A 55,475-nucleotide genomic window follows, 5' to 3' on the forward strand; every position below is an offset into this window, starting at 1 on the left:
CCAGTTGTAAACTGGGCTGAAGAGCGAAAAGAATCGAAATAAGGCTGCTTGGTTAGGTAATTGCACACCCCGGAACTGGTTTGCGTAGCTCCAAAGACCGCTTGGGCCGGACCCTCTATGAAATCAAAAGAATCGATCATGTTCCAGTTCATGGGAATGCCTTGGAAAGCTCCATTCTGGATGTTCATCTCGATGCCGTTTATATAGGGGGTGGCGGGATATCCCCTTGAAAAGGGAGCTATGCCTAGCCCGTAGTTGACCGAAGAATAAGCTGAAGGGACAAGGAAAGACATACTGAGAGGGTCCAAAAAAGGTTGTAGCCCCATACCCGTAGCTTGAATCAGAGGCTTGTCGATGATAAAAACGGTTCTTGGAGTATCTAAAACGTCCATGGGTCCGAACTCTTTGGTTGGAGAAAGCAAAAAAGAGGAGTTTTCTTCTATTTCGGTAGGGAGCTTTCCTTTGACCTTCAGGGAAGAGGGGGGAAGGGAATTTTCAAAACCCTCTTGAGCCTCTTGGGCCGTGGCAAAAGAAAGCTTGTCAACAAAAAGCAAAAGGGTTAAACCGAGTTGGGTCCAGTAGAGAAAGCTTTTAGTCCCTTTCATTTTTCAGAGCCTTCTTTTCGTGCAAGGGGAGAAAAGGGAATCAAACTTGCGGATGCTGTCGCCCTGGTCGGATTTTCAACACGAAGGCTTTTGTTTAATCTCTCCGAAAAAACGAGGGCGAAAGCCAGGCAGCTTCCCACGAAAAGAAAAAAGGAAAAAAAGAGGAATCCCAGGGCACAGGATCCGAAATGCTCTTTGACCTTCCCAAGCAAGATCGGCAAGAAAAATCCCCCTATACCCCCGGCAGCTCCAACAACGCCCGTAATGATACCCACGCAAGAAGACATTGAACTTCCCACCAGTTGAAAAACCGCTCCATTGGCTAATCCCAGGCATCCCATCAAACAAAAAAGAAGGATGATTTCGGCGAGGAAAGGGAAGTAAAAAGAGGGCAAGAAGGCAAGCAGGGAAGAAGTAGCGAGCAACGCCAAAAGGAGCTTTGCTCCTCCTACTTTATCGGCCAAGGCTCCACCCAGTGGTCTTAAAAGGCTTCCTGCGGCGATGATAAGAGTTTGGGTTTTACCCGCTTCGACTTTATCTATTCGGTAATCATCGACGAGAAAAAATCCCAGGTAGCTGGCAAGACCCACAAATCCACCAAAGGAAAGGCTATACAAAAAGGCTAATAACCAGGGAAGAAGCTGTCGAAGGTTAAGAGAAAGGGCATAAAGATCTAATTTTTCTCTTTGGGTTTGGGGAGCGTCTTCGGCTAGCAATAAGAAGACGAGGAAAACGATGCCTAAAAGAAGGAGAAAAAAAATAAATACCGAGTGCCACCCGTAAGCATGGGCGATCATAGGCCCAAACAGGGTACAAAGAAGGGTTCCGCTATTTCCACTGCCGGTTAAACCCAAGACAAGCCCTTGGTTTTGAGAAGAAAACCAGCGGCTGGCCATCGGGAGGGCTACGGCAAAACTGGCCCCGGAGATACCCAAAAGAAGCCCAATACCGTAAATTTCTTTGAGACTGTGGGCCGATAAGCCGCCCCACAACAAGCAAGCGGCGGTTATTCCCATGCCGATAAGAGCCGTTTTTTTCCCTCCAAAAACAGATTCGGCTAGACCAAATAAAATTCTCAAAAGGCTACCGGAAAGGATGGGTAGGGCAACCATGATCCCCTTTTGGACCGGGGTCAGTTTTAATTCTCCGGCAATAAAAGTCCCTATTGCTCCCAGGATGACCCAGACAGCAAAGCTGATATCAAAATAAAGAAAGGCACAACAAAGGGTTAAAACCGCTTTTTTACAAGGATAATAAAAGAATTTTTTCATGGGACTTCCTGGGATAAGCTACGGCTAGAGGTTGGGGACAGCTCGATGGAAATCCAACCGCCGGTTATAAAAGTTGGGTAGGTTGTTGCTTGGTATTTATCTGAAATCAAGCATTGACCCGTTTCCAGGCTAAAGACATACCCGTGAAGAGGACAGATCAAGACCTGATCATCGCAAAGAGCCTCTCCCAGGGGTCCCCCGCGATGGGGACACCGAGCATCCAGCGCCCAAATTTTACCCGACCTGGTTTTGAATAACGCAATATTGAGCTTTCCGATTTTAAAAGTTCTGCCGACACAAGCAACAAGTTCGTCGATTGGGCAAAGTAAGTAAGAGCCTGTTCTTTTATTTTCCTGAGGTTCCATGTTCGATTCCTCCGTTATTGGTTTGCAAAAGATCCGGGAATAGGGGATGAAGATTCGAATTGATGGGGATACTGTTCTTGCTGGGCGGCTTGCCAAGGATCGATGTAAGCTTCTATGGCTTGTTCTACTTCCCGGTCCAGCCGTCTTGCCTCTTCCTCTGAGAGAGAAACTACGGCTTTTCTTACATGTTCTATTCCTAACCGCTCTACAAAACTGTAGCTTCTTTCCGCGTATTTAGCGTTTTCGCGGTAATATTGAATAAATCGGCCTATTAACCGGAGAACCTCGGGTTGATCCTTGGCTACGGCCAAGAGATCGCCGGCCCTTACCTTGGAACCCGCCGCCCCGCCGACGTAGATTTCCCACCCTGTCCCTATGGCTACAACGCCTATGTCTTTGGTCGTGGCCTCCGCGCAGTTTCTCGAACAGCCGCTCACGGCAAGCTTCATTTTTGCCGGTGATTCGATGCCCTGGAATTTCTTTTCGATAGCGATGGCCAGCGTGGTGGAATCCCCAACTCCAAACCGGCAAAAATCTGTGCCCACACAACTTTTACACGTTCTAAAGGCTTTCGTGTAAGCATGCCCGCAACTCATTCCTAGCTCTTTCCAAATGGCCGGCAACTGCTCCTTTTTGATCCCGAGGAGATCGATCCGTTGACCGCCGGTAAGCTTGATCATACCTACTTGGTATTTTTCAGCTACATCGGCGATCTTCCTCAACTGCTCCGCCGTGGTGATTCCTCCATACATGCGGGGAACAACCGAATAAGTCCCATCTTTTTGGATATTGGCATGGACGCGGTCGTTAACGAACCTCGAATCGGGTTCCTCTTTATAGTCTTTGCCCCAAACCATCTTAAGAAGGCTGGCCAAGGCGGGCTTAGACTGTGCATCTTCCTTGCCTGCGGCAAGAGCGGCGAAGACGGCGGAAACCCCCCGGAGATCTCTTTTTTTAATTTCTTCGATCAGTTCCCTTTTGGTCAGGGGAATACAGGGGACATAGTAGTGGACGGTGGGATCCTCCGCAGCCGGCTCCTTTGCGGTTTTTTCCCACAACCTTTGAACGAGGGGTTTACAACTTCCGCAACCTGTCGCTGCCCGGCTTATCGCCATGACTTCTTTGAGGGTAGAACAACCTTTTTTAATCGACTCGAGGATTTCTCTTTTAGTCACCCCGTTGCAGTTGCACACTTGGAAGTCATCGGGCTTATCTTCGATTGCTTCTTCCCTAGTTTTCGTTGGGGCTTCAAAAAGAAACTCTTGAGGCTCGCAGTTTAGGGGAAGGTTTTTTTCGTAGAAGTGGAGGGCTTCTAACGATCTATGAGAGGGTCCAAGAAAAATGCCTCCGGTAAGCTTTTTGTCCTTGATGAACAGTTTCCTATAGACGGCCTGTTGGGAATGGGTATAAAGGACGACATCTTCATTTCCTGCAGGTTCTATCTGGCCAAAGGAAAGGAGATCGATGCCCGCAACCTTTAGCCGTGCAATGGGAAGTGTACCCGTATAGGAAGAACGCCAGGAAGGGTCGAGCAGTGATCTTGCGGCTATTGAGGCCTGTTGCCATGCCGCATTCACAAGTCCATAGGTTTGTCCTTCAAATTCAATGCATTCTCCTGCGGCAAAAATTCCCGGATGGGAAACCGATTCCATTTGAGAGTTAACGATGATGCCCTTGTTGACGGCGATACCCGATTTTTTAGCCAGGGAACTGTTAGGGACTATGCCCGTCGCTATGACCACGATATCGGCCGCAATTTCATTGCCGTTTTCAAATTCTATCCTGATCCTTCGACCGATCTTTTGAAGCCGGGTCGTTTTCGTGCGGAGAAGGATCCGGATACCGAGTTTTTCAAGTTCTCTTTTCAATAGGGTTGCGGCAAGAGTATCGAGCTGTTTTTCCATCAAATGGCCCATGAGATGGACAAGGACCGTCTGCATCCCCTTTTTGTATAGCCCGTAGGCCGCTTCTATGCCTAAAAGTCCTCCACCGATCACCACCGCTTGCTCCGCCCCGGGAATTTGCTTGAGGATGGACTGGCAATCCTCGATTTCCCTAAAGCTGAAAACGCCATCCAATCTGTTGTTATGAGAATCGTAAAGCCCGGAAAGGGGGGGTATAAAAGGGGTGCTGCCCGTGGCTATAAAAAGCTTGTCGTAGGGTATTTTTTCTTTATCCGTCCACACCTTTCGATTCGCCGTATCGATCAGCAAAGCTTCGCAGCCGGCTCTTACCGATATTCCTTGTTTAGAAAACCACTCTGGACTCTTGAGCTCTAAACCGGAAAAATCGATTTCGCCGGCAAGAAGAGACGAAAGCAAGATCCGGTTATAGCCGACCCTTGTTTCCTTGCCGATCAGGGTGATATCGTATTTTTGGCTACCTCCCCGTTCGACGAGTTCATCAAGAAATCGAACGGCGGCCATGCCTGCACCGATAACTACGAGTTTTTCCTTTTTCATCCTATCTTTTCCTTTCCGTTGATCGATTGGTTCTGTTGAAGATCATCAGCGGCTTGAATTCGGGCCGCGCAAAGCTTAAAGGACGGCATGTGGGACCGGGGGTCATGAGCCGAAAGGGTGAGCGCGTTGGCCGCTGCATTTTCCGAGGGGTAAAAAGGGATAAAGAGGGTGTCGATCCGCCCCTGCTCGGTCAGTTTTGCTTTGAAGTAGCCGCTTCCCCTCCTTGTTTCAACCTTGACATATTGCCCAGTCTTGATTCCCAGCCTCTGTCCCACAGCTGTAGGGATCTCCACGATGGGAGTAGGTTCTTTTTCTTTGAGTTTTTCGATCCGCCTTGTTTGAACGGCGGTTTGGTAGTGGTAAAAGGTTCTTCCCGTGGTAAGGAAAAAGGGATACTCTTCATCCGGTTCTTCCGCAAGAGGGATGAAGAAGATGGGGTGAAACCGGGCTTTCCCCTTTTCGGTGGGAAATCGTTTGGACAGGAAGAGCTCTTTTTGGCCATTGCTTTCGAGGGAAGGACAGGGCCAGAAGAGTTCTTCTCCCCGGGCAAGCCTTTGGTAAGTGATTCCGTAATAATCTGCAAAAGCTCCCGCCGTGGCCCTGCGTATTTCTTCGAAGACCGCTTGGGGATCCGAAGGAAAACCCTCTGTAAAACCAAACTGCTTGGCAAGCAACCGAATAATTTCAAGATCGGTCTTGACCTGGGGAGGGGGAGAAAGTATTTGTGGCCTTAGCAAAACGCGGCCTTCAAGGTTTGTCACCGTTGCCGTTTCTTCAACCCACAGGGCCGAAGGTAAAACCACGTCGGCGACCGCAGCCGTTTCAGAAAGAAAAGGATCGCAAACGGCCAGAAATTCCAATGAAGAAAAAAGAGCTTTTAGCTTTGAATGGTTAGGGGAGGAGATGAGGGGATTGGCTCCAAAAACGATCATCGCCTTGACAGCGTCTTGTTTGCCGAGATTTCCGAGGGCTTCGGTTACGGTTATCCCCGGCCGAGGAAGTTCTTTTTCATCTCTTTGCCATAGAGCTGCGATGAATTTCCTGTCATTGGGATCGGCATTGTTTCGACAACCGGGAAGTTGGTTGGACTTGAGTCCCATTTCTCTTGCACCCTGCCCATTGCCTTGCCCCGTCAGGGTGCCGAACCCACAGTTTGGTTTTCCGACAAGGCCTAAAGCTAGAGAAAGGTTTATGAACGAAAGGACGTTATCTACCCCGTGGGCTTGCTGTTCACAACCTCGACCGGTTAAAATAATGGCGTGGGGATGGGTTTCGAAAAGGTCGGCGGTTTTGTGCAGTCTATCTTGGGATATTCCCGTAAGGGCTTCGACCCGAGAGGGCCAAAAGGAAGAAATACTGTTCAATACTTCTTCGAATCCGGTGGTGTAATTTTCAATAAAAGACCAATCGATTTTATTCTTACGGAAGAGCAGCCAGAGCAATCCGGCTGCCAAGATGTAATCGCTTCCTGGCTTGACTTGGAGATGCTCATCGGCATATTGGGCCGTAGGGGTAGTTCTGGGATCGACAACGATAATTTTTTTCCTCTTTTTTTTCAGTTCGTCAAGATGGGTTTTTAGGGGAGGCATCGTTTCAAGGGGATTGGCTCCCACAAGCAAAAGCAGGTCGGTTTTCGCTATAGAGTCGATAGGGAAGGGCAGGCCTCGATCTATGCCCAAAGCCATTTCTAAGGCTTTAGAAGCCGAAGACATGCAGTATCTTCCGTTGTAATCGATTGAAGAAGTCCCTAGAACAACGCGGGAAAATTTTCCCAGAAGATAGGCTTTTTCGTTGGACAAACTGCCGCTGCCGTAAACGAATAGGGAATCGTTTCCCCACCGGGAACGGATTTTAGACAATGATTTAGCGGTAAATCCCAAGGCTTCTTCCCAAGAAGATTTTCTCAAAGCTTTATCTTTCCGGGGCCGGATAAGAGGAGTTTTGAGCCGTTCCGGATGGTTGATCAGTCTGCCGGCATTCAAGCCCTTGATGCATATTTGCCCCTTGTTGGTCGGAAAATCTCTAGGCTCTATTTCAACCCCTTCTTTTGAGTGCATAAGGCTGATCGCACATTGCAACCCGCAAAAGGGGCAATGGGTTTTATTATATGCTGATAAAGCATATAATGTATTTATATTATAATAATAATGCATATATCACTTTATTTTGATAAAGCAGGAATTGTGCTAGTCGCTAAATCAGATTCAAATAGATTGAAAATCTAAAGCATAAGAGCTATGCTTAATATGCATAGATAAATATTATCCATTGTTTTGATATTATATAAGTTTAAATATTCTTGAACTTAAAAATCCTAATCGATATATCGGTAAATCATCGGTGGACATTTCAAGAAATTGAAAAAAATCAAAACTGGAGGAAATAAATGATCGATCAGAAAGAAAAAGAACTGATTAAGGAAAGTTGGAAAAGGATTGAACCCAATAAAAACGAAATCGGCTTATTATTTTATGCCAACCTGTTCAAAGAAGAACCTACAGTTTCTGTCCTCTTTCAAAATCCCATCAGTAGCCAATCCCGAAAACTAATGCAGGTTCTTGGAATTCTTGTCCAGGGCATTGACAATCTGGAGGGGCTGATCCCTACATTACAAGACTTAGGACGGCGCCATAAGCAATACGGTGTTGTCGATTCCCATTATCCGCTTGTGGGCGACTGCCTACTTAAATCCATTCAAGAGTACTTGGGCCAAGGTTTTACCGAAGAAGCTAAGGCGGCTTGGACTAAGGTCTATGGGATTGCCGCCCAGGTGATGACGGCGGAATAAAGGCCGGCATGCTTATCCTGGCTTTTTATAAAATCAAGGAGACCGTGGCCAACCGCTTTTCGTTCTTCGAGCTCAGGAGTTTTTCTGCTTGGAGATAGACGGTCTTGTCAAGAAAGCTTGACTGTCTTGGAGAGGCTTTGGGAAGCAAGTGGGCTTCTTCCATTTCATGAATGATCCATTCTTCTTTTTCTTGGCTGGCCTTATTGGCCTTTTCCGGGTTAAAAACATGAAAAGCTCGGCCGGGAATGAACGTGTTTTTTCCCAATCGAAAAGGGCCCACAAGGCTGTGACGAATGACATCCAGGGGCTGACGGATCCAGTTGCCGTAATGGAGCATTTCCGAAAGCTCGGCCCTATGCTCCGGGTTATCCGCCCACTGGCAAGCTTCGATAAGACAGCCGACAAGACGAACATGTTCTTCTTTTTTCTTTTCCGAGTGTTTTGCGCCAGCTAAAAGCACTTTTTCTGGATGGCCCGGAGCAAGATCGAGGCTTGTGGCTACACAACTGCCCGTTTCTTCAAAAAGGGCTAAAGAATTCCAAGGCTCCCCGACACAGTAACCATCGATTAACCCTTGCTTCAAATGGAGGGGCATCTGGGGAGGAGGCAAGGCAACGATCCGAACTTCTTTATGAGGATTTAATCCTATGCTTTTGAGCCACCTGAGTAGAAGAAAATAGTGGCTTGAAAAAAAAGAAGCAACTCCGAAAAGCAAGGGAAAAGATTTCTTGGCTTTCAGTTTCTTAAGGATTTCTTCAGGTTCATCGTCTTTACTGGCACCCCATTTTTTGGATAGCGTAATCGCATTGCCATTCAGGTTGAGAATCATCGCACAAGCACATTTACAGGGTATGGAACGCAGTCCGAAGTTGAGGACAAGGGGAAGTCCGCAGACGGCTTGGGCAAAATCAACTTCCCCGTAAACAATCTTGTCCCGTATTGTTGCCCATCCTGGTTCATGGCTCAAATAGACGTCAAAGCCCCACTTTTGAAACATTTCCCGTTCATAGGCGACGACGAACGGAGCACAGTCGATAAGAGGAAGATACCCAATGGATAATTTCGTTCTCGTTCTCAATTTTTCTCTTCCTTATGCTTAAGCTCCAAGTTCTGGAATATCTTTTCCTTTATACAAGCAGCTTTGATGCCATCATTTTTTCAGATTTAGATTGCATAATATGTATTAGATGAATAATAAGTATAAATAAAACGTATGGCTTATCCGCTAGACAGTCGGGCTCTTTATATTTTTGTGACCGCTGCCCAATCCGAGAGTTTTTCCAAGGCGGCGAAGTCCTTGCACATGAGCCAGCCGGCTATAAGTCGGACGATCCAGTCGCTGGAGGAAGAACTGGGTTGCAGGCTTTTTGACAGGGAAGGAAAGAATCCTTTGTTAACGCCTATAGGCAGGGAATTTTTGGCGGATGCAAAGGAGATACTCGCGGGAATGGAAAAAGCGAGGATTGACATTGAAAACCTGAAGCGAGAAGGACCAAAAAAAATAGTCTTTGCCACAAGTTCCTTAAGTTGCCAATATTTTATACCGCAGCTCTACAGGGAATTCCAGGAAAGTTTCCCCGATTGCCTTTTTGCCATTGAGCCGGCAGACTCTCCACTTGCCCTTGAACTCGTTGAAGAAAAAAAGGTCGACTTTGCCATTACCCTAAAACCCCTCTCTTACAAAGAAGGACTTGTCATGGTCGAACTTTTTCAAGACGATCTCCTTTTCTTGGTCAGTTCTCTCCATCCCTGGACGAGAAAAAAAGAGATACCTAAAAAAGAGATCGAGCAGGCCCACTATTTTATAAAAAGCAAGAATAACACCACCTTTCACATTCTACAAAAGTCCCTTGCTCAAGCTTCCCTGTATCCCAAGAGTTTCATAGAGCTGGCCGAAACGGCGGCGATTAAAGAAATGTCCAAGATGGGGCTGGGTATCGGTGTCTTGGCCAGTTGGGTTGTCAAGGATGAGCTTAAGAAGGGAAAATTGGTCAGCCTGCCTTTAGTTCCCGAGCGAATCACCAGGAAATGGGTTTTTGCCTACAAGATGGGCAGAAAACTTAGCCTTTTAGAAAGTACTTTTTTAGAGCTCTGCAAGACGATTCTTCCCAAAAAGATGGGTTAGAGGCTTCTTTTTTTTTGAATGACCTGTCAAAAAGGTATTCTTTGTGTAAGAAACTCCAAAACAATAAAGGCAATGCCATGAATGATCCACAAAACAAAGAACGGGCTTTTGATTTTCTTCCTCTTAATGAAAGGGAATGCAAACCAAGAAAAGTAGGGATTACCGAAATACGCGGCCCCTATTACACCGCCATGGGCATTCGTTACCTTGAAGATCTTCTTGGAACCATGGGAGCCTATGTTGACATCCTGAAGTTTGCAGGGGGCTCTTTTGCCTTGATGCCTAAAAAGGTCCTTAGGGAGATGATTAACCTTTGCCATGGCAGTAACGTCGAGGTTTCAACGGGCGGTTTTATAGAAAGGGTGCTGGCGTGGGGAGCGGCGATAGTTGACAGGTATATTGAAGAATGTAAGGCGGTGGGATTTGACATAGTCGAGGTATCGGCCGGTTTTATTACGCTACCTTTCGATGATATCTTGCGGCTTGTTGAAAAAGTCCAAAGGGCGGGCTTAAAGGCAAAACCAGAAATTGGCATTCAATTTGGAGCTGGAGGAGCGACGAAAGCCGAGGAGTTGGCAGCAGAAGGAACAAGAAGTCCGCAGTGGGCAATCAAGCAGGCTAAAAGGCTTTTGGAAGCCGGCGCTTATCTTATCATGATCGAATCCGAGGGCATAACAGAAAACGTCAGTCCATGGAGAAGAGAGGTGGTTGCAGAATTTATCGATAAGCTTGGACTAGAAAACCTGATGTTTGAAGCGGCCGATCCGGAAGTCTTTTCCTGGTATATCAAGGATTATGGTCCAGAGGTTAATCTTTTTGTTGATCATAGCCAGATCGTGCAATTGGAATGCCTAAGATCCGGGCTTTGGGGAACGAAAAGCAGCTGGGGCAGGGTATTAACCTATAAAAAGTCTTAGCGCCTTTTTGGAGCTTTGCAAAGGAAGAAACATTTTCAGCTGAAAACTTACTTTGGAAAAAAGATGGAGCATTTATTGCTCTCCAAGGCCTTCTCACCCAAGGGGATCTCTTCTTCCGTTATCGGGACAAAGGACATGGTATTTTTTTCCCTTTGCCCTATTTTGAACCTTAAGGAATACGGGGGGGTTCTATTGTAACTAGGGTAATAATAAAGCTTTTTTCTGAAGTCCGGGTAAGGGCGGCGACTTTTGCGGGAGTTTTAAAGGGAATAGTAAAACTCTTTGGGGCTTTTTTGATGAGATGGCTGAGCGATTTTTTGGGACTGACGACTAAAACAATGGTTTTGATAGTTTGAAAACTTTTCGGCGATTGCTCTTTAGGATTGTTTCCCAACTCCGTTAAACTCGAATGGGTAGGGAACGCTTCGATAACTTCTGGAGCAATAATCGACTTAAAGGAAAGTTCTCCATAGGTCCAGAGATTTTCACGAAGTTCTCCCTGGACGTCGGCAAGCTTGGAGATTTCTTCAATGGGGACCAAATGGGCCTTTTCTTTGCTAAAACCCAGTTTCTGGTATTCTTTGAGCGTTCCCTGGGATTCAGAGGCGATTGAAGAAAACAGAGAGAGAAAAAAAAGACCAGAGAAAACAACGAGGATTTTTTTCATGGCTTAATCAGAGGGCATAACCGCAGGAGGTGAAACGAGTTCAAGTTCCATAAGGTGGTAGCCAGCATCCGTTTTCATGTTAACGAGGACTTTTGCAGGAGAGGAAGGAGAGACATAAAGGAGGTCATTTTTTTTGATCGGAGGAAACCGGGTATGGTTGACGAAAATGACGTGATCGAGGTGTTGACTGGAAAAGAAAGCGGGAGCGGCAATAAGAGGCCAAAATAGGATGCCGGCACCCAGGGCCATTGCCGAAGAACCGGCAATCCTCTTGGTCCGGTCCCCGGCTATTAAACAGATAATAAGCCCATCTTTGGGACTGTCTTGGGCTTCGAACTTGCCATAAACCCAAAGGTTGGGAGGACAAATCCCTCTTTTCTGAATCGCTGACGATCGTAATTTTTGGACCTTGATAAGTTCTTTTATATTGTCGGCGGCATATTCTCTGTCATCCCTCTGCCGGGGACCGCCTTTTGATTGAGGAGAGCCTGCAGCCAATAGCTTGGGGCAAAACAGGGAAAAATAAAGCAACAAGAGAGCCGATATTAAAGTATGGGAAAGCTTACGCACTGCCAAGTAAAAACGAGGACCCATGGAGAGATGAAATGAATGACCAATGATAGAAAAAGAAAGGTTTTTATCAAGAAGAAAATGATAGCACCGTTAAAAGAAAGAAAAGAAGAAGAGTTTAGCTGGGAATATAACTTGCTTGGTAATATTTGTCAGGAGTTGACGGAGGAGGTGAAGCATTTTCAAGTTCAAAAGTAATGGCTTCGGTAAGGGTGCGGCTCACATGCGGGGGAAATTTCCAGTGGGAGTCAATCCAATTTTTGGCGGTCACGTCCAAAAGGAGATGACCGGAAGAACGGACTACACGGGATGCAACGATTTTTCCCTGGCGAATCTCAAGCAGGATGACAACCGTCCCTTCCATGTGACGGAGCCGGGCTTCATAGGGGTAAGGGGGAGGGGAAAGAAAACTTGTTGACAAGGCATATTCTTTATACTCCTTGCGGGCCAAACAAGGGGCATTTCCCTTACGGGAATAGCTCATTGCTTGATTTTTCCGGATAGCTTGAGCGCCCTTCTGGCTCAAGGATATTGGCTTGGTCGAGGGCAAAGGAGGAGTAGGAAGAGCAATCTTGGTTTCTTCGTTCTTAAAAGAAGGTTGGGTCAAGGAAGGCGATTGTTGGGTATTGACTAAATCAACAAAGCAAGAGGAATCTGTTTGGGCATAATAAAAACCTACATTTTTCCCTGGTTTGTCCTTGTTGGAAAGGGAAACTAAGGCGAGCATGCCATGAATGCTTGCAGCAAGAATAAGGCACAAGCTGAAAACAAGCTTGTCCTTGGATAATGAACCAACAATTTTATAAAGCAGTTTGTCCATTTTTGAAAGTAGGAAAGCAGAAAGTATGCCATATTGTAATCATTTGATAGCTAAAGAGTTGTAAAACTCCATCCCTGGTTCTTTTGTTCCGGGTGCAGGAAGGATGTAAATAAAGAATCGCTCTTTTGAAACGATCTTTACAGGGAGAGGATCAAGGAAAACAGAGAAGTGGAGTTGCCAACAAAGAAAATTTCCTTAGCTTTGAAAGATGAGGATTTGTTAATCTAAAAAGCTTAGCAGCTACTCAAACTTCAAAGAAAGGAACTTCATGGACCCATTGCTTGTGGATAGCCCTCCCCATTTTTGTGGAAGAGAAGGGGAGCTTAAAGAAGCCATTCAAAAAAGAGAACCGATCTCTTGGGAAACTGCCGGTATAGATTTTGAAAGAATACAAGCGGGGGCATCGATTGCCCTCCATATGCACCAGCCTTTGATTCCAGCGGGAGGAACCGAGCTGAGAACGGCCCGCATCATCAGCAATCTACAATATATGCTCGAACACCTGGGAGAAGGAGATAATCATAATGCTCCTGTCTTTCAGTGGTGTTATCGTCGTATGGGGCAATTTATCCCTGAACTTTTATCCGAGGGTAAAAAACCTCGGGTCATGCTCGACTATTCAGGGTGCCTGCTTTACGGGTTTGAGCAGATGGGAAGCAGAGACATCCTGGATAGCCTCAATAAGCTTGTTAACGATCCTTGGTGTAGGCAGGGCGTGGAATTCCTTGGAACGGCCTGGGGGCATCCCGTCGCTCCTTCAACGCCCATCCAGGATTTTCGGTTGCATGTCCAAGCCTGGCAAGAGCATTTTGCTTCTCTTTTTGGTTTTGAAGCGCTCTCTAGGATAAGGGGCTTTTCTCCGCCCGAAATGGCTCTTCCCAATCATTTAGATGTGGCCTACCATTTTGTTCAGACGTTGCGGGATTGTGGATATGAATGGGTCTTGGTTCAAGAACATACCGTGGAACAACCCGACGGCAAGCCTTTAGCTTGCAAGCATATTCCCCACCGGCTCGTTTGCATCAACTCCCAAGGACAAAAAGCCGAAATCATAGCGATCATTAAAACCCAGGGCTCCGATACGAAACTCGTTGGCCAGATGCAACCCTGGTATGAAGCCAAGGGCCTTAATCGATTAGATCTCGGTGGTCGATCTATCCCTCCCCTTGTTACCCAGATAGCCGACGGGGAAAATGGAGGGGTCATGATGAATGAATTTCCTCCCAAATATTTCGAGGTTGTAAGAGAAGCTTCGGGAAGTCTCACTCCCCTTCTCAACGTTTCAGAGTACCTTGCTTACCTGAGGAGGGTAGGAATCAAAGAAGAAGATTTGCCTCCCATTCAACCCATCCACCAGCACCTGCTTTTTCGAACCTTTGAACCGGCATCGGGGCCGCAAAGGCTTAACGAGGCGATTGAAAAAGTCCGCAAAGAAAATCCAAGGTTTTCTATGGAAGGTGGGAGCTGGACGAATAACATATCGTGGGTAAGGGGATATGGCGATTTACTTGGTCCTATTGCTCATCTCAGCCATCTTTTTTACGAAAAGATTTTACAAAAAGGGGTTTCTCCCTTGGATTCAAACTACAGGCAGGCTTTGTTTTATCTTCTTACCAGTCAAACAAGCTGTTTTCGGTATTGGGGATCGGGGATGTGGACGGAGTTTGGAAAAGAAATTTGCAGGCGCGGTATCGAATTTATCAAAAAAAACTTTTAAATTAAAAAACCGGAAGAATGTCCATACTCCTTAAGCCAACGGTTGAATAAATCCATTCTTTTCTGAATACTGAGAATGGTTTTCCATCTCAATTTAAAAAGAAGGAATTCTTTTTCTCTATTTTCTTGATTTGTCTGCCGGGGTTTCCCCGTTCATTAAAGCCTTGAAGCTCTTTTAGGGTCAAGGAGAAGAATGCAGCCGCAATCCACGCCGGGGGAGAAATTCTTTTTTCCTCTAAAAATCAATTCTTCTCTTTTCCATAAAAAAGTCCGTAGGGAATTTTTCTTCCCGAAAATTCCCTTATCTCGATCACCGGATCATCCCACCGGCTTTCTTTATGGAAGAGAAAACGGTTTATTCTGCCGGGCTTATCCCTAGAACTGCAATGGTTTTGTTCGAAGAGCTGCTCCTTAAAGAATCCTTTGCCGGTTTTTTTTCTCGGCTCAATAAATTGGACATCCCCCTTCCTTTTAATCCCATAACAGGTCTCTATTATAAGGGCTGGAATCGGCTGATCCTAGGGTTAGATGGCCTTGTCAAGGGTTTTTCCGATCCCCGGTGGATGGGGAAAAAACAAGCCTTATCCAAGGGATGGAAACTCAAGAAGAATCAACAATCTTCCTACATTTATATCCCTTTAGCCAAGAAGAGCAGCTCAAAAGGCTATCCTCGGTATGCTTCCAGGGCGGTATATAACGGAGAGCAGTTTGAAGATATTGACCGATCTTCTTTTCCTTTCGCTTTCAAAGAAAAGGGGGAAGATCGCTTGTTCAAACTTGGAGATGCTCTCAAGCTAAAAGTGATTGAAGCTTGCATTGATAAATCCTGTTATCTCCCTGCTCAAGACCTTATTGTCCTGCCTCCGCTTTCCCATTTCAAATCAAAGTTCTGTTTTCAACTTAGCCTTCTTCATGAACTTGCCCATGCTACGGGTCATGAAAGCCGGCTTCATAGAAGGCTTGGGGATAACTACAGGAGCTATTTTTATATCGTCGAGGAAATTCTCGCTGAGTTCTCCACCCTTTTAATCTTTGCCAAGATCCACCCCGGGCTTCAAGGCAGGTCCTTGCAAGAAGCCTTGGAAGAAGATTGGGGTTATCTTCGCCACTGGATCTTTTTATTGGGTGCGGACAACCGTTCGCTGCGCTATGCGATCTTTCAAGGACTGCGGGCTTTTCTTTACCTGGAAGAAAAGCTCCTTGCTATCCCTTTATAGTTCTATCTTACTTGGCTTCCTTGGGGCCCTAGAAATGTTCCCCCTGGAAGAAGCCCTTAGTTTTTCAGGCTAAAAAAAAACGGGGAATAAAGCCGTCTCTTTTTTCACTCTTACTTAACAGATGGAAAGGAGAGCATGAAAAAAACTAAGGCTTTTTTTCTTTTAGGTTATTTTTGTTTCTTTACCGTCCCATTTTCATTCTTTACAGAGAGAGGCTCTGCAGGAGATAAAGGGGAAATAGAACTTTGCGACGCAGACCTCGATCCCGATTTAGAGAGCCATTCTTCATCCTCTTTAATGGGCGAGTTGTCGAAGAAGAACGATCCGGCTGAAAATGTTCCCACCTCGCAGGCCCAGGAAACCGTTGTCCTGGGAAGGGAACCCTCTTTTCTCTTGCCCTGGGAAAACAGCAAGGTTGACCTGGACTCCTCTGAAATATGGTCCGATAAGATAGCCGCTTCCGATGCGCCCGCCGGCCTCATGGGAACGGCCCACATGCATAGAAAGTACCAACCCATGATCGGCTTTTGGTGGATGTACATGAACATGGGGCCCAATTATTACCAGGGGGATACGGCCATGAATCTTAACGGGCTAGAAGCCGTCAGGTTTGCCGGAAAACCTATCGCCATGGGAGATGTCACCATGTTTATGGAGCAGTTCATGCCGATGTTGATGTGGGGACTCACCGACAACCTGACCTTCATGGCGATGTTCCCCATATGGAACAAGCAAATGGATATGGTCGGGCTGCCCATGGGGGGGTTTATGCCCGGAGGAATGCATGGTATGCACGGAATGGGAGGAATGACCGGAGCTGGAGGACTCCCCTTGCAGCCCATGGCCCCAGGAAGCAGAATGTCTATGCAGGCCGTAGGTTTGGGGGATGTCAGTTTTCAATTTATTTACAAGCTCTTGGACTTTCACAGGCATAGGTTGCAGATGAACCTCGGCTTTTCAGTCCCCACGGGTTCTATTGATGAAACCATGCCCGACATGGCAGGCCACCAAGTTTATCCCTACGACATGCAACTCGGATTGGGAGTCCCTACCTTCATCGGAGCATTGACTTACCTTGGACAGAGTGAAGATAGGCATTGGGGCTGGGGTGTGCAGGGATATACGACGGTACCCGTAGGAAGAAATTCCCAGGGCTATGCTTGGGGCAATTCCTTTTTCGGCAACGGGTGGGTTTCCTACAACTTTGCAGAGTGGATTTCTCTTAATTTTAGTGGAGTCGGTTCGTACCAAGGCGGAATCCATGGGGCCAATCCTACCGATGAGCTATCGATTCGCACGGCTCCTTTTGTTGCCATGCCCGACATCGTGGCTGCCTGGACGGGAGGAGAGTGGGCAGGGGCAGCCCTAGGGGTAAACATGAGAATGCCCGGGTTTGCCCGGGAAGGATTCCAAAAGGTTGGCGTTTCGCCTGAAAGTGCCTTTCAAGGGAATTTTCTCACCGCCCAGATTGTCAAACCCGTTTATCAATCTTGGAATGGTATCCAGTACGGAATGAACTGGATGGCGACCGTATCCTGGCAATGGTGGTATTAAAGGCTGCTCTTCGGGTTTGATTGAATCGAGCGGGAAAAAAAAGCTTTTTAATTTTTCCAGGCTAAGAGAAGGGGAGAGTGGGAACCTATGTCATGGTAGCTGAATTTTGAAAAACCCACTTCTTTGAGCCACTGTTCGTATTCTTCGGCGGAATAGATACCTCCTTCCGTAGTGTTGACAAGCATCCGCAGGCCAAAAAGAACCGCTTCCACCGGTTCGGTTCTCTGCCGATTTGGCAGAAATTCAACGATAGCGATGCGTCCAGCCGGGGCGGTCAATCCTGAAAATTTCCGGAGGAGCAGCCGAGACTTTTTTTCTCCCTCGGAATGCAGGATGTTGGCCAAGAAAACCAGGTCGTAGTGCCCTGAGGGATAATCGATCTGCTCGATATTCCCGGCTAAATAACGGTAGCGATCGGCCACTCCATACCTTTGAACATAGCGGTAGGTATGTTCAAGGACTTTAGGAAAATCCACGGCCGTAACCTGGGCTTGGGGATCGGCCAAGGCGACCGCAAGACTCCAGACCGCAGAACCACAGCCGACATCTAAAACGCGCAATCCCTTTGAAAACTTTCCTGCACCTATTGCCTCCGCGGCTTTTATCGCGGGATTTCGGTGGATGATATGAAGAAATTTAATCAGTAGAGGGAAAAATTCTTCGGCTTTAGCCTGGGATTCTACACCTTCCAAGGGCCCCCCTCTACGGATAGCACCTGGCAATTTTTCCCAATCCTCGTTAAGGAAATCACCCCCGAGCAAGTCTCCAATATAATCTGGGCTATCCTTGAGAAGGAGCTGCATGGAAAGGGGAGATAAAGAATACCTTTCTTTGTCTTTTTGAAGAAATCCCAAGGCCGTCAAGGCATCCAAAAAAAACGTCATTCCCCTAAGGCTTGTTTGTGTTTTTTCAGCGATTTGCGGGGCTGTTAGCCAGCTATCTTTGATCGTGCTGAAAAGCTCAAAATGCAGGGCGGACTTTAAAATATGGTAGATGCGAATATCATTGAATGCTCCCAATACGGGCTGAAGATCGAAATTCAGGGCAAAAGTCTCTTTATCCATGTCTTATTTATAACCCAGAAAAACAGCAAGGTGGTGCAAAAAGTAGAGAAAAAATTCAATTATAAAATCGACCTGGGAAAAATTGCCGGCATGAACAAAAGCAGGGCATAAAAAAGGTTATGTCAAAGAAAAAAAGAGAATAAAGGTTGGCTTGAGGTTAACCATAGAGTCTATCCCCGGCATCTCCCAAACCGGGGAGGATGAAACCGCGGGAATCGACCTCCCTATCCACGCAGCCCGTAAAGATCTCGATTTCTTCGTGGGCATGATGGACTGCTTTTATTCCTTCCGGACTTGCAATGCAACAGACGATACGGATGGATAGGGCCCCGTTTTCTTTTAAAAATTCAACGGCTCTTTTGGCCGTACTGCCCGTGGCGAGCATGGGATCCAGAAGAAAGACCCGGTGATGGGGGCTGATTTTAGGGATCTGTCCATGGTAAAGGGTAGCCTGGAAAGTTTTTTCATTTCTTGTAGCTCCCAAAAAAAGAACCTGAGCTTCAGGAATAAGGGATTGAAAACTTTTGAGCATTCCAAGACCCGCTCTTAAAATAGGAACAAGTATGACTTGATCACGCAGGATAAAACAGGAAGTCGTTTCCAGGGGAGTTTCCACTTTGCAAGGCTGCAGGGCAAGGTTTTTTGTTGAAAAGGCAGCCAATATCGTGGAAGCTTGATCAAGATAAGCTGCAAAATTGGTTTTAGAGGTATTTTTATCTCGCAGCTTACTAATTCGATCGCTAAGGAGGGGATGTTCTATGATATGGAGGGACATTAGCTTTAATTTTTAAAATGAAAATAGAGCAAGTTTCATACCCTTTTTGACTCTTCCTTCTAGAAATTATAGGTAATATCTTGTTGCTATGAAAGAAAAACAACTTGAACTTCTCAGGCGCCCAAGAAGGCTGAGAGCAACTAGACAAGTACGAAGCCTGGTAGCGGAAACCCGATTGGATATTGCAGACCTTATTTGTCCTCTCTTTGTTCATGAAAAAGAGGCTAAAGAAGAAATCCCTTCTATGCCGGGGATATGTCGCTACTCCCTGGAAAGCCTTTTGGAAGAATGTGCATTGCTCAAGGAGAAGGGAATTAATGCGGTAGCCCTGTTTCCTTGTATACCGAGGGAAAAAAAAGATAACTTAGGCTCTTATGCCTTGAATCCCGAGGGGATTATCCCTAGAGCGGTAGAAGCAATAAAAAAGACAGTTGCCGATCTGTTGGTCATTACAGATGTAGCCTTGGACCCTTATACCCTCCATGGGCATGACGGGTTGTGGAATGAAAAAATCAAGGATGTGGATAATGACGCTACTGTTGAGATATTGGTTCAAATGGCGGTCATGCTTGCTCAAAAAGGGGCGGATTTTGTCGCTCCATCGGACATGATGGACGGCCGGGTCGGCGCCATAAGAAAGGCACTTGATTCAGAAGGACTTTCAAAAACTTCAATCCTTGCCTATTCCGCTAAATTTGCATCGGCTTTTTATGGCCCCTTTCGGGATGCCGTGGGTTCAGGAAAACAAAAAGGGATGTACCTGGATAAAAAGACCTACCAGCTTAATCCTTCTAATAGCCGAGAAGCTTGTTTGGAGGCGGTACTGGATGAAAAGGAAGGGGCGGATATATTGATGGTGAAGCCCGCCGGTCCTTACCTGGATATCATTCACCGGATCCGGCAAAAGACCTTGCTCCCCCTTGCTGCCTACCAAGTTTCAGGAGAGTATGCCTCGATTATAGCGGCCGGGCTCAAAGGTTGGATTGACCCTAAGCAAGCTGCCTTGGAATCTTTACTGGCTATAAAGAGGGCCGGGGCGGATATCATAATAACCTATTTTGCCGGATCTTTGGCCAGGGATCCTTTTTTTAATTTTTAGTATTGTTATGGAATCTTTCGGGCGATTCAGAGCCGTAGAAGAGGCCTTAGAGGCTTTCCAGCAGTTTTCTGAATTTGCAAGAACAAAATTTAAAGCTCATCCTGATTGGTTAGAGTGGATCAAAAGCATGGAAATTTCTGATCCCGGCCATTTCCGTGGACCGGGAAGGCTCAACATTGATTGGATGGAAAGTCTATCCCGTTATCCTTCAACTTTGCAGGGGCGCATTGAAGCCCTGAAGCAATTAAAACAAAGAGAAATTCTCAGGATAGGTTTTTTCGATTTTTCCTTGGTATGGAACTTGGAGAAAGTTTTGAAAAACCTTTCTCTGGTGGCGGATTTTTGCTTGGAAATCCTTTTAAAACTGGCTAAAGAAGGCCATCCTCCCTTTTGTTCCTTTCCCTTCGCCATTATATCGATGGGAAAATTAGGGGGAAACGAACTCAATTACAGTTCTGATATTGACCTGGTTTTCATCCATAACGGCTCCGATGACCATCACGACAATGCTAACCGTTTGGGTAAAAAAATAGTACAGCTTTTTTCTTTCGCCCATGGCGGCTTTTACCGAATCGATCTCCGGCTAAGGCCAGAAGGCCATAGCGGAATTCTCGTTCCTTCTCTCAAGTATTGTGAAAACTATTATTTTTCCTTGGGAGAAAGCTGGGAGAGGATGGCTTTAATTAAAGCTCGAAGATCGGCTGGAGATAGCTCTCTAGCCTACGAATTTGAAATTTTGCGTTCTCTTTTTTCTTTCCCAAAGCATTTAACCGAAGAAATGTTCGAAGAGGTCATAGAAATCAAGTCCAGGATTGAAAAGGAGATCCTGGCCGAAGATTCCAGGAAGAGAAATATTAAACTTGGAGAAGGAGGCATACGGGAAATCGAATTTATAGTGCAGGCTTTTCAGGTTGTTTATGGGGCCCGTTTCCCTATTCTCCAAGGCCGGTCGACTCTGGAAACCCTCGATTGTCTCTATGAGTGCGGACTCATTCCTGGAAAAGAGGTTGAAGAGCTCAAAAGAGCCTACGTTTTTTTCAGGCAACTAGAAAATAGGCTGCAGATGGTAGCCGATCTTCAAACGCACCTGATACCCGATAATGAAAAAGCAAAGGAGGCAATCGCTTCTTCTTTGGGTTTGGAACTTGAACAGTTTGAAACCCTAATCGAGAATTACAGGGCCACCGTCCGTAGGCTCTTTTCTTCTCTCTTTCCCCTTTCCAATGAAAAAAAAGAGTTTATTTTTAACCTTGAGATCTTTTCTGATCCTCAAAAAGCAAAGCGGGATTTACAATCTCTTGAAGGTGGACATTCCTTTAGAACGATAAAATCCTTGAGGCGGCTTTTTCCTTTATTGGAGGAAAAACTAAAAAACATGGTTGATCCCAACCTCTGTTTGAGCAGGTTTGTCCAGTTTACCGACAAATATGGTCTAAAATCCATGCTTTTTGAATCTTTAGCTTCGAGTCCAAAGGCTCTTGAACTGCTATTGCGGCTTTTTGATTCTAGTTCTTTTTTTACCGAAATTCTCTTGTTTCAACCCGAGCTATTCGAGGATGTATGCAGGAGTGACGGTCTTTACACCAAGAAAACGGTCGATGCTTTTTATAGCGAATTGGCCTTGATTGACAAAGATCATAAGACCCGGTTTCGGATCTATAGAAAAGGGGAACTATTTAGAATATTTTTAAGGGATATTTTAGGTCTTGCCAACCTTCTAGAGATAGAAGAAGAATACACAGCCCTTGCCGAGGCGATACTCAAACGAGCCCTCCAACTTTGCCATGCCAGGTCCAATGCGATCATCGGTATGGGCAGACTAGGGGGAAAAGAGCTTGGATACGGGTCAGATTTGGACTGCCTCTTTATCGGGAATAACTTGAGTGGAGCCTTGGAACTGAACCGGTTTCTTTCTGAAATGTCTCCAGTTGGAATACTCTATAATTTTGATTTTCGGCTAAGACCCCATGGGGAAGGTCCCATTGTTCTCGACGAGAAGGTTTATGAAGATTATTACCGCACTCAAGCCTTGTTCTGGGAAATCCAAGCCTTGCATCGTGCTCGTTTCGTTTGTGGTGATGAACAAAAGGCCCAAAAGTTCATACGGTTTGTTGATGAACTGTGGTTAGACTGGAGCAATCATATTCCCTGGCAGGAATTCTTTGCCTTGAGGGAACGAATCCAAAAGGAAAGAGATAGCCATGTTCCCCCGATTTACCGGTTTAAAACATCTCCAGGAGGTCTTTTAGATATCGAACTGGGTCTCCAGATATGGCTAATGCTCAGGAAAATCCGAGAACCCAGCCTATGGAAGGGTTTTTTATGGTTGGAAAAAGAAGATCCACAAGCTTCTCATGCAGCCCAAAAAGGTTATCTTTTTTTGAGAAAGGTTGAGTCTGTCCTTAGAAGGGAAAGAAATAGCCCGGTATCTGTTCTTCCCGTGGAGGAGCAGGGACAAGCAAAACTGGCCAAGTTGTTGGGATTTAAATCAGCTAAGGATTTCATGGAGTACTATTCTCAAGTCCTGGAGTCGAATCAGAAACTCTTTGAGAGACTAACTTCTCAAAAGCTTCCTTAGCTGCTCGAAGTTCGGCTTCTTTTTTGCTTTTTCCGGATCCTTTACCCAATACTTGGTTTTTCCATGAAACCTCTACTTCATACCATTTATTGTGGGCTTCTCCACTTTCCAGGACGATACGATAGATGGGCAACTCGGTTCCTTTTTTCTGTAAAAATTCTTGGAGGAGTCCCTTTGAGTTTTCATGCTCAACAAAACGCATAGGATCTTTTTCCAGTTCCATAAATAGGGGATTGAATAGCTCAAAGATAAAGCTTTTAGCTCTATCCCATCCTCCATCTAGATATAATGCCCCGATAACCGATTCCAATGCATTGGCCAAGTTAGAAGGTTTGGTTCTACCCTGGTTTTTTTCTTCTCCTTTACCTAAGCGCAAGTACTTCCCGATTTCCAGGAGGGAGGCTAGGGAACACAAGTTCTTACGGCTGACCAGTCGTGCTCTTAATTTGGTCAGTTTACCTTCATCAAAAGAAGGAAAAAGCTGAAAAAGTTTCTCGGTAACGGCAAGGCCTAGGACGGCATCACCGAGAAATTCTAACCTCTGAAAATCTCCCTTGTTGACTCTGATGGATTCAACAAAAAAGGAAGGATGCGTCAACGCTTCTTCAAGCAGCTGCGGATTTTTAAAGGCATAGCCCATTTTTTTTTCTAGTTCTTCAAGCTGCATGGCCTAGAGTGAGGTTTTGCAATCGTGGGCTGGTGTCGGCAGTGACCGAGGATGACATCGACGATGGATTTCTTTGAGATGCTTGAGATTCACATGGGTGTAAATCTGTGTTGTTGCAATATTGGCATGGCCAAGAAGCTCTTGGATGACCCGTAAATCGGCTCCATTTTCCACCAGATGGCTGGCAAAGGTGTGCCTTAAAAGATGAGGATAGACTTTTTTATCAATCCCCCCAAGCCGTGCATAATGAATGATCAACTGCCTTATTCGGGATCGAGTTAAAGGCTGACCTCTCTGGTTCAGAAAAACTTCCCCCCGAGTTTTCTTTGCCAGGAGCTTTGTTCTTCCTTCTGCAATATATTTATCGAGGGCTTCCTTTGCACACTTTCCAATCGGAACCGCTCTTTCTTTGTTTCCTTTTCCCAATACCTTAATCTGAAAGTGTTCCGGGTAGTAGGACTCCAATTTCAAGGATATCAGCTCGGAGACCCTTAATCCTGAACTATAAAGAAGCTCTAGTATTGCTTTATCCCTCCATCCCAATGGGGTATCGGGGAAAGGGGCTTGCAGAAGCTTTTCGATCTCTTTTGTAGTCAAAAACTGGGGCAACCTTGACTGTATAGAGGGTAGCTCTTTGTGATCCAAGGGATTGGTTTTGATTTTATTTTGCTCTTTAAGATACTCAAAAAGGTGGCGTAAGGCAATAATCGTAATTTTAATCGAACTATCCGACAATCCTCTTTTTCTTTCTTCATCCAAGAAAAGCTCAATGTGGCTACTGCGCACCGAACCGATAGAAAGCTTGTGGCTAAGAACCCAATCGAGAAATTTTTCAAGAATTTGGCGGTAAAGAAGCTGGGTATTAATCGCATGGCTTCTTTCTATGGCAAGAAAGGCTAAGGCCTTTTCTATTGTCTTTTGCCAACTCTGTTCGGATGGTTGTGGTTTCACTTTTAGCCGTTTAACATCCCTAAAGTTTGAGGATCACGCACATCCACGCAACGACCGGAGAGTATAAAACCGAAGAGTTTGCCTTCTTGAGAAAGTAGCCGCAAGGCATCGGTCAGTTCATATTCACCGCGTGGAGAAAGAGGCAGAGATTCCATGTATCCGAATATCTTGGGACTCAGGATATATATCCCTGCATTATAAAAAGCTTCTTTCAAGAGTTCGGGTTTTTGAGGCTTTTCTATAATACCCGTAATGCGGCAAAGGGAATCTATAAAGACAGCTCCTCCCTTGGATAGATCCTCCCCTTGAGTAAGTCCCACCAACCCATCTCCCTTATACCCGCGGGCCATTAGTCCGTACTGCAGGGGATCTTCCAGGAGAATATCTCCATAAGACAGAAAGAAAGGTTCATCCTGGACTAAATCTCGGGCAAGGAGGGGAGCTTTTCCTGTTCCGTCTTGAATCTTTTGAAAACGGTAATCTATTTTTACTCCAAGGGATTGCCCTTCCTGGAAATAATCCATGATTTTTTCAGCCCTATATCCCACGACAACACAAAAATGATCTACCTGGGCTTTTTCTTGCAACCCCCTTATTATCCATTCCAGGATGGGCTTGTTTTTTACTTTAAGCATGGGTTTGGGCAGCTCTAGAGTCAACTCTTTCATTCGACTGCCTTTGCCCGCGGCAAGAATGATGGCTTTCATGAATGCCCTTCCATCCGGTTTTCTAGAAAAAAGGCTTTCAGTTCCTGGCAGGCTTTCCCCCTATGACTGACAAGATCTTTTTGTTTTTCATCCAGTTCGGCCATGGTTAAAGAATAACCTTCGGGAATGAATATGGGGTCGTAACCAAAACCTCCTCCGCCTTTTTGTCTATCTGCTATTATGCCATAACAAAAAGCGGTGGTTTCAAAAAGAATTTTTTTCTTCTTGACCAAGACAAGAGCACAAACGAACCTAGCCCTTCGGTCCGTAATATTTTTACTCTGCAGGTTTTTGAGCAGTTTATCTATGTTTTCTTGGGCACTGCTGCCTTCGCCGGCATACCGGCTTGAAAAAATACCGGGTTCTCCATGAAGGGAAAAGACCTCTAAGCCCGAATCATCCGCTAAAACAAATCCCTCGTAAATTTCGGATAAAGCCATCCCTTTCAGCTTTGCATTATCCCTGTAACTCTTTGCAGTTTCATTAGGCAAAAGTCTTTTTAGATCTTCGGGTAAAGCTTCCAGGGTAAGAGGGTAGAGAAGTCTTGAAAATTCAAGGTATTTATGCCGATTCGAGGTGGCCAAGAGAATTTTTTGCATGATCAAAAGAAAACCTTTTTTTTGTAGCCCTCTTGTCGTTCTCTTTTTAGCTTTGGTTTTTGGCTGGATATAAAGCTATATGGTTGCAAAGATAAAAAAAACGGTTAATATGTCAACCATCAACGCAATGGAGAGCATGATCGAGGGCTCCTTGGGCCGGTGGAGGTCTCTTAAGGCCTGACTTAATCCACTTAGGCGCGGTTAGCTCAGAGGCAGAGCATCACCTTGACACGGTGGGGGTCACAGGTTCAAATCCTGTACCGCGCAAGAAAATGTCACCGTTCGTATTTCTAATCGGATAGTTTTTTCTCTAACACCACCTTTTAGAATGAGTAGGGAACCAAAAGGGTAGATTTTTAAGGAACTGTTTTTTCTCTTCTTTGTTTATTTAGAAAAAAAGGAACCATGAAGCCGACCCAAAAACTCCGCGAATTAAGACAAAGCCTTTGGTTGGATAACATCTCCAGGGAAATGCTTGAAAAGGGGATATTGAAAAGGTATATCGATGAATTTTCCATTTCCGGTTTAACCTCCAACCCGACTATTTTTGATCATGCTATTGCCCACTCCCATTTTTACGATAAGAGCATTGTTGAATTGTCTTCTAGGGGATTAGAAGGTGAAGAACTTTTTTTTAAGCTGGCCATAGACGATCTTCAGAGGGCAGCCGATCTTTTCCTCCCCATTCATGAACAGACTTCCAGGAAAGACGGTTGGGTTTCCTTGGAAATTTCTCCCCTTTTGGCTTATGATGCCGAAAAAACTCTTCTAGAAGCTAAAAGGCTTCATGAGGCTTTCCAAAGACCGAATCTTTTCATCAAGATCCCGGGAACAAAAGAAGGCTTACCTGCCATTGAAGAAGCCATCTTTGAGGGAGTTTCGATCAATGTCACTCTTCTCTTTACCCCCGAACATTATAAAGGGGCAGCTGAAGCCTACATGAGGGGGTTGGAAAGGAGACTCTCCAAGGGACTTCCCTTGGACACGGTCTTTTCTGTGGCTTCCTTGTTTGTGAGCCGTTGGGATAAAGCGACCATGAATATTGTACCGGGTAGCCTGAAGAACAAGCTTGGGATTGCTATAGCCAAGAAGACTTACAAGATCTACAGGGATTTGCTTGATTCAGACAGGTGGAATTTGCTTGCACATAAAAAAGCCAATCCCCAGTTGTTGTTATGGGCGAGCACCGGGACGAAAGATCCCCAAGCTTCCGACATTCTTTATGTTAAGAATCTCATAGCCCCGGATACCATTAACACGATGCCTGAAGAAACCCTTTTGGCATTCGCCGATCATGGTCAAATTGGTGAAATTCTGCCTAGAGATGGAGGCGATGCGCAGTACATTTTAGCTCAATATCGCCAGTTGGGAATCGATGACCAAGTCCTGGGACAAAGGCTTCAAAAAGAAGGGGCGGAAGCTTTCATAAATTCTTGGAAAGATCTTCTCAGCTCCTTGAAACAAAAGTCATCCCTCCTTAAGAGCTTCTAGCGCTTCGGAATGTTCTTGTTAAATTGAACATTCCAAGAATTTCCTTTTTCGGGCATTAAACAGGAACACAACATTTTTTCCAGATTGATTGGAATTAAAATGTTATTGTTGATATATTGTATTTTCATGCATCCATCTCTACCTCGACTCTTGAAATTGCAGCAGATGGACCAAAAGATTTTCGAAAGCCGTCAATTCTTGGTCAAGATTCCTCGCGAGATCGAACAAGTTCAAAAACAACTTAAGGCAGAACAGGAGTTAATCAGCCGTTATAAAAAAGAACTTCTGCAAATCGAGCTGTCGATTAAAGAGCTTGAAGAGGAAATTGCCGGCATTAAGTCAAAAATTAACCAGTATAAATTACAGCAGCTTTCAACTAGAAAAAACGAAGAATACCAAGCCCTTTCGCATCAGATCGTAAGTGCGGAATCTAAAGTATCGGCTATGGAAGATAAAATCCTTGAATTGTTGGATAAAAAAGAAATGCTTTCAAAAACTTTCAAAGAACAGGAATCCAAATTCCACCGTTGTTCGGCTGAAATAAACGGCAAGATTGAAAACCTATTGATCCAAAAGAAGATGCTTGAGAAAAACCTCGATCAACTCCTAGAGGAAAGGAAAAACTATGCTTCCGGTCTTGATCAACACTTACTAAAGAACTATCAGAGAATAGCCGCCGCAAAACCGGGTTCAGCCATAGTGCCTGTAACAGACGAAAGTTGTGGAGGCTGTCATATGAAAATGACAAAACAAACCTATCTCAAAGTAAAGTCTTCAGAAGAACTTGTGTTCTGTGAATATTGTGGTAGAATTTTATTTTTTCCCCAATAATTTTTAGACAAATGAACACGACTCAAGAAAATAATATTGCCCAGTTGCTTTCTGCTGCCCTGGCCAAAGTTGAAATCCCAGAAGTACTTGTCAACATGGTATCGCGGCGCGTAAGGCTTTTGGCTAAAGGAGCAAAACCACTTGTAGAAGTTCCTCCTCAATGGAATTACATGCAGATTGCTTTGAAAGAAATTGCAGAGGGAAGGCTAAGTTGGGAGCTTGTACCTCAAGAAGAAAAAGAGGAGTCTTCACCAGAAGCATAAAGGCCGATCGTGCCCAACAGCTTGTCTTAAACAATCGTCCCTAGAACATGGAAAGAGACCTTGTTGTCAATAGGAGGGCGAGGAAAGATTACCAGATTTTAAAGACGCTAGAAGCAGGAATTGTTCTTCTAGGCTCCGAAGTGAAGTCTCTAAAGGCAGGTAAGGGAAGCCTGGAAGGGGCATTTGCAAGAGTAGAAAACGGAGAGGCCTTTCTTTACCAGATGAACATTTCTCCTTATGAAAAAGCTGCCTCCTATGCCCTTCGGGATCCGAAGGCACCGAGAAAGCTTTTGCTTCATAAAAAAGAAATTGGAGAGCTTGCCGGCGCCATTTCCAGGCAGGGAAGAACGATAGTCCCTTTAAAACTTTATTTCCGCCGGGGCAAAATCAAAGTGCTCCTGGGTATAGCTTCTGGAAGAAGCAAAGTCGATAAGAGAGAGAAAATAAAAGAGCAGGAAACGCAAAGAGAAATAAGTAGAGTTCTTAAAAGAAGAAGAGAATTTTAACTCCCCTGAGTATAGGGGAGCTAAACTCTAGTATTGCAAATAGAGCGTAATGGTGTATTATGTAGGGCATGGAAAGCACTATGAGCACGGGCCGGGCGGCCAAGCTGCTGGGGGGTCTCGGTCAAGGCCATGCAGCGATGGGAGCGTGAAGGCCGACTAATTCCTGCGGCGCGGACCGACAGCAACCGAAGGCTTTACACCGAATCACAGCTTCGTGATTTTCTCGGCCTGCGCTATGCGGTGTCCGAGCCGACACGGCTCATCATCGCCGATCGCTGGTATCCGAGCAGTCGCCTGTGTTCGGTTTGCGGGTGGAAGAACGAGGCGCTGACGCTCAAGGATCGGAGCTGGACGTGTCCCGAGTGCGGCACGCACCACGACCGCGACTTCAACGCGGCGCTCAACCTCAAACGGCTGGCAACCGCAACTGCCCTACCCGTGGCGAGTCCGTCTGGTAACAGCGGCACTGCGGCAGAGATGGTCTCTGCCGTAGTCGGGAAAGTTACGCCTGTCAGAGACGATTCCGTTGAGGAATCGGGGCAGGAAGAGAACAGTGCGCACCTTTGCGCACGTTTTTGATAGCAGCATTGCTTAATCCACTTCCTTGGCTTGAAGGATTGGGCCTGCCTGATCAGGGGTTGCCCTTTTACTGAAATTCTTTGTAGTCTTTTTGAGAAGGTGACTTCCCGAAAGCAAAAGGAAGTTCTACCGGGGAAGCATAGGATAGAGGGGACTTTATACCGCCCTGCGCCCCAGCTCATCGCGGTTGAATAAAGGAGAAAGGAGATCCCGGTTGCACTGTCCAATGATCAGGCTTCGGGACTGAAAGTTTCCTTAGCGGAATAAAGAATAAAGTTTTCAAGAACCGAATACTCCGAATAAGAGTGCTCGAGACATTTTTTCCTGGCTTTCAATGGTATCCTGATTGTTTGTCGGGAACCAGGTTAATGGAGAAAATGGCGCAGGTGGGTGAAAATCATCGCCATGTTGTGCTTGTTCGCTGCTTCTATAACTTCCTTGTCTCTAACACTGCCTCCGGGTTGAATAACCACGGTGGCTCCGGCTGAGGCTGCTAATTCTAGGCCGTCCGGAAACGGAAAGAAAGCATCGGAAGCAACGGCGCTTCCTTTTAAAGATAATCCCTCGCGGCCGGCTTTATCGATAGCGATTCTAACGGCATCAACCCTTGAAGGCTGTCCAGCTCCTATTCCCAGTGTTCTATCTGCATCGGAAAAAACGATGGCATTAGACCGCACATGTTTTACTACTTTCCAACCAAAGAGGCATTTATTCATTTCTTCTGGGGTGGGTTTTCGCAAGCTGACAATCTTCATCTTTTCTTGATCTAAAAGCATGTTATCGGGCTCTTGAAGCAAATAAGAATTCCCGCAGAGTGAACGGATTATATACCGGGGAGGAGGAAGTTTATTTAAAGAGACTTGAATAAGCCTCAAGTTCTTTTTCTTTTGTAAAAGTTGTAGGCTTTCTGGTTCATATTCGGGACTCACGATAACTTCTACAAAGATATCGGCGAGGATCTCTGCCAAGGCTGGATCGAGGGGTTTGTTTAGGGCAATGACTCCTCCAAAAGGAGATTCTTTATCCGTCTTAAAAGCTTTTTCAAAGGCTTCTTTAACCGTCATTCCCATGCCTACCCCGCAGGGAGAACTATGTTTAAAAATGGCGGCTATAGCTGAATCGGATCCAAATTCAGATAATATTCTTACGGCTGCATCGATATCTAGAATATTATTGTAAGAGAGATCCTTGCCTTGAAGCTGCTGGAAGTAATTCCAGAAATCTCCATAAAGGGCGGCATGTTGATGGGGATTTTCTCCGTATCGTAAAGGGGAATAGCCGTATAGGGGAATAGAGGATTCCGGAGGAAAGAACCGCATGTGGAGTTTTTCTTGGAAGAACCTCGCAATTTGACTATCGTAATAACTGGTCAGGTTGAAGGCCTTAAACGCCAGTTTCTTACGCAGGGAAGAAGAAGTTGATCCCATTGTTTGTATTTGACTGATCAGCTCTGTATAATCCGCAGGATCAACGACAACGGTCACATGGGGATAATTTTTCGCAGCGCTTCTTGCTAACGTGCAGCCTCCAATATCGATGTATTCGAGCATTTCTTCGATAGGCAAGTTCTTTTTTACAGCGTCAACAAAAGGATAAAAATTAACAATAACGTATTGAATTTGGGGAATGCCCAATTCGGTAATCTCCCTTAGGTGATCCGGCTTCTCTCTTTTATAAAGAATTCCGGCATGAATTTTTGCATGGAGGGTTTTTACTCTCCCTTCGAGCAGTTCAGGAAATCCCGTTACATCCGATACCTCTTGAACGGGAATATGAGCGTTTTTAAGAAGCCTGGCCGTGCCTCCTGTTGAAATGATGTCGATTCCAGCTTGGCTTAAAACCCTGGCTACCTCCACGATACCCGTCTTGTCATATACCGAAAGAAATGCTGCACTCATGAGCTTCTTCCTTATTCGAACTCAGCAATGTCGAACAGTACAAATTAGTTGTCTTTCCCTAAAGATCTTATCGCTCCCTGCCTGCTTCTAAAACGAAAAACATTATTCCAGGTTTTTTTCAAAGCTTCCTTTGGACTGATGTATTTTTTTTCCAAGATAGTACCACGAGCAATAGCTCGAAGAATACCCTGGAGAGAAAATTCTTCTGCATCTACAACCGTATAGGCCGTTCCAATCACGTCCGCATCATGGGCATCACTTGCAGAGATCATGGGTAATTTTCTTTCCTTGGCATAGGCTTGGGCCTTTTGGTTGCATCTTTTGAAGGTTACTGCGGCGTTAAAGACTTCAATCCCGTCCAAAGGTAATTGGTCTAAGACCCGTTTACGGATTCCAGCCCGAAAATAATCAAAGGGATGGGGAGCAATAGCCAATCCTCCCATAGAATGGATGAGGGCAATCGCATCCAGGGCGGGAATACCTTTTAGGTCGGGTAATTTTATTCCCAGGGCAAGGAGGTGGCCTTCTTTAGTCGTAATTTCTTGCCCGGGAATGATAAGAAAGTTGTCGACAGCCAACCCATCTTTCCTAATGAGCCCGATTTGTTCGAAATAATCTATACCGGCTGAAGTATTATGATCGGTCAATGCAAAGCCATTCAATCCCTTGCGTTTTGCAACGCGAACCATTTCCTCCGGTTCCGATACTCCATCCGCGGAAAATCTGGAATGACAATGGAAATCAATTCGATATTGCATACTTATTTTAGCATAGCATATTGATTTTGTTCTGTTTACTTTTTTCTTTTCTATCCTATTATTCATAGCTCTCTGGAGATGGAGAAAAAACAATAGATGCCCCAGCCGGACAATTTTATAGGAAAATTATTCGATAAGGTTGCCTTCAAGTATGATTTTTTAAATCATTGGCTAAGCCTAGGTTTTGATTTTTGGTGGAGAAGAAAACTGGCCTTAAAAATAGCGGAACTAAAGCCCTTTGCCCTTCTCGATGTAGCCACGGGCAGCGGGGATATGTTACTCGCTACGTTACGATGTTGTTCCTCCATTCATACTTACTACGGTGTGGACATTTCAGAAGAAATGCTCACTTTAGCTAAAAAAAAGGGACTTAACAACGTTCTTGCGGCCGAGGCTTCGGATCTTCCATTTTCTTCTTCAACTTTTGATACGACGACTATCGCTTTTGGGTTGAGGAATTTCCAGTGTAGACTAGGGGCACTAAAAGAAATTTTTCGGGTCTTGCGTCCAGGAGGAACTTTATTCGTATTAGAATTTTCTATGCCCAAGGGAGTCATTAAGCCCTTTTATTTATTTTACCTTGTCAAAGTTATTCCCCGTATTGCCGCTCTTGTAGGTGCTCCTAAAGAAGCCTACGATTATCTTGCCCAGTCTATTCTTGAATTCCCACCTACCGAGGCGGTGGTGGACCTTTTTAAGCTAGCGGGATTTTATCCCTGTGGCTCCATTCCTATGACCCTTGGAATCGTCACCCTTTATTGGGGGAAAAAACCTTCATGAGAGCCAGTCCATGAGCTCGAGTGAAAAGAGAGAAAAGCGTTTGAGAAGTGAAGAAACCAAAAAAAACCCTTAAAAAAACTTTTCGTCCTTCTCATCTTCCCGGCTTGATTATCTTTCTTGGGTGAAAAAAATTTGACTTGGAATTATTGCCTCTTTGGGGAGGCTTGCATTGAAAATCACAAGCCAAAAGCCCTGGACTTTCAAGGGAAAATTCCCTTCCCCTGGTCCCGTTGCATGGATTATATCGCAAAGCCCTGCCTTTTGAAGCAAGCTCAAGGGAGGATCCGGTTACTGGGAAACGGTTTTTATAACGATTCTTTGGATAGAGCCCATCGTTGTTGGGGCCTACCGAGCTGCTCTGGCTAGGGATTAGCCTTCCAGTGGGCTGGTTCTATTCGCTGCGGGTTTTAAACATTTTTTTTGGGACAATAAAATTCTTTGGTTCATTGAAGCAAACAAACAGAGCCCGCCTTGATGAAACAAAGCTTTTTCTCCATGAGCTTTGGAAAACGCTAATAAACCTGTTTTAGAAGCTTGATTGATTTGCCGCTAAGAGAGGTGAGCTTTTCAGCTACTGTAGTATCTTTTCTTATTTCATAAGCTATTACGCTGGAAACACAGCGAAAAAAGGCAAGATGTTTTTCTTCATCAATGGCTACAAGCTGGCTATAAACAGCCAACGAAGAGCCAACAGCTTCCCGCCAAATGGATTGTAAAAATTCAGGCCGCGAATACCTTTTTCGTTCAACTCTTTTAAACAAAACCTCAAAAAGGTTTTCTCTTGCTCGGCGTGCTCTTGCCGTGGGGGTCGGTAAGGGCGAGGGTGTAGAATCCGATTTTTCTTTAATCTTTTTTTGGTCTCCGAGAAAACGATCGTAGAGGAGGGATGGAGCTTTTCTTGCATAATAGGTCGTTAAAGTTTCTTTAGAAAAAGGAACTTTGTTCTGGAGTTGAGATTTGAGGAAAAAAGCAAGATTTTCGAACCAACCCTCGTTATAAACTTGTCGATCCAGTTTCAAAGCGGGATACTCAGCTCCTGCTGCACGCAGAATCATGTTCTTTTTTTTCATCCCCTTTTGTTGATAGGCTTAGAAAGCATGTTGACTAAAATTAATTCATAAAACAGCTAATTGCTGTTTTCGGATAGGCTTTTATTGAGTAATTGCTTGCAAGCACTCTTCATCCTTCCCAGTACATAGTAAACAGTTTGACTTCTTATCCTAAAAAGCTCTCCGCCTACTATTTTCTTTATAAATGTCGATGGAATATCCACAACCTGTTGAGGATAGGACCCGCTTAGTCCTTGGCAGAGAATAGAAGTCATAGCCTTGGTCAAGGTTTGCACATGAGGACCTAAATGCATCCGAAAATAGACTTTTCCTTCATCATCGGAAAGGAGATATACGCCCACGGTATCTGTACATTCCTCGTCCCTGCGCACATCGGTTAATACGTACTGTTCATCTTCTCTAGGGGCAAACTGGGAGTAGGCTTCACTGTAGGCAATCAGCATTTCTCGTCTTTCTTCTTCTCCAAGAACCTCAAATGTAGAAATAATATCTTTTAGAGATTTGGGTAATTTATCCATCATTAAAAATAAAAAGTTAATATTTTATCTTTCAATGGGAGCTCCAACTTTATTGCCCCACTCGGTCCAAGAACCATCATAATTCTTCACATTTTTGTGTCCCAGAAGATAAGTCAAGACAAACCAGGTGTGGCTAGAACGTTCTCCAATCCGGCAGTAAACAAGGGTTGGCTTGTCATCGGATACGCCGCAGCCCTCTTCATAGATTTTTGAAAGCTCCTCCGCCGATTTAAAAGTGCCATCCTCGTTAACCGCGGTTTTCCAAGGTACGCTTTTAGCCCCTGGAATATGTCCCCCTCTTAATGCTCCTTCTTGAGGATATTCCGGCATATGAATAAGTTCACCCGTATATTCTCCAGGGGAACGAACATCGATAAGGGGTCCTCTTTTTTCTTTGCAAAAGCGCAAGACTTCATCATAAAAGGCCCTGATTTCCCCATCATGCCGGACCGTCGGTACTGGATAGGAGGATGGTGGAAAAGCGACTTTTTCTTTTGTCAGGGGGCGGCCTTCCTTTATCCATTTATCTCTTCCCCCGTTAAGGATTTTTACTGCGGTATGACCAAATAACCTGAATACCCAAAGAGAGTAACACGCCCACCAATTGGATTTATCTCCATAAAAGATGCAGGTAGTCTCGGGGCTTATCCCTTTTTGGCTGCAAAGCTGGGCAAATCTTTCAGCCGAAATATAATCCCTGATCAAGGGATCATTGAGATCAGCCCTCCAATCAATATTCACGGCATTGGGAATATGCCCGGTATCATAGAGCAGGGGGTCTTCGTTGCTTTCAATGATTCTTATTCCGGGATCGTTCAGGTGCTCTTGTAACCAACTTGTTTCTACTAAGACTTCGGGATGCGCGTAATTTTTCATAGCATGTTTTTCTCCTTATAATATAAAAAGAAAGGGGAAAAGAAAAATAGAATTCCTATAGATTTTATTAATAATTTTTAGCGTTCTTCTTTTCTTAAATTCAATTTTTTGAGCAAGGCATAATCTTTTTCCAATTGAACATTGCTTTGGGTGAGTAATTTTTCACCGATGAAAATCGAATCTACACCCGCTAAATAGCACAAAGTGAGAGTTTTTTCATCGAGTAATTTTCTTCCTGCGGCAAGTCTTATTCTAGATAGCGGGAAGAGGATTCTGGTTGTAGCTATCATTCGGATAAGATCCATGTAATCCAGGGGAGGCGTCCCATAAAAAGGAGTTCCTTCAATGGGCATGTAAACGTTGATGGGTATGCTCTCCGGGGCTTCGGGCAGGGAATACAGACAGAAAAGCATTTCCAGTCTATCTTTTAGCCTCTCTCCCATGCCTATTATTCCACCAGAACAGAGTTTTAAACCTACTTTTTGTACAATTCTAATGGTTTGCAATCGGTCTTCAAAACGGTGAGTGGAGGCGATCCTTGGATAATAACTAGGACCCGTGTTTAAATTATGGTTATACACCTTAAGTCCAGATTCTTTTAACATTAAGGCGGTTTTTTCCGTTAAAAATCCGGCAGAAAGACACAATTCCATGCCCAGGGAACTGATCTTCGAAATAATTTTGCAAATCTTTTTTGTTTTTGTTTCTCCTTCGAATAACCCCCTCCAAGCCGCTCCAAGACAAAACCGGCTAGCTCCCTTTTCTTTAGCTTGCAATCCCGCTTGAAGGATCTCTTCTTCATCAAGTAATGCTCCTTTTTCGATAGGGGTTCGGTAGTGGGCACTCTGAGCACAATATTTGCAATCTTCACTGCAACCTCCGCTTTTGATGTTGAGAAGTTGGCAAAACTGTACCCCATTTCTGCCCGATAATTTTTTCGCTTGGAGTGCTTCCCCCAACAATTCATCCAGGGGTCGGTGATAGATCTGCTCAATAGCACAATAATCCTTCATGGCTCTCCACAATATTCAATCTTTAGTTCCATAACAATGTTTTACCGATTTCCTTGTGGAAAAATCGGCTCGATTGAAAATATTAAAAAGTTTCCAACTGAACTTTTATAAAATTTTTCTCCGTCCTTTCGAATTCTTTACTAGGGGGTTTTTTTGATTTTCCATTTTTTTGCCGTTTCCCGGGTTTGCCCCTCTTTGAGTTGTTCCCTATATTGAAATTCATCCTATGGTGATTCTTCGCCGTTATCCCCTCTGGATAGGCCTTTTTCTTTTATGGATGCTCTTGGCGATCCTTAGCGTCGCTTTTGGGGTTTGCGGTCTAATTGCGTTGCTTTGGGGAGTTTCAGCCCGAATAGCTGCCGGGAAAGACAACCTCCATAAAGGAGCTTTGAGGATTGAAGAAAATCTAAAAAACGGTTTTGAACAAAAAGAGGCGCCGGGAAGCTCAAATTTAAATTTTATCATTGCCAGTTCTCTTTCTTCCTTTAGCGGAGTAGAAGGGGGGCTGTGGAATATGGAAAAAGGCTATATCGCTTATAGTTATCCTACCTATGAAGGGCCGTTAAAAATGGACGTGCCTTCAGCAGAAAAAAATCGAATTATTCGTTTATCTCAGCAATCTCTAAAAGAAAAAAGACCTCTTTTTGGTCGGTTTGATGGCACAAGAGAAAGCCTCCTTCTTTATGTTAAACCCTTGAATTTGAAGGATAATGATACCGTTATCTGGACTATGACCCGTGTTCCGATTCGGCTGGTTTCCGATTATGAGAAATTAATTTTCTTTTTGTCTTCAATTTTGATTTTTTCTCTTCTTCTCGGTATTTTTGGATTACGCATACTCCAATCTTGGTCAAGAGAAATTTCGCGGCTCGAAAATATTATAGCAACTACCCCCCCTGATCAGATTCCCTCTCTTCCTTTAACAGGTTATCGGGAATTGGATAAACTTGTTGAGACATTGGTTGGAGCAAGAAAAAGCCTTATTGATGAAAAAAATAGAAAAGAAGAGCTCTTGAAAAAAATTTCAAAAAATGAACGCATCGTCACTTTGGGGAAGGTAGCGGCCACGCTTACCCATGAATTACGCAACCCTTTGGCGACCATCCAACTTGAAGTTGAAAATGCTTTGCAGTCCAAGGATAAAGGAAATAAAGAGCCGCTAGAATGCGTTCAAGAACAAGTAGAGCGGATGAAAAAACTCTTGGATAGTATCGTCCTCTTGTGCCATGCCGGAGAAATAACTCCGCAAGAGAACGATCTTTATCCTTGGCTTAAGTCGACGGTTAAGCCCTATGAAGCCGCTGCTTTTAAACATGGAGTCGATTTGAGAGTCGTTCCCTGGAAGGGGAGTTGGTGTTTTGACCCCCAGGGCATGTCGAGGGTTTTAGGCAATCTTTTACAAAATGCCCTTGAACATACCCCAAAAGGGGGATGGATCGAGGTGAAAGTGGAAAAAAAAGACGATAAACTGTGTATCTCTGTAGAGGATTCCGGGAAGGGAATCGAGGATGAGATTCGTGAAGAAGTCTTTGAACCTTTTTTCACCAAAAAAAGTCATGGTTTTGGGCTGGGATTATCTATTGTCAAAGAGATTGTCGAATCGCATAATGCTTGCATAGAATGCAAAGCGGGAAGGGAAGGAGGAGCTCGATTTGAGATTGAACTACCATGGCGAATATCCTGATCGTTGACGATGATTACGCATTCCGTCTTGCGTTTTCCAAAACCGTTCGTTCCTTGGGTCACACCGTTTCAGGAACTTCAGAGGTTCCAAAAGCCCTAGAATTGGCGCAGCAAACCGATCTTATTTTCCTGGACTTAAAACTTAAAGGGGAGGATGGTCTTAGCCTTCTTGAAGAAATGCGCAAGTTAGATAAAAAGCCTCCCGTCATCATCCTTACAGCCTTTCCCAATAGTTTTAATACGATAGAAGCGATAAAAAAGGGGGCTTTTGATCATCTGACTAAACCCATCAAAAAACGGGAAATCCAGGATGTTATCGAACGAGCTTTGAGCAGTACATCTTCTCTATTTTCTTTAAAAGTTCAATCCAAAGGACAGGAGGAGCTCATAGGTGAGAGTGCAGCCATGCGAAGAGTTCAAAAATTTATTGGATTTGCCGCTTGCTGTGACTTCCCCGTGCTGATATCCGGGCAGACGGGAACAGGAAAAGAACTTGTTGCCCGTGCTATTCATCGGCATAGCGCCAGGGGAAATGGACCTTTTGTTGAGGTCAATTGTGCCGCTTTTCCGGAAGCTCTTTTTGAAACTGAATTCTTTGGCCATACTAAAGGCTCTTTTACGGGAGCATTTAAAGATCGAAAGGGAAAGTTCATGGAAGCCACCGGGGGTACTCTTTTTTTGGATGAAATAGCCGAAATGCCTTTGACGATGCAGGCAAAACTTTTAAAGGCCCTTTCCGAAAATAAGATTCAGCCTGTGGGTTCAGAAACCGATTATCCTATCGATGTCCGAATCATCGCCGCCACCAATAAGAACCTTCTCGATCTTGTCATGGGTGGAAAGTTTAGGGACGATCTTTTTTATCGTATCCAGGTTTTACAAATTGAACTTCCTCCCTTGCGAGAAAGAAATTCCGATATTCTTTTACTTGCAGAATATTTTATCGAGAAATACTTTCCCGGCTCATCAAAAAAACTGACTTTAGCCGCCCAGAAAGCCCTTCTGGAGTATCCCTGGCCCGGGAATGTCAGGCAGCTTGAAAATGTTATTCGCCGTGCAGGTATAACTTCCCGGGGACAGTTGATCGATGTTGGAGACTTGGATATTAGCCTGCCCACGGACAAAGAGCCCGGATTAAACAAAGAAGATTTCTTGCAATGGGATTTTTTTTCTGCCATTGCCAAGCTTGAAAAAATGTTGATAGAAAAAGCCCTTAAAGAAAGCCAGGGAAACCGTACCGAAGCTGCTCGTTTATTGAATATCCATCGTAGCCTGCTTTATCTTAAAATGAAAGAGCATGGGATTGATCAGTAATTGAAGATAGACCTTGGTCCGTACATTATAAAGACAGTTTTTGATCTCTCTGTCTTTTTTTTAGTCAATCCTTCTTTTATTTTTCTTCATTTGGCCTATCCATTCCAGGTTTGCTCCTAGGACCTTTACTGGTCCGGTTCATGGCACAGGCTTTGCTCGACGAAAAGCCCATGAATAAATGGAAAGCTTATGCGCTGGATTTTCTTTAACCTCTTTTTTTTAGCAAAGCGGTTTTATGGGCTGGGCCCAAAGACAGAAATGAAGGTATTCTATTTTCCCTGGCTTTTGTTTGTATTGGTCCTGTTTTTAACGATGAGGGGTTTTGCGCTGACCATTGGAGAGGACGCAGGCACATTGATTGAAGAAACTCAAGCTGTATCCTTGGAAAAAAAGAACAAAGAAAAACTGAGTGGTTTTTTTGTTGCGGGATTCGTTGGTCCCCAGTGGATTCGTTCAGAAGGCGGCCACTTGGACCCTGGGAATAAACCCGTTTCCATCAATAATGATTTTAGTGTCATTTTTTCTCCGACCTTTGGCTACTATTGGTTTGATCCCAAGCGATTAGGCCATTTTAGTTTTACCCTGGAATTGACGTCCGCATACAATGGTTCGAGTATTTCACTCAACCAGGGATCTCGTATTCAAACCCTTTCTACAAATACAGGGCTCGTTTTCCTGTTCGGCACGGTAGGCTACCGGCTGACAAGGTGGGAGCCGATTGTAGGTATAGGGACTGGAATAGGAATTCTGGCTTTGCACGGGGAAGGAGTGCAGATTGTACAAACCGCACTTGCCGACATAGGTTTTCGTTACCACTGGAATGACAAGTGGTCCCTGCGCATCGAGTCTTTCATGGGTTGGCTTGGTCCATCAAAGCTAAACGTGGGAAATCAAGAAGTTCATTCTATACAATATTTTTCAAATAACTTTGTCGTGGGTATTGGTTATGCCTTGGGAAAATGATCTTTTAGATTAGAGATATATAAGAATTTATGCCTCCCTATCTTCCCCCTTTTGTGAACGGAAAAGATTCCTGGAATAGCTTTAGGATGAACTTCAAAGAGTAGAATTGAAAAAAGAAAATTAGCGGGGGCTGGATTTGAACCAGCGACCTTCAGGTTATGAGCCTGACGAGCTACCAGGCTGCTCCACCCCGCGATCTCTATAAAGAAGTAAAGCAAAGAAAACCAGAAAATCAAGGCTATTTTAGTGGCTCTTAGGAAATTTCCACCTCTTTGATTTTATTGAGAATATGGCTTTTTGAAGTTACTCCAATCTGTTTTCCTTTAACCTGGCCTCCTTTAAAGATTAATAGTGTAGGAATAGATTGGATGGAAAATTGATAAGCCAAATTAGGTTCTTGATCGACATTGACTTTTACAAACTTAACCTTGCCGTCAAGCTCCTTGGCTAATTCATCTAAGACAGGGCTAAGCATATGGCAGGGGCCACACCATTCAGCCCAAAAATCAACCACTACAACCTGTGGAGATTTTAAGACCTCGTTGTCGAAATCTTTGGATGTTACATTTTGTATCAATTGAGAAGCCATTCTTTTTCTCCTATTCCACTCGTTTATTTAAAATATATCATAGTAGACTAATACAAAATAGGTAGCTGTCAAAATACTTACAAGAGCGGTTAACCCTAAAAGGAGCCTATTAGAGCGCGGGGTTGGCTCTATTTTATCGTCCTCTTTTTGATCAGAAGCGCTTAAGGAAGAAGACCGGGATGAGGGTTGTTTTTTTTCTTTTTTTCTATCGAGACTGGACTGGCCTTTCTCTTGCGGGGGTCGACCGACCGATTCCTCCTGATTTTTAAGATCCCCTCCTGGAGGAGCAAAAGCTGAATTCATGGGTATTGCCGAGTCCTTATTTTTGCCTTGAGGAACAGGGGTAGGAGGGAAAGTAAAAGGGTTCTTGGGGATGCTCGAAGGATTGGTCTGCGATTGTAAGAAAGGAGGATTTTCTTCCTTTTGTTTAGGTTCAGGCTTCTGGAAGCTGAAGGCCAAGTTTGTTTTCTGAAAGGGCTGTTGAGAAAGGGGATTAAGAGGCAGATTTCCCACTTTGAATGATGATGGAGCTTGATTCTGATGTTGAGAACCATTCTTCCCTTCCTCAGGAACAACAGGAGAAGGTGATTGATGGGGAAGAGAAAAGCTTTGAGGATAAGATAAAGGGCTGTGGAGAGAGGATTTCGGAATAAAAGGGGTATGGATGTACATCAATGAACTTGAACTTGTCTGGATTGCTTCAGAAGAAAGATGCGAGGGATTTTTTGAAGTAAAAGGAGAAGGGGAATGAGGGATAGAGCCTGAATTCTGGGGAAAAGGTTGCCTTGATTTTAGCTCGTTCAAGTTGCCGGCTAATGGCTTACGAAAGGGAAAGTTTTGAGCCATAGCCTTAGAATGGCATTTCTGACAATCCAGGTCAAATGGAAAAATTTCCAGCTTTTATTTTGTTTCAGCTCCAGGAAGGGGTTTCAAAGGGTAGAAGAATAGCTAGGAGCTTCTTTTCTTTGCTCTTTTAGGTTTTCTAGAATGCTTTTGAACTCCTCAGCATTTAAAGTTTCTTTTTGTAACAGATACTTGGTCACTTCTTTAAGCTCGACATGATGATGGCGTAGGATGGATAAGGCTCTTTGGTAATTTTCCTCAAGGATTTTTTCAATTTCAAGATCTATTATTCGTGCCGTTTCATCGCTACATTCCTTTAAATAGGAAGTATCCAGTCCGCCAAGCAAGGGTTGAGGAGGAACATAGTGAGCTAAGCCGGATTTTTCTCCCATTCCGTATAAACAAACCATCTGTCGGGCGATGGTGGTAGCCACTTCCAGGTCATTTTCTGCACCCGTTGTAATATCTCCATAGATCAGTTCCTCGGCAGCCCTTCCTCCCATGGCTACACATATCCGATCTAATAGTTCGGACTTGCTCAGCAGGTATTTTTGGGCGGTAGGAAGCTGTAAAGTATATCCTAAAGCCGACTTTCCACGGGGAACGATACTGATTTTTCTTACAGGTTCAGCGTGTTCAGAATAGAAGGCCACAAGGGCATGCCCCACTTCGTGATAAGCCACTCGTTCCCTTTCTTTTTCAGATAAAACACGACTTTTCCTTTCGGGCCCCGCTATAACCTTTTCCATCGCTTCTAGAAGATCAACTTGTTCAATCCTTGAAGATTTTCTGCGTGCAGCCAAAAGGGCTGCTTCGTTTAGCAGGTTGGCTAGGTCGGCTCCTGAAAACCCCATGGTGGCTTGGGCAATTTCTTTAAAATCGATATTCTCAGACAAAGGTTTTCCTCGAGCATGAACTCTTAGGATAGCTTCTCGCCCATTGGCGTCTGGTAGATCGACGACAACTTGCCTATCAAATCGACCGGGACGAAGTAAGGCTCGATCAAGGATTTCTGGCCGATTCGTTGCCGCAAGCACGATAATTCCTTCGTTGGGGTCAAAACCGTCCATCTCCACCAGAAGCTGGTTTAATGTCTGTTCATGTTCATCGGAACCTACTTGAATCCTTACCCCCCGCTGCCTTCCAATCGCATCGAGCTCATCTATAAATACAATGCAGGGTGCTTTAGACTTGGCTTGTCCAAAAAGATCTCTCACCCGGGCAGCTCCAACCCCCACGAACATCTCCACAAATTCGCTACCGCTGATGGAGAAAAAAGGGACTTTGGCTTCTCCGGCAACCGCTTTAGCCAACAACGTCTTCCCTGTGCCTGGGGGTCCCACGAGTAACACTCCCTTGGGAATTTTTGCCCCTAGAGCCCTATAACGGGATGGATTTTTTAAGAAATCAACGACTTCTTGCAGTTCATACTTGGCTTCATCACAACCCGCCACATCGGCAAAAGTTACCCCGGTACTTTCATCGACGAGAAGCCTTGCCCTACTTTTGCCTATGTTGAGTAATGAATATCCAGCTCCACCTCCTCCCATAAATCTTGCCAGGGCAAACCAGACTAAAAAGAAAATGAGAATGGGAACGACCCAAGAAAAAAGGATTTGGGATAGCAAACTAGGCTTAACACTTCCATAAACGACCCCTGCAGATTGCAATCGTTTAACCAGATCGGGGTCATCGACCCTCACGGTTGAAAAGAGAGCGATTTTAGGAGGTTGTCCCTTTTCTTCGGGTTTGCTCACAAGCATCTTCCCATAAATTTCATCGGGAGTAATCTTACATTCTATGATCTCCTTTTGATTGATTTTATTAAGAAATTCACTATAGGGAATCGTGGAAACGGTGGCTTTATGTAGACTCTCTTGCCATATCCAAACAAGGAAAAGGGCAATGCCGACCTGGACCAAAAGCCTTAAATAAGGAAATGGAGGTTCATTATTTTTTTGTGGGGGTAAATTTTTTTTAGGGGGAGAAAGTTTCATTTTTAAGAGTGAATATAAGAAGCGGAACGAGAACTTTGTTTTTTATAAAATATAAAATTTTACGGGAAACTTATAAAGCAGTAATTTTCTAGACTTCAAGAAAGAAAATAATTTCTCTGTTTTTCTGAGATCGGCATTCCTAATTTTCCCATGGCGGTGAGTAGATCTTCCCAGACTTTTCTTTTATTTGTTAAGGAAGGGTTGTGAAGAAGGAAAGAAGGATGGTAGGTGGGTATAAGAGTCGCCCCATTAAAACTGAAGCACCGGCCTCTGACCTCGCTTATTTTTATTCCGACTTTCCCTGTAAGCCCTTCATAAGCTGTAGCTCCAAGGGCAACAATGACCTTAGGGTTAATTAATTTTAGCTGAGAAAGAAGATAGGGTAAACAGGTAGACATCTCTTCAGTTGTAGGCTTTCTATTCCCTTTTTGTCCTTTGGGTATATCCGGTCTGCATTTCAAGACGTTAGCGATGTAAACTTGTTCTCGGCTTAGCCCCATAGCTCTAATCATTTTCGTCAAGAGCTGGCCTGCTGGTCCAACAAAAGGTTCGCCTTGCAAGTCTTCTTCCGCGCCTGGAGCTTCCCCTACAAACATCAGCTCGGCATAAGGATTTCCCGTACCAAAAACGGTCTGGGTTCTAAAAGAAACCAGGTGAGGACAATTTCTACATGCCTCTACCTTCTCTTTTAATAGCGATAATTCCTTGGTTACTTTCCCCTTGGCTAGAACTAGCTGGCTTGAATTATCCTCTTTGGACAAAAAGTGTTTCCCGGTTTTGGCCTCTTTATTTTCCAAGGAAGCCTGTTTTCTTGCATCAAAAGAGGATAATCGCGGGAGAAAAAGAGAGGAATAACCTAAAAACCTGAGTATTTCAAGATACTTATAGAGAAAGAGCGTTCTCTTCCCATGAGAAATTTCTTCCATAAAAAAAATCCAGCGCTTCTTTAAAATCTTGGGGCAGGGGAGCCATAAATTCAATTTTTTTTCCACTCCGCGGATGTTCAATCTTGAGAGCATAAGCATGCAACAATAAAGGGAAGGGATATTTTCTGACGCCCTTTCCATAAAGGGGATCCCCGATTATTGGAAAACCGAGATGAGAGAGATGGACCCGGATTTGATGAGTTCTGCCTGAAACGGGTTCGCACTTAAGGAAAGAAGCTTGAGAAGAAGCAAAAAGCAGAGTAAAACGGGTTTCAGCGGTTTTCCCTTTTAGCCGGTGAACGGCCATTTTTTTTCTATCCGATGCATGCCTATGGATATTCGCTTCGAAGGAATAACGAAGATAAGGGAACCGGTTTTTACATAAGCAGAGATAAACTTTTTGAACGGTTCTTTGTGAAAATTGTAAAAGTAGAGACTTTAAGGACCGCTCGGTTTTAGCGATAACCATTACACCGGAAGTATCTTTGTCTAATCTATGGACAATCCCTGGACGTAAGAGGGAAGAACCGGGAAGAGATTCTCCATAATGGAAGAGAAGGCTGTTTACAAGTGTCCCGCTCCAATGTCCACAAGAGGGGTGGACGACCATGCCCCTTTGTTTGTTAACGATGAGGATTTCTTCATCTTCATAAAGGATTTCCAAGGCGATTTCTTCAGCCTTGGGCAAGGATGGAATCTCTTCGGTAAGCCCTCCACGGATCTCGATCTCTTCGATCCCTCGAATTCTATGCGAGGGTTCCAAAACCGCACCGTTTTTTAAACGGAGATCACCGCTTAAAATCTTTTTTTTAATCTTGTTTCTCGATACATTGAGGAGTGAGGAAAGAAACAGATCCAATCTCTGTCCTACTCCTTTTTCCATTTCAGTCTTGGGAATGGACAAACTGTCGGCCTCATCCATGAAGCTAGGCAAAAAAACATCGAAAAAGAACAGGGTTAAGATTCGGTAGATCTTTGCGCTTCCAATTCCATGACATCCAGATCACCATCATCTCCGATCGCTTCCACAGGACAACCTTCTTTTGCTTCCCTGCATTGTTCTTCTTCTTCTGGAGTCTCGGGTTGTTTGTAAACGAAAGAGTGCCCCCCGTCGTCATTTCTTTTGAAATTCGCAGGAGCTGTCTCTCTGCAGAGATCGCAGTCTATGCACTGCGAATCCACGTAATATTTTCCAAAGACATTGTCTGGATACTTATTAATTCTATCAGCCATCTTAACCTCAATTTTATTCTCTACTTTCTATTTGTATTTAGTAGATAATTCTTTTCTTTGCAAACAAAAACCTTTTCCAGTTTCAAAAATTAATTAAATAAATGCAACGAATATGCAATCAGAAAAACAAAATGGCGGTAAGTTTACTTGTTGATTTTTAATATAACTGGGTAGGACAAGAAAGAAAAAAGTAATTTTTTTTAGAAAAGGATTCAATAAAATGGTTATCTTTGTGACGGGAACCGACACAGGAGTAGGGAAAACAACCTTCAGTACCGCACTGGTAAGGTTCTGGAGATCAAAGGGATATAATGCGATTGGTTTAAAACCTATTTCTACCGGGCAAAGAGAAGATGCCCTAAGACTTTGGGAAGCTTCAGCTAAAACCATTGCCCTGGATGCGATCAATCCTTTTCATTTTTCGCAGCCTTTGGCACCCGCTATCGCTTCATGGCTTGAAGGCAAAGAGATAAAACTTGAAGAAATTAAAAAAGCGATTTCTTCCGCTATTGATTCCTACAGCCATGTGGTCATTGAAGGAATCGGGGGGTGGTTGACTCCCCTTTCGAGAAAATGGCTTCTTAAAGATCTTGTCCAGGTATTGCACTGTCCGGTATTGTTAATTGCCCATACTCGGCTGGGATTTCTGAATCATTCCTTTCTTAGCATAGAAAGCATATTAAAGGCGGGAGTCACCCTGAAAGGAATCATATTAAATCGCTACCCTGGACTAGAGATCGATCCAATGGCTGTAGAACTTTTAAAAGAACGTTATGATCTGCCTATAGCTTTTATGGACAACCTGGATAAAACCCCATTTAATTACCCTCAATGGCTGGATGAGACCTCTTGAGAATAACCGAAATACTTTTTTTCTTGGATAATTTCGATCGCCCGTACCGGGACGAATTCCTTCCACTTGGGATTACCTTTTTTTATATATTCAGCGACTTCTTTTGGCGAAAAAGACTTGGGGGGGGGCCGCAAGGGATGAAGAGGAACGACTTGATTCGTTTCTAAAAGATAATTGTAAATATGCTTAATCGGTCCTTTGATCTGGAGATTGTCTGCCGTGATCAGTTGATTCGTCTGTACGTCAAAAGTAGGATAAACGTAAAGCTTAATTTTCTTTTTAAAAAGTCTTCCCATCGCTTCTAATATTCCTCCTTCGACATAGGAATAATATTTTTCATTAAAAAGTTCTTCCAACAGGGGAATACCCAGAACCAAACCGATCAGGTTTTTTGTAAAGCGGTTTAAATAAGTAGAAATCTCATAAAATTCAGCGTAATTGGATATCAACACGTGTTGTTTTAAAGCACAGAGTAGATCTATTCTCTGAATGAAATTTTCCTTATCGATTGTCCCGACATCACTTAAAAGGTTGCGTGTGGTAATTTCCATAAGCTCTATTTTGGGTACTTCAGCAATTTCGGGTTCTTGCAAAAACTTGGCCCTGGCTACTTCCATCATTTCCATGTTGAGATTGGTCACCGGTTCAAATCTGCCCCTTTCGATCAAAATGGCTTTCTTATAAAGAAGATCCGAAGGTTGGGCCGTTTTGCCTGCTGGAGTAAAAAGGATGACTTGACTCAGTCCTGAAACGATGAGCTGTAAATTGAGCAACCTTAAGTCAAAACCGTTAAAAAGCGGTCCTGTAGCATCAATTAAATCCACTTCTATTTTCCCGGGAGCGATATTATCCATGAGCGACTCAATGAGAAGGGCTGGATCCTGGTTATAGTAGAAGGCTGCGTAGATTAAATTAACTCCGAGAATTCCCAGGGTTTCTTGTTGTTGTAACCGATCTTGTTCTAAAAATCGAACATGAATAATGATATCGTTACATTTCGCCATGGGTTCGTTTTGAAATCGTACCCCCAGCCAACCGTGACAATCTATACGCTGCTGGTAGCCTTGAATAGTCACCGTATCGGCAAAGACAAAAAAATGGGTGCTTTTGCCTCTTTTAACCTGTAATCTATCTATTAAGAGGTCGTATTCATGGTCCAACATTTTCAATAATCTTTCCTGACAAACGTATCGTTCGGTTGGACCATAAATAGCATCGCTAACCGTCATATCATAAGCGGAAATGCTTTTGGCAACGGTTCCCGCCGCCCCTCCAACTTTAAAAAACCACCGGACGACTTCCTGCCCTCCACCGATTTCTGCAAAGGTACCATATTTTTGAGAATCGAGATTTATCTGTAGAGCCTTATGATGGGTGGTCGGATTTGATTTGTCCATGGTTAACCATAATTTACTTAGGCAAAGTAAAATTCAAAAATTATTGCTAATATTAGCTTTTAATTGTCTTTCAGGGTATAAAATCGATAATTTTTAACCTACGACTCACTATGAACCTCGAAGAAAAAAAAAGAGAGTATTTTGGTACCCCTTTAAGTTTCGAAGAATTAGATCCCAATCCCCTCCAACAATTTGCCAAATGGTATGAAGCCGCCCTGCAAGCAGAACCTTTAGAACCCAATGCTGTGGCTCTTGCTACTTCTAATCTTCGTGGGGAAAGCCGGGTCCGCTATGTCCTTCTTAAGGGGATTGATGAAAGGGGGTTTCTTTTTTTTACCAACTATTCGAGTATTAAAGGAAAACACCTTGAAGAAAATCCCAAGGCCTCTTTTGCTTGTTATTGGCCGACCCTGTACAGGCAGGTCTGTGTAAGCGGCCGCTGCGAAAAATCAAGCCCTGAAACATCCTTTTATTATTTTCAATCTCGACCCTTTTTGAGTCGGGTTGCCGCCTATACTTCACCTCAAAGTCAGCCTGTGCCCAAGGAAAGAGCCTACCTTGAAAATCTCTTTAATCAGAATCGACTGCTGTTTGAATCCGGGGATGTCCCTATGCCCGAAAACTGGGGGGGATATTGGTTGATCCCCGATACTATAGAATTTTGGCAAGGAAGAGAAAATCGCTTCCATGACCGGTTTGTTTATTTTAAAGAGGCCGGTGGCCAATGGAAAATTGAACGGCTGGCTCCTTAACAGGATAAAAGAAATTTGATTTTATGATTGACAAAAATTTTCCCGTTAAGTTCTTCTATTATAAACAATTCTTGGGTATTCATTAGAAGATTATTAATATTAAACAATTAAGATACAATCATTATGAAAAAGAACTTCTATAAAGTGCTTGCAGCCGGCATGTTTTCTCTTTGTTTAAATTCTTCTCTCTTTTCTCAAGATGTAATGAAAGATGGGAAAAAGTTTTATGATATGAATTGTGCGGCTTGCCATCAGCCGACGGGAACGGGTGTCCCCGGAGTATATCCTCCTTTATCCGGGGTGAAAATTGTGAATGGAGGTTCTAAAAGGGTTGTGGCGATCATTCTTAATGGTCTTCAAGGGCCTTGTAAAGTGGACGGCACCCAATATAATGGAGTGATGCAACCCTGGAAGGCGATACTGTCGGATGACCGGATAGCCGCCGTAGCGACCTATATAAGACAATCATGGGGCAACAAGGGCACGCCGGTAACCGTCGAACAGGTTAAGGCGGCAAGGGAAGAGTATAAATCGAGAACCGCTCCCTTAAGCGAAGCGGATCTCAATGCTATTCCCGACGAGGATATTAAGCCTTAAGACCGGGTAGAACTTGAGTGATTAATTACTAAGCAAAAAAGGAGACAAAGCTCTTTGCGGGTTATTTACCCTTTTTGGGAAATCTTTTTTTGATTTTTGAAAAAAGCTCCGGGTTGTGGATTCCCATGTCCCAAAGGAGAGTTTTCTTCTTCGTTTTCGAGGAATACCTGGTTTAGAAAAAATATTGAAATCATCAATCAATGAACTTTCCTTTGCATTGAGAAAAGTTATTCTCTATACCAAGCATACCATTCCACTCTAAATTTTTCGTCGAGCTTCCAAACTTTTTCAAAGCTCCACCTTACCTTTCCATTTTTTATCCTATAGCCCCTTGGATGAATCAAAAAGAAGCTATCGCAGAGCCACCACCAGAATAGGGACGAATCTATCTTTCCGATTCCCGGTATCGATTGGGCTATAGCTGAAAGATCAAAGGTAAACGAAATCTCCTCGTAGGGAGCAGACCCCGAACCGGCAACTCCTACATTGTCGATGTATTCGAAAGAATCTTTTTTGCCGGGATGGGATGGAACCAAAAACTCCCCTTGCAATACGACCTGGACGCGCTTGTTTCTAGGCCATGGGATGTCCGCAGCCCAAAAAAAGGAGCAGGGATATTTTGTTTTGACATAACTCCAATCCCATTCACTTACAGGTTTGCGGATAATTGGGACATTCTGCCCATCAACCCAGCACTTCATCCATAGGGCTGGGTAGCGAGGGTCTTCTTCAAACAGCGGTCCGCCTCGCTCCAGATGCTCATAGTTTTGGGTTTGCACTTCATAACAGCGGCTAAAGAGCACATGGGTTTGCCGACTCCCCGGTTTCTCTTGGGGGGAATAAAGAACAGGTTGGGCATAATCATCAAGGCGCACTTTATGGAAGGAACTTTCTATAGGTTGAGTCAGAGGTTGAAAACAGGAATAGAAAAATAAAAAAAGGGAAGAAAAATCATACTTTCCCCGGAACCTCATGAATAGTTTAGGGCTTTTTTTTCAGTTCTTTTTTAACTTTGGATTTTGTTTGAACGGATTTCAATTTTTTATCTGATTTTTTCATCTTCTTCTTTGCCTCTCCGTGAACGCTCTTTGACCTAGAAGATTGGAGCCTAAGGCTGGAATGATAAGCCGCCGGATTGAGCTTGGCTCTAAACATACCCTTACCGAGGGATTCTTTAGGGACTGAAAGTTTTGTCGGTTCTTTTCCATGAAAAGAAAAGAAATCCTGGGGTCGTTTTTCTTCCTTTCTCACGACGAACATCTTATCCTTGGCCAGGAGTTGATACCCATTGGCCTTTGTTGCCGTTTTGGCCATTATAATTGGATCTGTCGCATAAAAAACGGCGCTTACCTTTCCTGCCACGGATTTATGGGGGATGTAATTGACTTTTGCCCTTTGAGCCATGGCCAAAAGAAAATCATTAAGAGGCATTTCGAATATCACATAAGGTTTATCCTCTTCTAATAAAGAGCCGTTCGGTAAGGATTCCCTTTGAGTGATCTCATTTTTTTTAAACTCGATACCTATATCCCAATCTGAAGGAAAAAGAGAGTTTTCAGGAGGAGTTTGGCCTAGGCACAATCCAAGGAAGCAAGGAAAACTCAAAAAGAAAAAAAACTTTTTTTTCATTTACCGGTTTGAAGTTTTCTCTTCCCCCGTTCCCAAGGGTTTGTTTATCTGGATTTCTCCGTAAAGCCCACTTTCCTCCACTAACACCCTTGGCCAAGGAATCCTCACTTCGGTTCCTGTTTGATCTTGGAGAATGAGGCCGTTACATTCAATGGCCAAGACTTTGATCTTTTCTAATTGGTTGGGAGTTCTTAACAGAAATACATCTCCTGGATGAAAAACCCTGTTTGCGATAATGACTTCTTTGCCTTCCCAGTATCCATGGATAGGGAGAGAGGAAGCCAAATCCGGAAGAAAGTTCTTTGTAGCTTCTGCCGATGATCCGGTCAAAAAAGTTCCCTGCACGGGCAATCCAAAGGCGTCAATACCGTTTGCAGGCAGGGGGACGGGTTTTTGAACCGGCAAAGTTTCTCTTTTACTTGAGATCGCTTCAGGAGGAAGGTTGTCTTCCTGGGCAAGGCATTGTGGAATTTCCCTGTTTTTCAAATCCTTTGTCTGTTGAAAGTTGAAGCTCCACGATGGCTCCTCCGCCATTTTGAGGAGAAAAAGGAGACAACCGGCCAGACATACCAGGATGATGCGAGGATGAGATAGGAAAAAACGAAACAGGATTTTATCCCCTCTTTTAAGGTCGTCCCGATTTTCTTGAGAATCATTTTTGGAGAGAAGGGCGGGGAGACAAAAGTTGGATTTTTTCATCGTCTTTTTCCTTTGGTGTTGAAGATGTTGGGGAAGAAGGTAAAACTTGTTCATGGCCGTTTCGTTTAAAGACCATTTCACAGAAAAGAGCTCCAGTCCGCCTATCTACGGCAGGAGCGGTTAACGCAATCGACTGAAAACCAAAATCGGGCATTTCCTCTGCAAAGAACTCCAGGAAATCGACGATTGCCGCCGACCTGGCTTCTGCCTTTAATCCAATACCAAGTGGGGTTTGAAAAATACTAAGCAGCCTAAAATCGCATCTCCGCCTTTGAAAACGGCTAAGAACGTCGATGAGAAGGATTTCTGTACTTTTTTGTTTTCGTGACTCATAGACTACCTTTAATGCACGGATTGATTCAAGTCGTGGAGAGAGTTGCTGGACGTATCGCTTGGAGTCGGCATACTCCTTTTCCATTATGAGTCTTTCGTTCAGGATGGACTTGGCATGATCGATGAACTTTCCGGAAAAAATCCAGGTTCCCACAAGCACCAAACCAAAAAATACTCCATGGAGAATCCTTTTTTTCATTGCAGATCCTCTTTGAGTGGAGAACAACTGATCACAGCCTGAAGCGGGCTTTCTTTTTCTTTAGGCAAACTGATGTCGGCGTATTCGAATTTTAATTTTTTTCCCGTGCTTTTTTCGAAGGCCAGGGAAGCAAAAGCGCAATAAAAGCCCAATGTTTCTATACCGGCCGGCTCTTCGGCAATAACTCTTAGGGTACAGCTCGCCCTAGGATTGTTTTCCGGGAATTCAATGTTTAACTGTTCGATTTGAAGACCCGGTACGGAAGAAAAACAGAGAGCGGCGATAAAGTTTTGAGGATGGATTTTATTGAGGATAACCTTCTGGTAATGATCATTCCATCGAATCAGTTCTTTTATCTGTTTTGTTTCCCTCCTCATTTTTTCGATCTCCTTAAAATCCCTGTTCCAAGGATAATGTTGTAAAATGACAAGGAGCTGAAGGAGACGAAAAAAGAGGGCCGGGACTAAGAGAAAAAGAAATATCTTGAAACTCAATGGATCCATCCCACTTGGACAAATCTTGGCTTCGTCTCCGGCCTTGTTTATCCTGTTATTGGGATAAAAGGAGTGCATGAAAACCGAGGATAACTGGGAGAGGTAGTTCCGTATAGGAGGGAGAGAATTTTCTTTAGACTTCATAATCTTTTTTTACTTCTCATGTAAGTCGATCGGCTCTTCAGCCGCTCAACGGTTTTTGGGTACATAAAGACTACTTAACGTAAGCCAATATTTTCCTTCGGAATAAAAGACCACTCCCGTAGCGGGAACAAAGGGCGATTGGGGATTGATCCTTAGGCCGTCTACGGTATATCTTGGGGGCAAGGCTTGAGGAAATGCCCGTTGGGCCCTGAATTCTGTTCCGATCGGTAAAAGTTTTTTGTTTGCATAAACGAGGGGGGTGGAGAGCACAAAGCCTTCTTTTGAAGGCATGACTCGAAGTTGGGAGGCAGAAATAAGATAATCGATCTTTTGGCATTCAAGGTTTACTGGAAAACGGGAAGGAAAAGAAGAATGAAGGGAACAGCCGGCTAAGAAGAAAAAAGAGAGAAAAAAGCCGCTCCTTATTTTTCCTGAATCCATGTTTCCCATCAATTTATTATTAGGAAAGGACGCAAAAAAAACGCGGTGAGCTAATAGTAAAAGCAGGGAGGCATTGGTGAATAAAAGCTTGCCGTCTTCTCAAAGAGAAAAGGATAAGAACCCCCCCTTGCTTATTGAAAGATGGTTGATCAGTAGTTTTGAAATGGCTTTTCTTTTTAGCCTTTGTGCAAAAATCTTCAACAGGTGGCTCCTCTTGATCATTTTCCCGGTAATCTATTTTTTTTGGTGTGTCTTTTGGGAATGGAAAACGCAAAGTCGGCCCTTTCACCGGGTCATGGGATTGAAGATCGGCCGTGAAAAATTAAATCTCCGGTGCGTCCTGTGGAGAGGAATATTACGGATTGTTTTTCCTTTTGTTTGCTTGGGGCTTTTCAGGGTAAGCCTCTTAGATTGGTTAAGCCGATGCCGCTGGGAAAAAGTCGATTCTGAAAATAGAGCCTCTTGGGGCAATTATTCCTTTAGGATGTATAAAAAGATCAATGGTTTTCTTCTCCGCTGGATCGCCTCACGAAAAGAATTTGATCGATGATCTTGACTTCTTGGATCTTATTTTCTTTCATCTTTTCCAGCTCTTCACTGGTCAGCCTATATAAATCGGATACTTGATGAAGCCGGCTTTCCGATCGCATTTTTTGAATGTCTTTAAGGAGCTGGTTCCTTGTTTTTTCCAATTCTGAACATTGGAGTTGGAGTTTTTCGATTGCTTGGACCGCCTGGTTGTTTTCTTCCGCAAGGGTTAAAAGCTTGCTTTGAGTAGTCCTAAGTTCGTGTTGGAGACTTTTCAAGTAATCTTCGATGATTTTCGATTCTTTATACCATGGGCACCATTTTTCAATGTTTTGCGGATTCAAAGAAAAAAAAGACTCTTTGGGAATGACGTAGACCTTTTTTTGTAGGTTTCTGACTGAACGAACGGAGGTCGCGGGAATGGATAAAAATCCCGGATCATTTTTCAAGACGATCAACACTTCCTCATAAGGGCTCTCGTCCTCTTTTCTTTCCTCTTTTTGGGGTGGCGGAGGAGAAAAGAAAAGCCCGAGGTAAAGAACGTAGAGTAAAAGAGAAGAATTAGACAAAATAAAACTAAAAGTTTCCAGGTAATAAGCGTAGGGAAGATGGGGAAAAAAATGACCAAATTGACTCAGCCATAAAACGATCGTGACCCACAAAAAAGCATAAAGAGATTTCCTTTTTTTATTCAGGGCCAAAAGGCTATGAAGCCAGAGGGGCAGAAATATAAAGCCATGCAGGATGTTCCTGGGAAAGGCGAAAGTTTGTGAACTCTTTTGGTGAACTTTAAAAAAATACAGAAGAAGCCCGTAAACAAGGAGAGAATAAAGAGGGTCCATCTTGATTTTTTATTGAATTTTTTCTTTAAAAAAGCTTTTATATGCTCTTTCCCAGCTAAAATAGGCTTTAAAACGCCAAGAATTCATCAGGGACAATATTGAAGAAAGTGTAAATAATGCATGAGAGGAAAAATCGGACAGTTTCTCTTTGATGGAATGATGACGTTACTTGCCGCGATCGCCATAGATCGGTTTTGTCCCGAACCCCTTAGAGGGTGGTGCAGAAACGGATGGCAGATCATTGGAAATGCCATGGAGGAAGTCGTTCATTGGATTGGTCGGTTATTTCATTGACCGGGCGGATCGCTGGCCTTTTGCCCGCCTTTATTTATCCCTATGAGAATTCTTCTTAGAGAAAGAGACTTGCGGCATTGAAAGGCTTCTGCGCCCAAAAAATACCGATCGATTTTTACCTCCCATACCGGGTAAGGGTATTTTAACATCAAAACAGCCTTAAAATCCCTTGGCGCTTTCTCTATAATTTGAATCCATTCTTTTTTAAGCTCTTCGTCATCGGAAGGTAAAAAAAAGCCTTTTTGAGCGGGAATAACTTCATGAAGAGGATCTCCATCGCTGTTTATTGAAGAGTCTAGGCTTACAACGGTAGGATTTTGTATCGCATCGTCACCGCAAGAGGAAAAATCCTGGCTTTGGCGGGAATTCTTTTTCTTTTGATAAGAGCTTATCTGGACGGTTTTAGACCTCAAGGCTTCGGTAGCCACTTCGTTTTTGATCCAATATTGGGCGTAAGGAGGGAAGGGAGTGGACAAAGAAGGATTGTATTTTTCAAGAGCCTTGTAAAATCCAATAATTCCATCGCTCAATACCGCTTCTTTTATATTGGGATTGTTTGTCTTGACCACTCTTTTGATTAATTCTACTCCCTTAACGATCAAAGGTTCGCTGAGCTTAGCAAGGA

General features: G+C 44.1%; 57 protein-coding genes, 2 tRNA genes and 2 pseudogenes (2 of these 61 only partly in view). 24 read left to right on the top strand and 37 right to left on the bottom strand.

Going from position 1 to position 55,475, the window contains the following annotated elements; genetic code table 11:
* The 5 genes in view from MINF_RS04860 to MINF_RS04880 are tightly spaced (at most 14 nt apart) and all read right to left on the bottom strand, a layout consistent with a single transcriptional unit that may run on beyond the window.
* A protein-coding gene (locus MINF_RS04860) for a TonB-dependent receptor (protein WP_012463427.1) crosses the window boundary here: on the bottom strand, positions 1-605 show its beginning. Its footprint begins 1,828 nt before the window's first position; 605 of the gene's 2,433 nt are visible here — the first part of the coding sequence; its start codon is at positions 603-605; its stop codon lies off the left edge, out of view.
* Positions 602-1,876: an MFS transporter gene (locus MINF_RS04865; RefSeq protein ID WP_012463428.1), complete on the bottom strand. Its 1,275-nt coding sequence runs from the start codon at positions 1,874-1,876 to the stop codon at positions 602-604. Before MINF_RS04865 ends, MINF_RS04860 begins: the two co-directional genes overlap by 4 nt.
* On the bottom strand, positions 1,873-2,241 hold the full coding sequence (locus MINF_RS04870; protein ID WP_012463429.1) for a Rieske (2Fe-2S) protein: 369 nt from the start codon (positions 2,239-2,241) through the stop codon (positions 1,873-1,875). The genes MINF_RS04865 and MINF_RS04870 overlap by 4 nt, the downstream gene beginning before the upstream one ends.
* 14 nt (positions 2,242-2,255) lie before the next feature.
* Positions 2,256-4,703, bottom strand: coding sequence for a nitrite reductase large subunit NirB (gene nirB, locus MINF_RS04875; protein ID WP_012463430.1), 2,448 nt, complete (start codon positions 4,701-4,703; stop codon positions 2,256-2,258).
* On the bottom strand, positions 4,700-6,856 hold the full coding sequence (locus MINF_RS04880) for a molybdopterin oxidoreductase family protein (protein WP_012463431.1): 2,157 nt from the start codon (positions 6,854-6,856) through the stop codon (positions 4,700-4,702). The genes nirB and MINF_RS04880 overlap by 4 nt, the downstream gene beginning before the upstream one ends.
* Positions 6,857-7,089: 233 nt before the next feature.
* Between MINF_RS04880 and MINF_RS04885 the strand changes: the two genes are divergently transcribed.
* Complete coding sequence (locus MINF_RS04885) at positions 7,090-7,491, top strand: globin family protein (RefSeq protein WP_012463432.1); 402 nt, start codon at positions 7,090-7,092, stop codon at positions 7,489-7,491.
* Between the two features lie 25 nt (positions 7,492-7,516).
* On the opposite strand, the gene MINF_RS04890 is transcribed toward MINF_RS04885, so the two are convergent.
* Entirely contained in the window at positions 7,517-8,569 is a 1,053-nt protein-coding gene (locus tag MINF_RS04890) for a CmpA/NrtA family ABC transporter substrate-binding protein (RefSeq protein ID WP_012463433.1), read from the bottom strand.
* Between the two features lie 135 nt (positions 8,570-8,704).
* On the opposite strand from MINF_RS04890, the gene MINF_RS04895 reads away from it, so the two are divergent.
* Positions 8,705-9,616, top strand: a complete 912-nt coding sequence (locus tag MINF_RS04895; RefSeq protein WP_012463435.1) for a LysR family transcriptional regulator — start codon at positions 8,705-8,707, stop codon at positions 9,614-9,616.
* 77 nt (positions 9,617-9,693) lie between these two features.
* The gene (locus tag MINF_RS04900; RefSeq protein WP_048810470.1) at positions 9,694-10,533 is read left to right on the top strand and encodes a phosphosulfolactate synthase; all 840 of its coding nucleotides are present in this window, start codon (positions 9,694-9,696) and stop codon (positions 10,531-10,533) included.
* A gap of 169 nt (positions 10,534-10,702) precedes the next feature.
* On the opposite strand, the gene MINF_RS04910 is transcribed toward MINF_RS04900, so the two are convergent.
* The 3 genes from MINF_RS04910 to MINF_RS04920 all read right to left on the bottom strand — a co-directional run bounded on the left by MINF_RS04910 (position 10,703) and on the right by MINF_RS04920 (position 12,590).
* The gene (locus MINF_RS04910) at positions 10,703-11,200 is read right to left on the bottom strand and encodes a hypothetical protein (RefSeq protein WP_012463438.1); all 498 of its coding nucleotides are present in this window, start codon (positions 11,198-11,200) and stop codon (positions 10,703-10,705) included.
* Positions 11,201-11,203: 3 nt separating this feature from the next.
* Positions 11,204-11,794, bottom strand: a complete 591-nt coding sequence (locus MINF_RS04915) for a hypothetical protein (RefSeq protein ID WP_012463439.1) — start codon at positions 11,792-11,794, stop codon at positions 11,204-11,206.
* A 94-nt stretch (positions 11,795-11,888) separates the two neighbouring features.
* Positions 11,889-12,590, bottom strand: a complete 702-nt coding sequence (locus MINF_RS04920) for an energy transducer TonB (protein WP_012463440.1) — start codon at positions 12,588-12,590, stop codon at positions 11,889-11,891.
* Positions 12,591-12,858: 268 nt separating this feature from the next.
* On the opposite strand from MINF_RS04920, the gene MINF_RS04925 reads away from it, so the two are divergent.
* The 3 genes from MINF_RS04925 (at position 12,859) to MINF_RS04940 (ending at position 17,077) form a co-directional block, all read left to right on the top strand.
* Complete coding sequence (locus MINF_RS04925; RefSeq protein WP_012463441.1) at positions 12,859-14,307, top strand: hypothetical protein; 1,449 nt, start codon at positions 12,859-12,861, stop codon at positions 14,305-14,307.
* Between the two features lie 337 nt (positions 14,308-14,644).
* Positions 14,645-15,523, top strand: a complete 879-nt coding sequence (locus MINF_RS04935) for a zincin-like metallopeptidase domain-containing protein (RefSeq protein ID WP_079200424.1) — start codon at positions 14,645-14,647, stop codon at positions 15,521-15,523.
* Between the two features lie 135 nt (positions 15,524-15,658).
* Positions 15,659-17,077 (top strand): hypothetical protein, encoded by a 1,419-nt coding sequence (locus MINF_RS04940; RefSeq protein ID WP_012463446.1) that lies wholly within the window; start codon positions 15,659-15,661, stop codon positions 17,075-17,077.
* A 47-nt stretch (positions 17,078-17,124) separates the two neighbouring features.
* Here the strand turns inward: MINF_RS04940 and MINF_RS04945 are convergent, their stop codons facing one another.
* Both MINF_RS04945 and upp read right to left on the bottom strand, forming a co-directional pair.
* Positions 17,125-18,141 carry a class I SAM-dependent methyltransferase gene (locus MINF_RS04945; RefSeq protein WP_012463447.1) on the bottom strand — a complete coding sequence of 339 codons (1,017 nt, stop codon included), beginning with the start codon at positions 18,139-18,141 and terminating at the stop codon, positions 17,125-17,127.
* A gap of 157 nt (positions 18,142-18,298) precedes the next feature.
* A complete protein-coding gene (gene upp / locus MINF_RS04950; RefSeq protein WP_012463448.1) occupies positions 18,299-18,916 on the bottom strand; it encodes a uracil phosphoribosyltransferase in 618 nt (205 codons plus the stop codon).
* Positions 18,917-19,004: 88 nt separating this feature from the next.
* Here upp and hemB point away from each other — a divergent pair, with 88 nt between their 5' ends.
* Together hemB and MINF_RS04960 are read left to right on the top strand one after the other, a co-directional pair.
* Positions 19,005-20,015, top strand: coding sequence for a porphobilinogen synthase (gene hemB, locus MINF_RS04955; protein ID WP_012463449.1), 1,011 nt, complete (start codon positions 19,005-19,007; stop codon positions 20,013-20,015).
* 7 nt (positions 20,016-20,022) lie between these two features.
* A complete protein-coding gene (locus MINF_RS04960) occupies positions 20,023-22,593 on the top strand; it encodes a [protein-PII] uridylyltransferase family protein (protein ID WP_048810471.1) in 2,571 nt (856 codons plus the stop codon).
* On the opposite strand, the gene rnc is transcribed toward MINF_RS04960, so the two are convergent.
* Genes rnc through rdgB form a run of 4 tightly spaced genes read right to left on the bottom strand, consistent with a single transcriptional unit; the run spans position 22,517 to position 25,517 of the window.
* Entirely contained in the window at positions 22,517-23,260 is a 744-nt protein-coding gene (gene rnc, locus MINF_RS04965) for a ribonuclease III (RefSeq protein ID WP_012463451.1), read from the bottom strand. The genes MINF_RS04960 and rnc overlap by 77 nt on opposite strands.
* Positions 23,261-23,263: 3 nt before the next feature.
* Positions 23,264-24,211, bottom strand: coding sequence for a tyrosine recombinase (locus MINF_RS04970; RefSeq protein WP_012463452.1), 948 nt, complete (start codon positions 24,209-24,211; stop codon positions 23,264-23,266).
* Positions 24,212-24,213: 2 nt separating this feature from the next.
* Positions 24,214-24,918, bottom strand: coding sequence for a nucleotidyltransferase family protein (locus MINF_RS04975; RefSeq protein ID WP_012463453.1), 705 nt, complete (start codon positions 24,916-24,918; stop codon positions 24,214-24,216).
* Complete coding sequence (rdgB, locus tag MINF_RS04980; RefSeq protein ID WP_238523563.1) at positions 24,915-25,517, bottom strand: RdgB/HAM1 family non-canonical purine NTP pyrophosphatase; 603 nt, start codon at positions 25,515-25,517, stop codon at positions 24,915-24,917. Before rdgB ends, MINF_RS04975 begins: the two co-directional genes overlap by 4 nt.
* A gap of 195 nt (positions 25,518-25,712) precedes the next feature.
* On the opposite strand from rdgB, the gene MINF_RS04985 reads away from it, so the two are divergent.
* The 7 genes and pseudogenes from MINF_RS04985 to MINF_RS05010 form a co-directional block, all read left to right on the top strand.
* Positions 25,713-25,784, top strand: a tRNA-Val gene (locus MINF_RS04985).
* 138 nt (positions 25,785-25,922) lie between these two features.
* On the top strand, positions 25,923-27,008 hold the full coding sequence (gene tal / locus MINF_RS04990; protein ID WP_012463455.1) for a transaldolase: 1,086 nt from the start codon (positions 25,923-25,925) through the stop codon (positions 27,006-27,008).
* A gap of 126 nt (positions 27,009-27,134) precedes the next feature.
* On the top strand, positions 27,135-27,839 hold the full coding sequence (locus MINF_RS04995; RefSeq protein WP_148205146.1) for a zinc ribbon domain-containing protein: 705 nt from the start codon (positions 27,135-27,137) through the stop codon (positions 27,837-27,839).
* 11 nt (positions 27,840-27,850) lie between these two features.
* Positions 27,851-28,102: a DNA-directed RNA polymerase subunit omega gene (locus MINF_RS05000; protein ID WP_012463458.1), complete on the top strand. Its 252-nt coding sequence runs from the start codon at positions 27,851-27,853 to the stop codon at positions 28,100-28,102.
* Between the two features lie 47 nt (positions 28,103-28,149).
* Positions 28,150-28,608, top strand: a complete 459-nt coding sequence (gene smpB / locus MINF_RS05005; protein WP_012463459.1) for an SsrA-binding protein SmpB — start codon at positions 28,150-28,152, stop codon at positions 28,606-28,608.
* A 68-nt stretch (positions 28,609-28,676) separates the two neighbouring features.
* Positions 28,677-28,872: pseudogene (locus MINF_RS12025) on the top strand (MerR family DNA-binding transcriptional regulator); the annotation flags it as partial.
* Positions 28,861-29,187 (top strand): annotated as a pseudogene (locus MINF_RS05010) (zinc ribbon domain-containing protein); the annotation flags it as partial. The pseudogenes MINF_RS12025 and MINF_RS05010, both read left to right, overlap by 12 nt.
* A 365-nt stretch (positions 29,188-29,552) precedes the next feature.
* On the opposite strand, the gene purH reads toward MINF_RS05010, so the two are convergent.
* Together purH and MINF_RS05020 are read right to left on the bottom strand one after the other, a co-directional pair.
* Positions 29,553-31,085, bottom strand: coding sequence for a bifunctional phosphoribosylaminoimidazolecarboxamide formyltransferase/IMP cyclohydrolase (gene purH, locus MINF_RS05015; RefSeq protein WP_012463463.1), 1,533 nt, complete (start codon positions 31,083-31,085; stop codon positions 29,553-29,555).
* 44 nt (positions 31,086-31,129) lie between these two features.
* Positions 31,130-31,843: a CehA/McbA family metallohydrolase gene (locus MINF_RS05020; protein ID WP_048810165.1), complete on the bottom strand. Its 714-nt coding sequence runs from the start codon at positions 31,841-31,843 to the stop codon at positions 31,130-31,132.
* Between the two features lie 96 nt (positions 31,844-31,939).
* Between MINF_RS05020 and MINF_RS05025 the strand changes: the two genes are divergently transcribed.
* Positions 31,940-32,623, top strand: coding sequence for a ubiquinone/menaquinone biosynthesis methyltransferase (locus MINF_RS05025; protein ID WP_012463465.1), 684 nt, complete (start codon positions 31,940-31,942; stop codon positions 32,621-32,623).
* Between the two features lie 512 nt (positions 32,624-33,135).
* Here the strand turns inward: MINF_RS05025 and MINF_RS05035 are convergent.
* The 4 genes from MINF_RS05035 to bioB all read right to left on the bottom strand — a co-directional run bounded on the left by MINF_RS05035 (position 33,136) and on the right by bioB (position 36,100).
* Positions 33,136-33,693: a hypothetical protein gene (locus tag MINF_RS05035; protein WP_012463468.1), complete on the bottom strand. Its 558-nt coding sequence runs from the start codon at positions 33,691-33,693 to the stop codon at positions 33,136-33,138.
* Between the two features lie 56 nt (positions 33,694-33,749).
* The gene (locus MINF_RS05040) at positions 33,750-34,214 is read right to left on the bottom strand and encodes a SufE family protein (RefSeq protein WP_012463469.1); all 465 of its coding nucleotides are present in this window, start codon (positions 34,212-34,214) and stop codon (positions 33,750-33,752) included.
* Positions 34,215-34,235: 21 nt separating this feature from the next.
* Entirely contained in the window at positions 34,236-35,087 is an 852-nt protein-coding gene (locus MINF_RS05045; RefSeq protein ID WP_012463470.1) for a sulfurtransferase, read from the bottom strand.
* Positions 35,088-35,164: 77 nt separating this feature from the next.
* Positions 35,165-36,100: a biotin synthase BioB gene (gene bioB, locus MINF_RS05050; protein WP_048810166.1), complete on the bottom strand. Its 936-nt coding sequence runs from the start codon at positions 36,098-36,100 to the stop codon at positions 35,165-35,167.
* Between the two features lie 226 nt (positions 36,101-36,326).
* On the opposite strand from bioB, the gene MINF_RS05055 reads away from it, so the two are divergent.
* The 3 genes from MINF_RS05055 to MINF_RS05065 all read left to right on the top strand — a co-directional run bounded on the left by MINF_RS05055 (position 36,327) and on the right by MINF_RS05065 (position 40,060).
* Positions 36,327-37,784, top strand: coding sequence for a sensor histidine kinase (locus MINF_RS05055; RefSeq protein ID WP_012463473.1), 1,458 nt, complete (start codon positions 36,327-36,329; stop codon positions 37,782-37,784).
* A complete protein-coding gene (locus MINF_RS05060; protein WP_012463474.1) occupies positions 37,769-39,097 on the top strand; it encodes a sigma-54-dependent transcriptional regulator in 1,329 nt (442 codons plus the stop codon). Before MINF_RS05055 ends, MINF_RS05060 begins: the two co-directional genes overlap by 16 nt.
* Positions 39,098-39,286: 189 nt before the next feature.
* Positions 39,287-40,060, top strand: coding sequence for a hypothetical protein (locus MINF_RS05065; protein WP_012463477.1), 774 nt, complete (start codon positions 39,287-39,289; stop codon positions 40,058-40,060).
* Positions 40,061-40,181: 121 nt separating this feature from the next.
* Here the strand turns inward: MINF_RS05065 and MINF_RS05070 are convergent.
* The 7 genes from MINF_RS05070 to MINF_RS05100 form a co-directional block, all read right to left on the bottom strand.
* A tRNA-Met gene (locus MINF_RS05070) sits at positions 40,182-40,255 on the bottom strand.
* A gap of 58 nt (positions 40,256-40,313) precedes the next feature.
* On the bottom strand, positions 40,314-40,649 hold the full coding sequence (gene trxA, locus MINF_RS05075) for a thioredoxin (protein WP_012463478.1): 336 nt from the start codon (positions 40,647-40,649) through the stop codon (positions 40,314-40,316).
* A gap of 27 nt (positions 40,650-40,676) precedes the next feature.
* On the bottom strand, positions 40,677-41,495 hold the full coding sequence (locus MINF_RS05080) for a hypothetical protein (protein WP_012463479.1): 819 nt from the start codon (positions 41,493-41,495) through the stop codon (positions 40,677-40,679).
* An 83-nt stretch (positions 41,496-41,578) separates the two neighbouring features.
* Positions 41,579-43,489 (bottom strand): ATP-dependent zinc metalloprotease FtsH, encoded by a 1,911-nt coding sequence (gene ftsH, locus MINF_RS05085; protein ID WP_012463481.1) that lies wholly within the window; start codon positions 43,487-43,489, stop codon positions 41,579-41,581.
* A gap of 95 nt (positions 43,490-43,584) precedes the next feature.
* The gene (locus MINF_RS05090; RefSeq protein ID WP_012463482.1) at positions 43,585-44,415 is read right to left on the bottom strand and encodes a uracil-DNA glycosylase; all 831 of its coding nucleotides are present in this window, start codon (positions 44,413-44,415) and stop codon (positions 43,585-43,587) included.
* The gene (locus MINF_RS05095) at positions 44,372-45,337 is read right to left on the bottom strand and encodes an RluA family pseudouridine synthase (protein ID WP_238523564.1); all 966 of its coding nucleotides are present in this window, start codon (positions 45,335-45,337) and stop codon (positions 44,372-44,374) included. Before MINF_RS05095 ends, MINF_RS05090 begins: the two co-directional genes overlap by 44 nt.
* Before the next feature lie 35 nt (positions 45,338-45,372).
* On the bottom strand, positions 45,373-45,648 hold the full coding sequence (locus MINF_RS05100) for a ferredoxin (RefSeq protein WP_012463484.1): 276 nt from the start codon (positions 45,646-45,648) through the stop codon (positions 45,373-45,375).
* A gap of 220 nt (positions 45,649-45,868) precedes the next feature.
* Between MINF_RS05100 and bioD the strand changes: the two genes are divergently transcribed.
* On the top strand, positions 45,869-46,501 hold the full coding sequence (bioD, locus tag MINF_RS05105) for a dethiobiotin synthase (protein ID WP_048810168.1): 633 nt from the start codon (positions 45,869-45,871) through the stop codon (positions 46,499-46,501).
* On the opposite strand, the gene MINF_RS05110 is transcribed toward bioD, so the two are convergent.
* A complete protein-coding gene (locus MINF_RS05110; protein ID WP_012463486.1) occupies positions 46,477-47,898 on the bottom strand; it encodes a hypothetical protein in 1,422 nt (473 codons plus the stop codon). The genes bioD and MINF_RS05110 overlap by 25 nt on opposite strands.
* A 110-nt stretch (positions 47,899-48,008) precedes the next feature.
* Here MINF_RS05110 and pdxH point away from each other — a divergent pair, with 110 nt between their 5' ends.
* Positions 48,009-48,650 (top strand): pyridoxamine 5'-phosphate oxidase, encoded by a 642-nt coding sequence (gene pdxH / locus MINF_RS05115; protein WP_012463487.1) that lies wholly within the window; start codon positions 48,009-48,011, stop codon positions 48,648-48,650.
* A 123-nt stretch (positions 48,651-48,773) separates the two neighbouring features.
* Positions 48,774-49,247, top strand: a complete 474-nt coding sequence (locus tag MINF_RS05120; protein WP_012463488.1) for a c-type cytochrome — start codon at positions 48,774-48,776, stop codon at positions 49,245-49,247.
* Positions 49,248-49,474: 227 nt separating this feature from the next.
* Here MINF_RS05120 and MINF_RS05125 read toward each other — a convergent pair whose 3' ends face one another.
* The 6 genes from MINF_RS05125 to MINF_RS05150 form a co-directional block, all read right to left on the bottom strand.
* Positions 49,475-50,221 (bottom strand): hypothetical protein, encoded by a 747-nt coding sequence (locus MINF_RS05125; protein WP_012463490.1) that lies wholly within the window; start codon positions 50,219-50,221, stop codon positions 49,475-49,477.
* Positions 50,222-50,228: 7 nt separating this feature from the next.
* Positions 50,229-50,678, bottom strand: a complete 450-nt coding sequence (locus tag MINF_RS05130) for a hypothetical protein (protein ID WP_187146978.1) — start codon at positions 50,676-50,678, stop codon at positions 50,229-50,231.
* Positions 50,679-50,876: 198 nt separating this feature from the next.
* Entirely contained in the window at positions 50,877-51,575 is a 699-nt protein-coding gene (locus MINF_RS05135; protein WP_012463492.1) for a hypothetical protein, read from the bottom strand.
* The gene (locus tag MINF_RS05140; RefSeq protein ID WP_048810169.1) at positions 51,529-52,107 is read right to left on the bottom strand and encodes a hypothetical protein; all 579 of its coding nucleotides are present in this window, start codon (positions 52,105-52,107) and stop codon (positions 51,529-51,531) included. Before MINF_RS05140 ends, MINF_RS05135 begins: the two co-directional genes overlap by 47 nt.
* On the bottom strand, positions 52,104-52,745 hold the full coding sequence (locus MINF_RS05145; RefSeq protein ID WP_012463494.1) for a hypothetical protein: 642 nt from the start codon (positions 52,743-52,745) through the stop codon (positions 52,104-52,106). The genes MINF_RS05140 and MINF_RS05145 overlap by 4 nt, the downstream gene beginning before the upstream one ends.
* Positions 52,746-52,790: 45 nt before the next feature.
* Entirely contained in the window at positions 52,791-53,195 is a 405-nt protein-coding gene (locus MINF_RS05150) for a hypothetical protein (RefSeq protein ID WP_048810170.1), read from the bottom strand.
* 67 nt (positions 53,196-53,262) lie between these two features.
* On the opposite strand from MINF_RS05150, the gene MINF_RS05155 reads away from it, so the two are divergent.
* Positions 53,263-53,736 (top strand): hypothetical protein, encoded by a 474-nt coding sequence (locus MINF_RS05155; protein ID WP_148205148.1) that lies wholly within the window; start codon positions 53,263-53,265, stop codon positions 53,734-53,736.
* Here the strand turns inward: MINF_RS05155 and MINF_RS05160 are convergent.
* The gene (locus MINF_RS05160) at positions 53,684-54,556 is read right to left on the bottom strand and encodes a hypothetical protein (protein WP_079200425.1); all 873 of its coding nucleotides are present in this window, start codon (positions 54,554-54,556) and stop codon (positions 53,684-53,686) included. The genes MINF_RS05155 and MINF_RS05160 overlap by 53 nt on opposite strands.
* A 120-nt stretch (positions 54,557-54,676) precedes the next feature.
* Here MINF_RS05160 and MINF_RS11430 point away from each other — a divergent pair, with 120 nt between their 5' ends.
* Positions 54,677-54,850 (top strand): hypothetical protein, encoded by a 174-nt coding sequence (locus MINF_RS11430; RefSeq protein WP_012463499.1) that lies wholly within the window; start codon positions 54,677-54,679, stop codon positions 54,848-54,850.
* Here the strand turns inward: MINF_RS11430 and MINF_RS05165 are convergent.
* A protein-coding gene (locus MINF_RS05165; RefSeq protein WP_012463500.1) for a sigma factor crosses the window boundary here: on the bottom strand, positions 54,844-55,475 show its 3' portion. The gene runs 361 nt beyond the window's last position; 632 of the gene's 993 nt are visible here — the last part of the coding sequence; its start codon lies off the right edge, out of view; its stop codon occupies positions 54,844-54,846. The two genes, MINF_RS11430 and MINF_RS05165, sit on opposite strands and share 7 nt — an antisense overlap.

It is taken from the genome of Methylacidiphilum infernorum V4, assembly GCF_000019665.1.
Classification (GTDB): Bacteria; Verrucomicrobiota; Verrucomicrobiia; order Methylacidiphilales; family Methylacidiphilaceae; genus Methylacidiphilum; species Methylacidiphilum infernorum.

Excerpts from the sequence above, each read along its gene's own strand:
- MINF_RS04865 (WP_012463428.1), bottom strand. The coding sequence starts at position 1,876 with ATGAAAAAATTCTTTTATTATCCTTGTAAAAAAGCGGTTTTAACCCTT.
- MINF_RS04870 (WP_012463429.1), bottom strand. The coding sequence starts at position 2,241 with ATGGAACCTCAGGAAAATAAAAGAACAGGCTCTTACTTACTTTGCCCA.
- nirB (WP_012463430.1), bottom strand. The coding sequence starts at position 4,703 with ATGAAAAAGGAAAAACTCGTAGTTATCGGTGCAGGCATGGCCGCCGTT.
- MINF_RS04880 (WP_012463431.1), bottom strand. The coding sequence starts at position 6,856 with ATGCATTATTATTATAATATAAATACATTATATGCTTTATCAGCATAT.
- MINF_RS04885 (WP_012463432.1), top strand. The coding sequence starts at position 7,090 with ATGATCGATCAGAAAGAAAAAGAACTGATTAAGGAAAGTTGGAAAAGG.
- MINF_RS04895 (WP_012463435.1), top strand. The coding sequence starts at position 8,705 with ATGGCTTATCCGCTAGACAGTCGGGCTCTTTATATTTTTGTGACCGCT.
- MINF_RS04900 (WP_048810470.1), top strand. The coding sequence starts at position 9,694 with ATGAATGATCCACAAAACAAAGAACGGGCTTTTGATTTTCTTCCTCTT.
- MINF_RS04910 (WP_012463438.1), bottom strand. The coding sequence starts at position 11,200 with ATGAAAAAAATCCTCGTTGTTTTCTCTGGTCTTTTTTTTCTCTCTCTG.
- MINF_RS04915 (WP_012463439.1), bottom strand. The coding sequence starts at position 11,794 with ATGGGTCCTCGTTTTTACTTGGCAGTGCGTAAGCTTTCCCATACTTTA.
- MINF_RS04920 (WP_012463440.1), bottom strand. The coding sequence starts at position 12,590 with ATGGACAAACTGCTTTATAAAATTGTTGGTTCATTATCCAAGGACAAG.
- MINF_RS04925 (WP_012463441.1), top strand. The coding sequence starts at position 12,859 with ATGGACCCATTGCTTGTGGATAGCCCTCCCCATTTTTGTGGAAGAGAA.
- MINF_RS04935 (WP_079200424.1), top strand. The coding sequence starts at position 14,645 with ATGGAAGAGAAAACGGTTTATTCTGCCGGGCTTATCCCTAGAACTGCA.
- MINF_RS04940 (WP_012463446.1), top strand. The coding sequence starts at position 15,659 with ATGAAAAAAACTAAGGCTTTTTTTCTTTTAGGTTATTTTTGTTTCTTT.
- MINF_RS04945 (WP_012463447.1), bottom strand. The coding sequence starts at position 18,141 with ATGGATAAAGAGACTTTTGCCCTGAATTTCGATCTTCAGCCCGTATTG.
- upp (WP_012463448.1), bottom strand. The coding sequence starts at position 18,916 with ATGTCCCTCCATATCATAGAACATCCCCTCCTTAGCGATCGAATTAGT.
- hemB (WP_012463449.1), top strand. The coding sequence starts at position 19,005 with ATGAAAGAAAAACAACTTGAACTTCTCAGGCGCCCAAGAAGGCTGAGA.
- MINF_RS04960 (WP_048810471.1), top strand. The coding sequence starts at position 20,023 with ATGGAATCTTTCGGGCGATTCAGAGCCGTAGAAGAGGCCTTAGAGGCT.
- rnc (WP_012463451.1), bottom strand. The coding sequence starts at position 23,260 with ATGCAGCTTGAAGAACTAGAAAAAAAAATGGGCTATGCCTTTAAAAAT.
- MINF_RS04975 (WP_012463453.1), bottom strand. The coding sequence starts at position 24,918 with ATGAAAGCCATCATTCTTGCCGCGGGCAAAGGCAGTCGAATGAAAGAG.
- rdgB (WP_238523563.1), bottom strand. The coding sequence starts at position 25,517 with ATGCAAAAAATTCTCTTGGCCACCTCGAATCGGCATAAATACCTTGAA.
- tal (WP_012463455.1), top strand. The coding sequence starts at position 25,923 with ATGAAGCCGACCCAAAAACTCCGCGAATTAAGACAAAGCCTTTGGTTG.
- MINF_RS04995 (WP_148205146.1), top strand. The coding sequence starts at position 27,135 with ATGCATCCATCTCTACCTCGACTCTTGAAATTGCAGCAGATGGACCAA.
- MINF_RS05000 (WP_012463458.1), top strand. The coding sequence starts at position 27,851 with ATGAACACGACTCAAGAAAATAATATTGCCCAGTTGCTTTCTGCTGCC.
- smpB (WP_012463459.1), top strand. The coding sequence starts at position 28,150 with ATGGAAAGAGACCTTGTTGTCAATAGGAGGGCGAGGAAAGATTACCAG.
- purH (WP_012463463.1), bottom strand. The coding sequence starts at position 31,085 with ATGAGTGCAGCATTTCTTTCGGTATATGACAAGACGGGTATCGTGGAG.
- MINF_RS05020 (WP_048810165.1), bottom strand. The coding sequence starts at position 31,843 with ATGCAATATCGAATTGATTTCCATTGTCATTCCAGATTTTCCGCGGAT.
- MINF_RS05025 (WP_012463465.1), top strand. The coding sequence starts at position 31,940 with ATGCCCCAGCCGGACAATTTTATAGGAAAATTATTCGATAAGGTTGCC.
- MINF_RS05035 (WP_012463468.1), bottom strand. The coding sequence starts at position 33,693 with ATGAAAAAAAAGAACATGATTCTGCGTGCAGCAGGAGCTGAGTATCCC.
- MINF_RS05040 (WP_012463469.1), bottom strand. The coding sequence starts at position 34,214 with ATGATGGATAAATTACCCAAATCTCTAAAAGATATTATTTCTACATTT.
- MINF_RS05045 (WP_012463470.1), bottom strand. The coding sequence starts at position 35,087 with ATGAAAAATTACGCGCATCCCGAAGTCTTAGTAGAAACAAGTTGGTTA.
- bioB (WP_048810166.1), bottom strand. The coding sequence starts at position 36,100 with ATGAAGGATTATTGTGCTATTGAGCAGATCTATCACCGACCCCTGGAT.
- MINF_RS05055 (WP_012463473.1), top strand. The coding sequence starts at position 36,327 with ATGGTGATTCTTCGCCGTTATCCCCTCTGGATAGGCCTTTTTCTTTTA.
- MINF_RS05060 (WP_012463474.1), top strand. The coding sequence starts at position 37,769 with ATGGCGAATATCCTGATCGTTGACGATGATTACGCATTCCGTCTTGCG.
- MINF_RS05065 (WP_012463477.1), top strand. The coding sequence starts at position 39,287 with ATGCGCTGGATTTTCTTTAACCTCTTTTTTTTAGCAAAGCGGTTTTAT.
- trxA (WP_012463478.1), bottom strand. The coding sequence starts at position 40,649 with ATGGCTTCTCAATTGATACAAAATGTAACATCCAAAGATTTCGACAAC.
- MINF_RS05080 (WP_012463479.1), bottom strand. The coding sequence starts at position 41,495 with ATGGCTCAAAACTTTCCCTTTCGTAAGCCATTAGCCGGCAACTTGAAC.
- ftsH (WP_012463481.1), bottom strand. The coding sequence starts at position 43,489 with ATGAAACTTTCTCCCCCTAAAAAAAATTTACCCCCACAAAAAAATAAT.
- MINF_RS05090 (WP_012463482.1), bottom strand. The coding sequence starts at position 44,415 with ATGGAAGAAATTTCTCATGGGAAGAGAACGCTCTTTCTCTATAAGTAT.
- MINF_RS05095 (WP_238523564.1), bottom strand. The coding sequence starts at position 45,337 with ATGGATGAGGCCGACAGTTTGTCCATTCCCAAGACTGAAATGGAAAAA.
- MINF_RS05100 (WP_012463484.1), bottom strand. The coding sequence starts at position 45,648 with ATGGCTGATAGAATTAATAAGTATCCAGACAATGTCTTTGGAAAATAT.
- bioD (WP_048810168.1), top strand. The coding sequence starts at position 45,869 with ATGGTTATCTTTGTGACGGGAACCGACACAGGAGTAGGGAAAACAACC.
- MINF_RS05110 (WP_012463486.1), bottom strand. The coding sequence starts at position 47,898 with ATGGACAAATCAAATCCGACCACCCATCATAAGGCTCTACAGATAAAT.
- pdxH (WP_012463487.1), top strand. The coding sequence starts at position 48,009 with ATGAACCTCGAAGAAAAAAAAAGAGAGTATTTTGGTACCCCTTTAAGT.
- MINF_RS05120 (WP_012463488.1), top strand. The coding sequence starts at position 48,774 with ATGAAAAAGAACTTCTATAAAGTGCTTGCAGCCGGCATGTTTTCTCTT.
- MINF_RS05125 (WP_012463490.1), bottom strand. The coding sequence starts at position 50,221 with ATGAGGTTCCGGGGAAAGTATGATTTTTCTTCCCTTTTTTTATTTTTC.
- MINF_RS05130 (WP_187146978.1), bottom strand. The coding sequence starts at position 50,678 with ATGCCTCTTAATGATTTTCTTTTGGCCATGGCTCAAAGGGCAAAAGTC.
- MINF_RS05135 (WP_012463492.1), bottom strand. The coding sequence starts at position 51,575 with ATGAAAAAATCCAACTTTTGTCTCCCCGCCCTTCTCTCCAAAAATGAT.
- MINF_RS05140 (WP_048810169.1), bottom strand. The coding sequence starts at position 52,107 with ATGAAAAAAAGGATTCTCCATGGAGTATTTTTTGGTTTGGTGCTTGTG.
- MINF_RS05145 (WP_012463494.1), bottom strand. The coding sequence starts at position 52,745 with ATGAAGTCTAAAGAAAATTCTCTCCCTCCTATACGGAACTACCTCTCC.
- MINF_RS05150 (WP_048810170.1), bottom strand. The coding sequence starts at position 53,195 with ATGGGAAACATGGATTCAGGAAAAATAAGGAGCGGCTTTTTTCTCTCT.
- MINF_RS05160 (WP_079200425.1), bottom strand. The coding sequence starts at position 54,556 with ATGGACCCTCTTTATTCTCTCCTTGTTTACGGGCTTCTTCTGTATTTT.
- MINF_RS11430 (WP_012463499.1), top strand. The coding sequence starts at position 54,677 with ATGAGAGGAAAAATCGGACAGTTTCTCTTTGATGGAATGATGACGTTA.